Origin of the sequence: Paraburkholderia caffeinilytica (assembly GCF_046030355.1) — a bacterium.
Classification (GTDB): Bacteria; Pseudomonadota; Gammaproteobacteria; order Burkholderiales; family Burkholderiaceae; genus Paraburkholderia; species Paraburkholderia caffeinilytica_B.
The window spans coordinates 1-57671 of record NZ_JAQQCQ010000037.1; the positions used below are offsets into that span (position 1 = coordinate 1).

Below are 57671 nucleotides of genomic sequence, written 5' to 3' on the forward strand. Positions count from 1 at the left end.
ACGGCTACGGCTACGGCTACGGCTACGGCTACGGCTACGGCTACGGCTACGGCCCGTGGTCGCTGGTCCGCACTGAACCGTTAGAAATTGCCGTTAGCAAAGCGGGCGATCGGATCGTCAGTAGTTTGCGTGGGGGCAGGGATGCCTCGCGACGCCGTCGACGCGCGCATGATCTGCACGCCCGCATTCCCATCGGCTTGCTGCGCCTGTTGGGCCTGGCGCGTCGCGACGGAAGCAGGTGGAGGTGGCTCGAATGCATCGGCAGCGGCGTCGATAGGATCAGGCGCCCGGGCTCCGACCGTTTGCGGTTCAGCGCGCACAGCCGCCGTTCGCTGATTCGTAGCGTCTGCTGCAGCGTCGTACGTACTCGCCTGAGCGGCTGTAGCGGGTACGGGAGCCACCGCGCCCGCCGCGCGCGCCTGCATCTGTGCGGCACTCATACCGGGTGGTGGCTGTTCGAACGGATCTGCTTGTGGCACCACCGGCGCCGCGGCCGTGGCGACCGTCGGTTGTGCGGTTGCAGTCAACGGCGTGCGGATAGTCGCCGCGACACGAGCCGTTTGCTGCGAAGCCGCCGGGTTCACGACATAGCCGGAGTTTTGCTGCGCAACGGGGACCGCCGCATAGCCCGAAGTCCGCGCCGCCGCAGGGTTCGCCGCGTAGCTCGACGCTTGCGTCGTCGCCCCCGCAGCCGCATAAGCCGGCGCTGTCTGAGCCGCCGGCGCGACACGCTCGGGTTGAGGCGCCGCAGCCTGATAGCTCGGTGTATCGAACGGCGCCGGTGTCGCAGCCGGCGCTGCCACCCGACGAATACCGTCGAAGCGCTTGGCCCAATAGGGATTGGTCAGGTAGTCGAGCCGCACGGTGCCGCCCGTCGACGGCGCGTTGACGAAACGCAGCTTGCCCACGTAAATGCCGACATGCGAATGCGGGCGCCCGGTGGTGTTGAAGAAAATCAGGTCGCCCGGCGCGATTTCATCCGGTTCGATCGACTCCCCGCGACCGCTCATATCCGCGGTTGTCCGAGGCAGATTCACGGATGCCGCGCGCGACACCACATAGCGAACCAATCCGCTGCAATCGAACCCGCTATCAGGCGTATTACCACCCCAACGGTATGGAACGCCGACCAGACTCATCGCCTGGATCGAGATTTCCTCGCGGCCGATGCTGTGGTCGACGAAATTCGGGAAGCCCGGCGGCGGCGCATGATAAGCGCCGTTCGTGACCACGACCGATGAACCCGGCCCGCGCGACGTCTTTTGCGGCGCGCCGGCGCAAGCGGCGAGCAGCAAAACGGTCAGCAGCGAAAAGGCGAGTCGGCGCATGAAGACGAAGAGAGCGGTAAACGCTCGTTTAATGGCGGACGATGTCCGGATGGTAGCCCGTCGAACCTGGCTCAGGCAAGAATTCTTGATAACTTACTTGAAGTTTGTGCGCTAAGTGTTGCCCATCGGGAACGCGTGCTCAATAAAAAAAGCCGCGGCCGGAGTAACCCGGGCGCGGCTTTTGGCCGAAGCTAAGACGTTGAAACTTAAAGGATCTCCGACGCGTAATCCGCGAGACGCGAACGCTCGCCGCGCGCCAGCGTCACATGCCCGCTGTGCGCCCAGCCCTTGAAGCGGTCGACCACGTACGTCAGCCCCGAGCTGCCTTCCGTCAGGTAGGGCGTATCGATCTGCGCGATATTGCCCAGACAGATGATCTTCGTGCCCGGACCGGCGCGTGTGACCAGCGTCTTCATCTGCTTCGGCGTCAGGTTTTGCGCCTCGTCGATGATCAGATACTTGTCCACGAACGTACGGCCGCGCATGAAGTTCATGCTCTTGACCTTCAGGCGCGAGCGGATCAGTTCCTGAGTGGCGGCGCGGCCCCATTCGCCGGCGGCGTCGTCGGTTTTCTGCAGGACTTCGAGGTTGTCGTCGAATGCACCCATCCACGGCTGCATTTTTTCCTCTTCCGTACCCGGCAGGAAGCCGATGTCTTCACCGACCGGCACCGTTGCACGCGTCACGATGATCTCGTTGTAGCGCTTGTCGTCGAGCACCTGCGCGAGGCCAGCCGCGAGCGCGACCAGCGTCTTGCCGGTACCGGCCTGACCCAGCAGCGTGACGAAGTCGATATCCGGATTCATCAGCAGGTTCAGCGCGAAATTCTGCTCGCGATTGCGCGCCGTGATGCCCCACACGTTGTTCTTGTGGTGGCCGTAGTCGCGCAACGTTTGCAGCAGCGCCGTCTTGCCGTTCAACTCGCGCACCAGCGCATGAAAGGTCGGCTCGCCGTTCTGCGGCTCCAGATAGACGAATTCATTGACCAGCATGGACGCACAGAGCGGCCCGGTCACGCGGTAATACGTGGTGCCGGTTTTGGTGTCCTGCCAGCTCTCCATGCCTTTCGCGTGCTTGGTCCAGAAATCCTGCGGCAGCGCGCGGATACCCGAATACAGCAGATCGCTGTCCTCGAGCACCTGGTCGTTGAAGTAATCTTCGGCGGGCAGGCCGAGCGCATGCGCCTTGATGCGCATGTTGATGTCTTTCGACACCAGCACCACCTGGCGATCCATCCGGTCGCGTTGCAGCGCGCGCACCACGCCGAGAATCTGGTTGTCGGCCTTGCCTTCCGGCAGACCTTCGACCGGCTCGATGGCGGTGAGCTTGGTCTGGAAATACAGGCGCCCGGACGCCTCGCGGCTGCCGAGACGCGCCAGCGAAATGCCGTCCGACATATTGCCGGCATTCGCCACCAGCGCGTCCAGCGTGCGGCTCACCTGGCGAGCGTTACGCGCGACTTCGGACATGCCTTTCTTGTGGTTGTCGAGTTCTTCCAACGTCATCATCGGCAGATAGACGTCGTGTTCCTCGAAACGGAACAGGCAGCTTGGATCGTGCATCAGCACGTTCGTGTCGAGCACGAAGAGCTTCTGGACTTCGAGCGGGTCGGTGGATGCGCCGCGTTTCTTGCTGGTGCCGCGCGTGCTGGGTGCGGCTGCCGCGGGCGTGCTGGCGGCCGGATCCTTCGCGCTTGGCGCGCGCGCGACGACGGGCTGCGATTTGGCTGCGGGCGTGGGAACAGCCGCCGGCTCGGCTTGCGGTCGGGCAGCAGGAACCGGTTGCAACAATGCGGCGGTCTGCTTCGATTTGCGTCCACGCGCCGGTGCAGCTTGCTCGGCGGATGCAGACGCAGCAGGGGCGGCCGACGATGCCGGCACGGGCCGCAACGTGGTCGCGGCATTGGCGGCGTGCGCCATCGGCGTGGCGACGTTCGCGCGGCCGTAATCGGCCGACTCTGCGGATTCCCCTCCGACTGCCTGTTTCTTCGCGGCGGAGCGCGCCGGCGTGGCGGCTTTGGCCTTGTATTCGTCAGGCGGCAGGAGATTGCCGAGCTTGCTGGGGGGGGTAGGCAAAGGCATGGTTTCCCTCGAATTAATCGGGTCACATTTCGTGCGCCGCCTGTCGCATTCTGCCGGTGCCAGTGAGTGCGCACGCAGTTTGCGCCCGGAGGCGCGCATTCGGTCTAGAGATGCCGGTTCGCCTGGTTTTCGATCGGCTCCTTAACGGAAACGCGTGGCCGACTGAACGAACGGCTGCACGCAATTAAAAAAGCCGCCGCCCCGGCGTACGGGACAAGCGGCTCGCCTTCGGTTATCGCGTTGCGCCTCATGACTCCGACGGCGCCGACAAAACGGCCGTCAAGTCTGGCGCAGCGACGAAAAGTATGGGGTGGACAGGCACTCATTGGAACCCAATATAACGCGCCTCAAAGCGCTTGTACAGCCTCCAGAATGTCATCGACATGCCCTGGCACTTTCACGCCACGCCATTCCTGGCGAAGCACGCCTTCAGCGTCGATCAGGAACGTGGAGCGTTCGATCCCACGTACTTCTTTGCCATACATTTTCTTCAATTTCATGACGCCGAAGAGCGCACACAAGGTTTCTTCGGGGTCCGAGATCAACGGAAACGGCAGTTCGAGCTTTGCCTTGAAGTTGTCATGGGAGCGCAGGCTGTCGCGCGATACGCCGAGAATCTCCGCGCCGGCTTTCCTGAATTTCGGATACAGATCGCGGAATTGCAGACCTTCGGTCGTGCAGCCCGGCGTGTTGTCCTTCGGGTAGAAATACAGCACCACCTTCTTGCCCCGCAGCCTGGACAGCGTGATCTCGCCACCGGTCGCGGGGGCGGTAAAGTCGGGGACGGGTTGGTCGACTGCGATGGGCACGAGGTTCTCCGGTTGTTATGGCCGACGCCGCAGTACGTGCGTATGCAACTGTTTGCGGCGTGGGCCTGGCATCGAGGCTTCTGGGGAGGGCGACTGGCGCGTGATGATCGCTCGCGCGGCGGCCGGCTCGTCAGCGCCGGCTATCGATTGACCCGTCAGGGCTGGACAATCAACTCGCCGGAACGGCCTGGAATTTCGCCCCACGTAACAGGGTACGATGGCAGCGTGCTGCGGTCTAGCGTGGCGTAGTAATCACCCATGGTCGCAAAGGTATGGCCTTGCGCGCGCCAGCCTTCCAGCAGCTGTTCGAAAATCGGCGCGAGCTTTTGTCCTTCGAGTTCGGCGTGCAGCGTGAACACCTGATCGTGCGGATTGTTTTCGGTGCGCTTCAACATCCATGCGGCGACGTTGTGTTCGTCGACACCATCCACGCCCAGCACTTCGTCGAGCGTGGGGAGCGTGGTGGGCATCTGCACGTGCGACAGTTGCCGGCCGTCGACCACCGGCAGGTACGGCGAGTGGCCGCGGCCGTCAGACGCGTAGCGCATGCCCCACGCGTCGATCTGCTCGAACGCATGGCCGTTCATCTGCCAGCCCGCCGCACCGTGCGTGACGGGCGGCGCGCCGAAGATCGCGACGAAGCGGTTGAAGCTCTTCTGCATCTGCTTCCCGGTCCACTCCTGGTCTTGCGAACGCACGTTGTCCTGCCAGTACACGTGGTCCCAGGTATGAATGCCGCATTCGAAACCGGCTTCGTGAATCGCGCGCATTTCCGCGGCGGTTTTCACGCCGATATCCGGCCCCGGCAGCAGCACGCCGTACATCAATTGCTTGATGCCGTAGTGTTCGACCACCGAGGTACGCGACACCTTCTTCAGAAAGCCCGGCCGCAACACGCGGCGCATCGCCCAACCGGTGTGGTCGGGCCCGAGGCTGAAGAGGAAAGTGGCGCGCGCCTTGAAACGGTCGAAGATGCGCGCGAGATTCGGCACGCCTTCGCGGGTGCCGCGCAGCGTGTCGACGTCGATCTTCAGGACGATGCGAGCCAAGGATCAGGCCTTATTGTTGTTCGACGAGGGCGCGAGCTTCGGCGACGTGGCCGCGATACGCTTCGAAAATCTTGCGTAGCGCTTCGTCGAAAGTCGACTTCGGCGCCCAGCCGAGTTCCTGCATCGTGTTGTCGATCTTCGGCACGCGGTTCTGCACGTCCTGATAGCCCGTACCGTAGTAAGCGCCCGAGGACGTTTCGACCAGTTGCACCTTCTTCGCGAGGTCGGCGTATTCCGGGAATTCGGCGGCCAGCGTCAGCATCTTGTGCGCGAGCTCGCGCACCGAGAAGTTGTTGGTCGGGTTGCCGATGTTGTAGATCTTGCCCGTGGCGACGCCGTCCTTGTTCTCGATGATCTTCATCAGCGCGCCGATGCCGTCGTCGATATCCGTGAAGGCGCGCTTTTGTGCGCCGCCGTCCACGAGGCTGATGTTCTCGCCGCGCACGATGTGGCCGAGGAACTGCGTGACCACGCGCGAGCTGCCTTCCTTCGGCGTGTAGATCGAATCGAGGCCCGGGCCGATCCAGTTGAACGGACGGAACAGCGTGAAGTTCAGGCCTTCCATGCCGTAACCCCAGATCACGCGATCCATCAACTGCTTGGAGCACGCGTAGATCCAGCGCGGCTTGTTGATCGGGCCATACGACAGTTGCGACTCTTCCGGATCGAACTGCTCGTCCGTGCACATGCCGTAGACCTCGGAGGTCGACGGGAACACGAGGTGCTTGCCGTACTTGACGGCCGAACGCACGATCGGCAGGTTCGCTTCGAAGTCGAGTTCGAACACGCGCAGCGGCTGCTTCACGTACGTGGCGGGCGTGGCGATCGCGACCAGCGGCAGGATCACATCGCACTTCTTGATGTGATACTCGACCCATTCCTTGTTGATCGTGATGTCGCCTTCGAAGAAGTGCATCCGCTCATGGTTGATCAGGTCACCCAGACGTTCGGTCTGCATGTCCATCCCGAAGACTTCCCAATCGGTCGTTTCGAGAATGCGTTTGGACAGGTGATGGCCGATGAAGCCGTTCACACCCAGAATCAGGACTTTTTTCATGAATGACGGGGAGTTTGAATGAGCTGGGCGAATTCGGCCGGGGTAATGACGGTTTCAGTGCCGTCATGCTGGCGCCGCAATTCGTGGATGGCGATCGCGCGACCGTCGCCGCATATCGCGAAAACGGCATTATCGCTTACGTGCAGGCCCGGCGGCAAATCCGAGCGAAGCGCGCCGGGCGTAGCCAGACGCGCACGGGCAATGATGAAACGGTGGCCTGCGATATCGGTGAATGCGCCGGGATAGGGCGGCGCGACCGCGCGGATCAGGTTGTAGACCTGTTGCGCGGGTTGTGTCCAGTCGATCCGGCCGTCTTCGGGCTTGCGCCCGCCGTAGTAGCTGCCATGCGACAGATCGTTCGGCAGATGCGGCGCTTCGCCCGCCAGCAGTGCCGGGAGCACGCGCCACAGGGTTTGTTCGGCGGCCACCGTGACCTTGTCGAACACTTGTGCGGCGGTGTCGTCGGGCAGGATCGGCACCGGCGTTTGCGCAATGATCGCGCCCGCGTCGGGCTTGGCGGCCATTTCGTGGAGCGTCGCGCCGGTTTCGGTTTCGCCGTGGATCACCGCCCAGTTGGTCGGCACGCGGCCGCGATACTTCGGCAGGAGCGAACCGTGCATGTTGTAAGCGCCCCGTGCGGCGAGCGCCAGCAGGTCGACCGGCAACATGTGGCGGTAGTAGAACGAGAAGATGAAGTCCGGCCGCGCGGCGCTGACCGCGGCACGCAGTTCCGGGCTTTTCGGATCGGCGGGCGTGACGACGGGAATACCGTGGTCGGCCGCCACCGAAGCGACGCTGCCGAACCAGATGTTTTCCGTCGGGCTGTCTTCGTGCGTGACGACCAGCGCCACGTCGACGCCGCGCGCGAGCAGCACCTGCAGGCAGCGTACGCCGACGTTGTGATACGCGAATACGACGGCGCGCGGCTTCATGGATTCGGGCCCTGATCGACCAGCGGCGCCGCTTGCACGGCTTGCACGACGGCCTGGCGCGGCGCTTCGGTCACGGCGGTGCCGTCGCGCTGCTCGAGAATCGTCTGCACCAGATAACGCGGACGCGCGCGCACCTGCTGATAAATCCGGCCGATGTATTCGCCCAGCAAGCCCAGCGCGAAAATGATCACGCCGAGCAGGAAGAAGGTGATGGCGAACAGCGTGAACACACCTTGCACTTCCGCGCCGATGATGAAGCGGCGAATCAGCAGCAGAACGAACAGCGCCGCGGACCCGAGCGACAGGATCACGCCGATGAACGACAGCCATTGCAGCGGCACCACCGAGAAACCGGTGACGAGGTCGAAATTCAGGCGGATCAGCGAATACAGCGAGTACTTCGATTCGCCGGCAAACCGCTCTTCGTGGGCGACTTCGATCTCGACCGGATTCTGCGCGAAGGTGTACGCCAGCGCCGGGATGAACGTGTTGATCTCGCCGCAGCGATTGATCGTGTCGATGATGTGCCGGTTGTACGCGCGCAGCATGCAGCCCTGGTCGGTCATCTTGATGCGGGTGATGCGCTCGCGCAGACGGTTCATCGCGCGCGACGCCTTGCGGCGCCACAAGCTGTCCTGGCGTTGCAGGCGGATCGTGCCGACGTAGTCGTAACCCTCACGCATCTTGTTGACCAGCTTGCCGATTTCTTCCGGCGGATTCTGCAGGTCGGCGTCGAGCGTGATGACGATCTCGCCGCGCGACTGCTCGAAGCCCGCCAGAATCGCCATGTGCTGGCCGTAATTGCCGTTCAGCAGGATCACGCGGGTCGTGTCGGGCCGCGCGCGGAACTGCTCGGCGAGCAGGGCTGCGGATTTGTCGCGGCTGCCGTCGTTGATGAAGATCACTTCATAGCCGGTGCCGAGCGCGTCGAGCGCCGGGTAGAGGCGCGCGAACAGCGCGGCCAGCCCGGCTTCCTCGTTGTACACCGGGATGATGATCGACACTTCCGGTGCGACGGCGCGATGTTCCGAATAACTCATTTCCGCTTATTTTCCGTATTGTTCGCAAATTTCATTGACCGCGCGGCAGACCCGCTCCACATCGCCTTCGTTCATCAGCGTGAACAGCGGCAGTGTGACTGTGGTGGCGCCGAAGCGCTCCGCATGCGGGAACATGCCTTCCTTGAATCCCTTCGCGCGGTACAGCGAGAACAGATGAATTGCCGGATAGTGCATGCCTGAACCGATGCCGCGCTCTTTCAGCTGACCCATGAAACCGGCCCGGTCGATCGACAGTTTTTCGAGCGGCAGCGTGATCTGGAACATGTGCCAGTTGCTGTTCTCAAAGTCAGCAAACGGCAGGCCTATTCCCAGCTTGACCGCCGCGCCGCCTTCGAGACCGGCGAAATAGGCGCGCACGAGTTTTTTGCGCTGCGCGAGGAAACGCTCCAGATGCGGCAGCTGCCCGAGTCCGACGCGCGCGGCGACGTCCGTCAGGTTGTACTTGCCGCCCAGCAGGTCGCAGTCCATGCCGTCGAAGCCCGTGCGGGTGATGCCTTGCAAGCGATATTTCTGCGCGAGGACCGCTTCTTCCTCGTTATTCAATACCAGCGCGCCGCCTTCGATCGAAGTCAGATTCTTGTTCGCGTGGAAGCTGAACGAGACGATATCGCCGAGCTTGCCGATCCGCTCGCCTTTCCACGTCGAGCCGAAGGCCTGGGCGGCGTCTTCGATCACGCGCAGCTTGTGGGCGCGGGCAATGTCGTACAGCCGGTCCATGTCGACCGGCAAACCCGACAGATACACCGGAATGATCGCCTTGGTGCGCGGCGTGATGGCTTTTTCCAGCAGATCCAGGTCGATGTTGCGCGTGACCGGATCGATGTCGACGAACACCGGTGTCGCACCGACTTCGTAGACCACGTTGCTGGTTGCGACCCATGACGCCGGGGTCGTGATGACTTCATCGCCTTCGCCTACGCCGGCAATGCGCAGGCCGATCGCGAGCGTCGCGGTGCCGGAATTGAACGTGCGCACCGGACGGCCGCCGCAGAACTCGGACAGCGCCGCTTCGAACTTCTGGTTCTGCGGACCGGTCGTGATCCAACCGGAGCGGAGTACGTCGGCGACGCCCTGAATCGTTTCTTCATCGATCTCAGGTTTGACAAACGGCAAAAACGGAACTGTTGACTGGCTCATGAATGCTTCGCTCGATTGAAAAGGGCGCAACCCGAAGGGCGCGAAGTAGATCACAAACTACGCGCCAACCCAAGGCCACGACTAAAAAAGGGCGCAACCGCCAAGCTTACCGCGGCCAACCTTACGTTTTTCTTAAGCGGCAGCCGTGCCGGCTTACCGCATTGTTTCGCCGGCATGTTCGTGGCGCGCGCAGCAGCACGGGCAATAAACGGTAATAAATCATGCCCGGCCCAGCACTGCCGGGGACATGGCGCCTAGCTGCGCGCCAGGACGACGACACCGATCAGGATGACGCCGATCCCGACCAGCTTTTGCACTGACATCACTTCGCCGAATAGATACCACGCCGCGAACGCGTTGACGACGTATCCGAGCGACAACATCGGATAGGCGATCGACACGTCCACGCGCGAGAGTCCGATCACCCACACGCCCACGCTGATCACATAGCAGGCCAGCCCGCCGATGATCGGCGGCTGGGTTGCAAGGCGAAAGGCGATGGGCAGGATGTTCGCACGGGTGAATTCGAAGTGTCCAACGGCATTCGTTCCGGCTTTGAGCAGCAACTGCGCGCCGGCGTTCAACGTGACGCCCGCGAGGATACAAAAAAGGGAAATCGGGTTCATCGAACGGTCAGTTCCTGAGATGGGGTCATTGTTGTGGTTTTTCCACTGGCACGGATGCGTCAGGCGTCGGGGCGCCCGGCGACGTCGCGTCGGAGGCGGGCGCGGGCACCGCTACGGGCTTCGCTATGGGCTTCACTACGACCACCCGGCGCGGGTCGCGCGCGATCACCTGCATCGGCAGCCCTTCTTTGAGCAGTCTGTCGTAGGTCGACGGCGGGATCAGCGCGAGCGCATAGCGATCGGCCTTCCAGCGCTCGATCCACGCGTCGACCGACGGCACCCATTTTTGCGGTTCGACGGACACGCCGAACGCCAGCTCGTCAGGGTGTTCGACCATGATCATCGTATGGTCGATGTAGAACGGCAGCGTATGGTCGAGCACGCCGACTGAGTAGAAGGGCGTATCGGCCGGCAACTTTGCGATCTCGGCCTTGATCGCGGGTGCGAGCGGCGCGCCGGAGCTCAGGCGGCCGAACACGTCGTGACCCGTGCCGGCGATCGTGCCGAGCAGCAGCCACGCCGCGCCGAAGCTCGCGACGGCGCCGAGGATGCCGGTGCGGCTGCGACGGTTCAGCCACAGCGCGACCAGCGTGAGCACGAAGGCGACGCCGAGGGCCGCCAGTACCCAGGTGCGGTATTCGATGTACAGCTCGGTCGGGTTGCGCGCGTCGCCGAGGCGCGACATGAACAGCGCGGCAAACGCGGCCACGACGAGAAACAGCGCATAGCCGGCCAGATGGCGGCGCAGCTGGTCACGCGTAACCAGCGGCAGATACATGCCGATGACGAGGGCGATAGGCGGGGCGATCGGCAGCGTGTAGGACAGGAGCTTCGAGTGCGACGCGCTGAAAAACAGGAAGATGAACGCAGTCCACACCAGCATCAGCGTGACCGGCGCGAAACCGTTTGGCTGGCGCGGCAGGCGCCACGCATGGCGCACGCTCTGGAAGGTCACGGACAACCACGGCAGGAAGCCGACCAGCAGCACCGGCACGAAGTAATAGAACGCTCCTGGACGGTTCTGTTCAGGCGTCAGATAGCGTTTGAACTGTTGAACGATGAAGAAGAAGTTCAGGAATTCCGGATTGCGCTGCTGCACCAGGACGAACCAGGGCGTGACGATCGCGAAGAACACGATCAGGCCGCCGATCAGATGCAGACGCTTCCACACGGCCCAGTCGCGGGCGACGAGGGTGTACAGCACCAGCACCGCACCCGGCAGAATGATCCCGACGAGGCCCTTGGACAGCACCGCCAGCGCCATCGCCCCCCAACACACCCACATCCATGCCCGCACGCTGGCGGTCGGCAGATTGGGGCGCTGCGCCAGCAGCAGCGCGCAGAGCGTCAGCTCCATCCAGAACGACAGGCCCATGTCGAGCGTGTTGAAATGGCCCATCAGGTTCCAGTAGGGCGACGTGGCCAGCACGATCGCGGCGAACACGCCGGTCGCCGCATTGAACACGCGCGCGCCGGTGAAGCCGAGCAGCAGCACGCCGGCAAAGCCCGTCAGCGCGGTGTAGAGCCGAGCCTGCCATTCGCCGATGCCGAACCACGCGAACGTGAGCGCGTTCAACCAGGTTTGCAGCGGGGGTTTTTCGAAATACTTGTAGCCGTTATAGCGCGGCGTGACCCAATCGCCCGTGATGAACATTTCGCGGGCCATTTCGGCGTAGCGGCCTTCGTCGCTCGGCAGCAGATGGCGCCAGCCGAGCGGCACGAACCAGATCACGGCGAGGGCCAGCACCAGCAGCAGGATGGTGGTGCGATTGAGCGGTAGCCTCGTCGGCGTATCGTTCATGGATTTCAACCTTTTTGGCGACGCCGCGTGGGCAGCGAGGCAGTGTTATCTGAAAATGGCGATCGCCAGCTTGGCGCCGATGGCGCGCAGTGTACGTTATCGGCCGTGACGCGGCGAGGGCGCGCGGCCGGTCCGGCGGCGCACGCCGCGGCTGGCATGCCTTGCGGTCGGTGCCGGGGCTCAGGCCAACGCCTCAGGCCAACGCCGGCTGCGCGACGCCATCAGGCTTCGATCAGCAATGCGGCCGCGACTTTGCGGCCTTCGGCCATCAGAATGTTGTAGGTGCGGCAGGCGGCCTTGAAGTCCATCGTTTCGACGCCGATGCGTTTGGCGGTGAGCGCGGCGGTCAGGCGCGGATGGGGGAAGCGCAGACGGTCGCCGCTGCCGAAGATGACCACTTCGGGCGCGGCGTCCACCAGCATGGCGAAGTGCTCGGCACTCAACTGGTCGAAAGCGGAGACAGGCCAGGCAACGACGGGCGCTTCCGGCAGCAGGAGAATGCTGCCGGCGTGGCGCACCAGATTGATTTCGACATAACCGGCGCCGTAACCCGTGACGGTGTTGAGGGCGCCGCTGGAATCCTGATGTAGTTTCAAATTCGTTTTCCGAAGTCGTCGTGAGACATCATGCGTGTTGGCGGCCTGACCGGGCAAAGCGGAAGCAGGGCGGTTGACGCGAGTTGGACACGCCCATGGGGTACAAGCGGGGCACAAGCGGGACAGAAGCGGCCGAAAAGGCTTGCCGTTGCGGTTGGTGCATTGCGGAAGTCGGCCAAAATCCGCTAAATTATAACTTTTTAGCCGCTTTGCGGCGCCCCTCGCTCAAGTGCCGCCTCATGTGCTGTCAAAAGCCGCCCTGAGGGCTCGGGCGCGGTCCGTCGGCTACCTGCCCTGGCTTTGCCCGCATTTCGTCTGTATTTCGACTGTTTTTCGCCCGCCTGGGTTGTGCGGGTTTTGCTTTTCGTCAGCTTTTCGCTTGGTCTGGCTGCTGCACCGGCGCAATCCGCCGGACGCGCGGCTCACCGGCCTGGAAAGCCGGCCCACTCCGTGTCTGGCAGCCCGATCCGTGTCGGCGGCCATGCCGCGTCATCATTCCCCGTATCGGCGGACTTGCCTGGGCTTCGTTTTTTCGCCCTCGTTTGTTCGCCTAAGCCCATCAACAGGATGAAGTGCCCGCCGTGAAACCGATTCTCAAATCCAACAAGTTGTTGAATGTCTGCTACGACATTCGCGGGCCCGTCCTCGAACATGCGAAGCGCCTCGAAGAAGAGGGGCATCGCATCATCAAGCTGAACATCGGCAATCTCGCGCCGTTCGGTTTCGACGCGCCGGATGAAATCATCCAGGACATGATCCTGAATCTGCCGGGCTCGTCCGGCTACTCGGATTCCAAGGGGGTGTTCGCCGCGCGCAAGGCGATCATGCATTACACGCAGCAAAAGGGCGTGCACGGCGTCGAGCTGGACGACATTTACATCGGCAATGGCGCCTCCGAGCTGATCGTGATGGCGCTGCAGGGCCTGCTGAACGACGGCGACGAAGTGCTGCTGCCGGCGCCGGACTACCCGCTGTGGACCGCGGGCGTGAGCCTGTCGGGCGGCACGCCGGTGCACTACATCTGCGACGAATCGAATAGCTGGATGCCCGATCTGGACGACATTCGCGCGAAAATCACGCCGAATACGCGTGCGCTCGTCGTCATCAATCCGAACAACCCCACCGGCGCGCTGTACTCGGACGAACTGCTGCTCGGCCTGATCGAGATCGCCCGCCAGCACGGCCTCGTGATCTTTGCCGACGAGGTGTACGACAAGATCGTCTACGACGGCAAGAAGCACACGTCGATGGCTGCGCTCTCCGAAGACGTGCTCACCGTCACGTTCAACAGCCTCTCGAAGAGCTACCGTTCATGCGGCTACCGCGCCGGCTGGATGTTCATCTCGGGCCTGACCGGCGAGAACCGCCGCAGCGCCAAAGATTACTTCGAAGGGCTCGGCATTCTGGCCTCGATGCGCCTGTGCCCGAACGTGCCCGGCCAGTACGCGATCCAGACCGCGCTGGGCGGTTATCAGAGCATCAACGACCTGATCGTGCCGAGCGGACGCCTGTACAAACAGCGCGAACTCGCGTATGACATGCTGACGGCTATTCCCGGCGTGAGTTGCGTGAAGCCCGAGGCCGCGCTGTATATGTTCCCGCGCCTCGATCCGAAGATTTATCCGATCCAGGACGACCAGCAGTTCATCCTCGACCTTCTGCTGGAAGAGCGCGTGCTGCTGGTTCAAGGCACCGGTTTCAACTGGAAGACGCCGGATCACTTCCGCGTCGTGTTCCTGCCGAACGTGGACGACCTCGCGGATTCGATCAACCGGATCGCACGCTTCCTCGACGGCTACCGCAAACGCCACACCGCTTGAGATGGACGGCGCGCGCGGCGCGCCGCTGCCAGCCCCAGTTTCCTTTTAATCCCTTACTCGAAAACACACGCTGCATGGAACCGATCAAAGTTGGACTGCTGGGCTTCGGCACGGTAGGCAGCGGCACCTTCACGGTACTGCGCCGCAATCAGGAAGAAATCAAACGCCGCGCGGGCCGCGGCATCGAGATTGCGCGTATTGCCGTGCGCAATCCTGCCAAGGCGACCGCGGCGCTCGGCAGTGAGGCCGGCAGCGTGGCGCTGACCGATGATTTCAACGCGGTGGTCGACGATCCGTCGATCGATATCGTGGCGGAAATGATCGGCGGCACGGGCGTGGCGCGTGAGCTCGTCCTGCGCGCGATCAAAAACCGCAAGCATGTGGTCACCGCCAACAAGGCGCTGCTCGCCGTGCACGGCACGGAGATTTTCGAAGCGGCGCGCGCCAACGGCGTGATGGTGGCGTTCGAAGCGGCGGTGGCGGGCGGCATTCCGATCATCAAGGCGCTGCGCGAAGGGCTCACGGCCAATCGCATCCAGTACATTGCCGGCATTATCAACGGCACGACGAATTACATCCTGTCGGAGATGCGCGACCGCGGGCTCGATTTCGCCACCGCGCTGAAGGCCGCGCAGGAACTGGGTTACGCCGAAGCCGACCCGACCTTCGACATTGAAGGCGTGGACGCTGCCCACAAGGCAACGATCATGAGCGCGATCGCGTTCGGCGTGCCGGTGCAATTCGACAAGGCGTACGTCGAAGGCATCAGCAAGCTGGCTGCCATCGACATCAAATATGCCGAAGAACTCGGCTATCGCATCAAGCTGCTCGGTATCTCGCGCCGCACGGACAAGGGCATCGAACTGCGTGTGCATCCCACGCTGATTCCGGAAAAGCGCCTGCTGGCGAACGTGGAAGGCGCGATGAACGCGGTCGTGGTGCACGGCGACGCGGTCGGCTCCACGCTGTACTACGGCAAGGGCGCGGGCGCCGAGCCGACGGCCTCCGCCGTGGTGGCCGATCTGGTCGACGTGACGCGTCTGCATACGGCGGACCCGGAACATCGCGTGCCGCATCTGGCGTTCCAGCCGGACAGCCTGTCGAGCACGCCGATCCTGCCGATCGACGAAGTGACGAGCGGCTATTACCTGCGCCTGCGCGTGGCTGACGTGACGGGCGTGCTGGCCGACATCACGCGTATTCTGGCGGATACCGGTATCTCGATCGACGCGCTGCTGCAGAAGGAATCGGAGCAGGTCGACGCGAACGGCAAGGGCGAAACCGACATTATCCTGATTACGCACGAAACGGTTGAAAAAAATGTCAACGCCGCGATCAAAACGATCGAAGCGCTGAAGACCGTTGTCTCGCAAGTCACGAAGTTGCGCATGGAAGCACTGAACTAGGCCGAATATGAACTACCTCTCTACGCGCGGCGCCGGAGCCGGCGAGCGCCATACGTTTTCCGACATTCTGCTGGGCGGTCTCGCCAAAGATGGCGGCCTGTACCTGCCGGCCGAATATCCGCGCGTCACGGCTGACGAACTGACGCGCTGGCGCACGCTGCCGTACGCGGATCTCGCGTTCGAAATCCTGTCCAAATTCAGCGACGACATCCCCGCCGAAGATCTGTGCGCGCTGACGCGCAAAACCTACACGGCCGAAACCTATTGCCATGTGCGCGACGACGAAAGCGCCGCGCAGATCACGCCGTTGAAGACGCTGGGCGTGGAGAACGGCGCGCCGCTGTCGCTGCTGGAGTTGTCAAACGGTCCGACGCTCGCGTTCAAGGACATGGCGATGCAGTTGATCGGCAATCTGTTCGAGTACGCGCTGGCGAGGCACGGCGAGACGCTGAACATTCTGGGCGCAACTTCGGGCGACACCGGCAGCGCGGCGGAATATGCAATGCGCGGCAAGAAGGGCATTCGCGTGTTCATGCTATCGCCGCACAAGAAGATGAGCGCGTTCCAGACCGCGCAGATGTACAGCCTGCAGGACCCGAACATTTTCAACATCGCGGTCGAGGGTGTGTTCGACGACGCCCAGGACATCGTGAAGGCCGTGTCGAACGATCACGCCTTCAAGGCGAAGTACAAGATCGGCACGGTCAACTCGATCAACTGGGCGCGTGTGGTGGCGCAGGTCGTGTACTACTTCAAGGGCTACTTCGCCGCGACGAAGTCGAACGACGAGCGCGTGTCGTTCACGGTGCCGTCGGGCAATTTCGGCAATGTGTGCGCGGGCCACATCGCCCGCATGATGGGTTTGCCGATCGAGAAGCTGGTGGTCGCCACGAACGAAAACGACGTGCTGGACGAATTTTTCCGCACGGGCATTTACCGTGTGCGCAAGGCGGCCGAGACGTACCACACGAGCAGCCCGAGCATGGACATTTCGAAGGCCTCGAACTTCGAGCGTTTCGTGTTCGATCTGCTGGGCCGCGACCCGGCGCGCGTGCTGCAACTGTTCCGCGACGTCGAAGAGAAGGGCGGTTTCGATCTGGCGGCGAGTGGCGATTTTGCGCGCGTGAAGGCGTTCGGTTTCGTGTCGGGCCGCAGCAGCCACGAGGATCGTGTGGACGCGATCCGCGACGTCTTCGAGCGTTACGACACGATGATCGACACGCACACGGCTGACGGTCTGAAGGTGGCGCGCGAGCATCTGCAGGTGGGCATCCCGATGATCGTGCTGGAGACGGCGCAACCGATCAAATTCGGCGAAACGATCCGCGAAGCGCTGTTGCGCGAGCCGGAGCGCCCGGCCGCGTTCTCGGGTCTGGAATCGCTGCCGCAGCGCTTCGAAGTGCTGCCGGCGGATGTTCAGCGCGTGAAGGACTTCATCGTCGCGAATACGGGCGAGTAACACCGTGAGCATCGAGCGCGGCAGCGTCGCGCTCGATGCGACGGCGAGGTTGATTTGACCGCGCCGCGCAGGCTAAAAGCCCACCATAACGCCGGCCGCCCCCGGCCATCATGATCGACCGCTACAATATTCTTTTAACCAGCGGCTTCGAGACCAGAGATGTCCACACCAACGCCCCGCGCTCCGATGCTTTCCACCGCCGAAGCGTTGGCGACCCTGCTCAGCGCGGCGAGTCCCATCGGCGGCACTGAATCGATCCCCACGCTAGACGCGCTCAACCGCGTGCTCTCGGCAGACGTCATGTCGCCGCTGGACGTCCCTCCCATGAACACCAGTGCGATGGACGGCTACGCGATCCGCACGGAAGATCTGTCGACCGACGGCAACCGCCGATTGCCGGTCTCGCAGCGCATTCCAGCCGGTCACGCGCCGGAGCCGTTAAAGCCGGGCACGGCAGCCCGCATCTTCACGGGCGCTACGGTGCCGCCGGGGGCCGACGCCATCGTGATGCAGGAGCAAACCGAGGCCGCCGGCCACGAAGTCACGATCCTTCACAGCCCAGCACCCGGCGAATGGATCACGGCCCAGGGCGCGGACATCCGCAGCGGCTCGATCATTCTCCCGGCGGGGACGCGCCTGACGCCGCAAGCATTGGGGCTCGCCGCCTCGGTCGGCTGCGCCGAACTCCAGGTGCGCCGCCGCGTAAAAGTCGCCGTGTTCTTCACTGGCGACGAGCTGACCATGCCTGGCGAACCGCTGAAACCCGGCGCGATCTACAACTCGAACCGCTTCACACTGCGCGGCCTGCTGGAAAAACTGGGCTGTGAAGTGACCGACTACGGCATCGTCCCCGACAAGCTCGACGCGACCCGCGCGACGCTGCGCGAAGCCGCGCAGGCACACGATCTGATCCTCACCTGCGGTGGTGTGTCGGTCGGCGAAGAGGATCACGTGAAGCCGGCTGTCGAGGCCGAGGGGCGCCTGTCGATGTGGCAGATCGCGATGAAACCCGGCAAGCCGCTCGCCTTCGGCGCGGTGCGCCGTGCCGCGCAGCAGGCAGATTCGGCGACATCAGCCGAAACCTTTTTCATCGGCCTGCCGGGCAATCCGGTCTCCAGTTTCGCGACCTTTTTGCTGTTCGTTCGACCGTTCGTCCTGCGTCTGGCCGGCATGCAGGCGGTGGCGCCGCGCGCGCTGTCGCTGCGCGCCGATTTCACGCAGAAGAAGGCCGATCGCCGCAACGAATTCCTGCGCGCGCGCATCAATCCGGCCGGCGGCCTCGATCTGTTTCCGAATCAGAGTTCGGCCGTGCTGACGTCGACGGTGTGGGGCGACGGCCTGATCGACAATCCGCCGAACCACGCGATCAGCGCCGGCGAGACCGTGCGTTTCATCCCCTTTTCCGAATTGCTGAACTGAGGCCGGCCACAGCCGGCGGTTTCCCGATGAAGATTCAACTCCGATATTTTGCAAGCGTGCGTGAAGCACTCGAAACCGCCGACGAAACGGTTGATCTGCCGGACGGCATCGCGACCGTCGGCGACGTGCGTGCCTGGTTGCGCGTGCGCGGCGGCGCGTGGGCCGACGCCCTCGCCGAAGGCCGTGCGCTGCGCATGGCCTGCAATCACGTCATGACCGATGCCGGCACGCGCATCACTGAAGGTTGCGAGGTCGCGTTCTTTCCGCCTGTCACGGGTGGTTGAATGGCGCCGGGTCGTCGCTAAAAATCACGCCGGATCACGCTAAACCTCGTCCAACCTCGCTAAGCCGCCCCAGGAGCCAGAGATGCCCGTTCGCGTCCAGACGGAAGACTTCGACCTCACCGCCGAGGTCGCCGCGTTGCGCGCGCGCAATCCGAAGATCGGTGCGGTGGCCTGTTTTGTCGGCACCGTGCGCGATCTGAACGACGGCAGCGCCGTCGAAACCATGGAGCTCGAACACTATCCGGGCATGACGGAAAAATCGCTGGAAGCGATCGTCGTGAGCGCGCGCGAGCGCTGGCCGGGGATCGAGGTGCTGATCGTCCACCGGGTCGGCAAGCTCTATCCGCTCGACCAGATCGTGCTGGTGGCGACCACCGCCGCGCATCGGGGCGACGCGTTCGCGTCGTGCGAATTCGTGATGGACTACCTGAAGACCCAAGCGCCGTTCTGGAAAAAAGAGAAAACCGACGAGGGCGAGCGCTGGGTCGATGCCCGCGTCACCGACGACGCGGCGCTGGCCCGCTGGGGCATCGAATCGGGTAATCAGGACGCGGATTAGACAGCTGCCGGGTTCGGACGTGGCTGAGACAGGGGCGCCGGGCTTTGATCTGGCTGGGCTGTGCATCCCCGGAACGATTTAGCGTATTTTCATCGCACCGCGGATACCTTCTTCAGGTATCTCGAGCGCATCATGGCCGTTGTGCGTCCCCAGGACGTCTCGCAGACGCCCACGTCAGTCAGTCTTTGCCTTTGCCAACGATCCTCGTTGGGAACGGCTCACCAGGCCGCCGCACCGACCCGCCGGGAACATGCGGATCGTGCGAGTCATCGTCACGCGGACGCTTCGGCGCGACGCGTTCCAGTAACGCCTGCTGCTCCGCCGGAATCTTGTAATCCCAGCCGAAGCGGCTCAACTGCAAACTCTGCGCGATACGCAGCGCCGGTTCCATGAAACGGACCGCGGCAGCCGGCTGATAGCGCGACTCCACCGTATCCAGAAACAGATATAGCCAGCGGCTGAAATGCTGCGGCTCGACGCCCTCGAGCGGCTGGTGGGCCTGCTGCACATTGCCGCGATAGTGCTTCGCGCCGAGCACGAGGCTGCCCCAGAACGTGCACATCTTGGGCAAATGGTCGTCCCAACGGCCTGCCAGCGTGGCGTCGAAGACAGGGCCAAGCAGTGGATCGGCGCGCACGCGATCGTAAAACGCGTAGACGAGCGCGCGAATATTCGCCTCAGTAGGCTCGGCGGCGCGCTCGACAGCCGGTGCGGCAGGAAAAGACGGGTTCATGCAGATTCCAGATAGCGCAGTTATTCACCATGAATTGCCACACAGTGCCACAGACGGTTAGGAATGGTCTCAAACTGTGTCCAAATGAAAGGAAGTAGGCCACGAACGCCCCGCTTTTCGTATGAATGGCCTATACGGGAAACGTTACCATTACTGCCGAAAGACAAAGCCGATTGTCAGCGCAGAGTAAGAAAACATGCGTAGCGCCTGCATCTTAGGGCGAAGCGACGGCCCCCCGCAACCCTTGCATCGACGCGGTTATCCCCTGGATCGCGGCTTGCGCTTATCGTGGCACCCGCACTTATGAGACTAACCGACTATACGGATTATTCATTACGCGTCTTACTGTACCTCGCCGTCCGCGGCGAAGGTTTATCGACCATTCAGGACATCTCGAGCGCATACGGGATATCCAAGAACCATTTGATGAAGGTGGTGCAGCAACTCGGCGAACTCGGCTGGGTCGAGACGGTGCGCGGGCGTAACGGCGGCCTGCGGCTCGCTGAACAAACCAGCGCGTTGACCGTGGGTGAGATCGTGAGGGCCACCGAGAGCGATTTTGCGCTGGTCGGCTGCTTCCCGGACCAGCAAAGCGAGCGTCGGGCTTGCGTCATAACACCCCAGTGCCGTCTGCGCGGCGCGCTCGAGGCGGCGCGCAACGCGTTCCTCGCCGAACTCGACCGTCACACCATCGGCGAGGTCGCCGAGCCGCACGGTCCGCTGGCTGCGCTGCTTGGTTTAAGCAATGTCATCCCGATCGTGCCGGTCGTATCGGCTGGCGGGAGTTCGGCGCCGGCCTCCTGAAACCCGCCGGCAAGTTCTCGCGCGTCAAATGTTAAATAGTTGGTGCTGGTTGCAAAAAAGCGCTTGAAACCTGCGTAAAACGCCTCAATTTGGTGGTAATCGAAATTGGAGGTCTCTTGATGAGAATCGACAAACTTACCACTAAATTCCAGGAAGCACTGGCCGACGCGCAGAGTCTCGCCGTGGGTCATGACAATCAATACATTGAACCGGTGCATGTCCTGTCGGCGCTCGTCGCCCAGCAGGATGGGTCGGCGCGTTCGCTGCTCTCGCGTGCCGGCGTGCATGTCCAGGCGCTGCAAACCGCGCTGAACGACGCCATTACGCGTCTGCCGCAAGTCCAGGGCACGGACGGCAACGTACAGATCGGCCGCGAACTGACCGGCTTGCTGAACCAGGCGGACAAGGAAGCACAAAAACTCAACGACACGTTCATCGCGAGCGAGATGTTCCTGCTCGCGGTCGCCGACGACAAAGGCGAGGCCGGCCGTCTCGCGCGCCAGCACGGTTTGTCGCGCAAGTCGCTGGAAAGCGCGATCGCGGCGGTGCGCGGCGGTTCGCAGGTGCATAGCCAGGACGCCGAAAGCCAGCGTGAAGCGCTGAAAAAGTACACCGTCGATCTGACCGAGCGCGCGCGGGCCGGCAAGCTCGACCCGGTGATCGGCCGTGACGATGAAATCCGCCGTTCGATCCAGATCCTGCAACGCCGCACCAAGAACAATCCGGTGCTGATCGGCGAGCCGGGCGTGGGCAAGACCGCGATTGTCGAAGGCCTCGCGCAACGTATCGTCAACGGTGAAGTGCCGGAAACGCTGAAGGGCAAGCGCGTGCTGTCGTTGGACATGGCGGCCCTGCTGGCCGGCGCGAAATACCGCGGCGAGTTCGAAGAACGCCTGAAGGCCGTGCTGAGCGACATCGCGAAGGACGAAGGCCAGACCATCGTCTTCATCGACGAAATTCATACGATGGTGGGTGCGGGCAAGGCAGAAGGCGCAATGGACGCCGGCAACATGCTCAAGCCGGCGCTCTCGCGCGGCGAACTGCATTGCGTCGGCGCCACCACGCTCGACGAATACCGCAAGTACATCGAAAAGGATGCCGCACTCGAGCGCCGCTTCCAGAAGGTGCTGGTCGACGAGCCGTCGGTTGAAGCCACCATCGCGATTCTGCGTGGTTTGCAGGAAAAGTATGAGCTGCATCACGGCGTCGACATCACCGATCCGGCAATCGTCGCAGCGGCTGAACTGTCGCATCGCTACATCACAGATCGTTTCCTGCCGGACAAGGCCATCGACCTGATCGACGAAGCCGCTTCGAAGATCAAGATGGAAATCGACTCGAAGCCGGAAGAGATGGATCGACTCGACCGCCGTTTGATCCAGTTGAAGATCGAACGCGAAGCCGTCAAGAAGGAAAAGGACGAAGCGTCGCAAAAGCGTCTGCAACTGATCGAAGAAGAAATCGAGCGGCTGGATCGCGAATATTCGGACCTCGAAGAAATCTGGACCGCGGAAAAGGCGGCGGTGCAGGGCAGCGCGCAACTGAAGGAAGACATCGAAAAAACGCGTGCGGAAATCACGCGCTTGCAGCGTGAAGGCAAGCTCGAGAAGGTCGCCGAGTTGCAGTACGGCAAGCTGCCGGGTCTTGAAGCGCAGTTGAAGGAAGTGACCAAGGCTGAAGCCAATGAGCAGAACAACCCGACCCGGCCGCGTCTGCTGCGCACCCAGGTGGGTGCGGAGGAAATCGCGGAAGTCGTGTCGCGTTCAACGGGTATCCCGGTGTCGCGCATGATGCAGGGCGAGCGCGAAAAGCTGCTGCAGATCGAAGAGAAACTGCACGACCGCGTGGTCGGTCAGGACGAAGCGATCACCGCAGTGGCGGATGCGATCCGGCGTTCGCGTGCGGGTCTGGCGGATCCGAACCGGCCGTATGGCTCGTTCCTGTTCCTTGGACCGACCGGTGTGGGCAAGACGGAACTGTGCAAGGCGCTGGCGTCGTTCCTGTTCGATTCGGAAGATCATCTGATCCGTATCGACATGAGCGAATTCATGGAAAAGCATAGCGTCGCGCGCTTGATCGGCGCGCCGCCGGGCTATGTCGGTTACGAAGAAGGCGGTTACCTGACCGAAGCCGTGCGCCGCAAGCCGTACAGCGTGATCCTGCTGGACGAAATCGAGAAGGCGCATCCGGACGTGTTCAACGTGCTGCTGCAAGTGCTCGACGACGGCCGCATGACCGACGGCCAGGGCCGTACCGTGGACTTCAAGAACACGGTGATCGTGATGACGTCGAACCTCGGTTCGCAGGTGATTCAGGCGATGGTCGGCGAGCCGCAGGACGCGGTGAAGGACGCGGTCTGGGAAGAAGTGAAGCTGCACTTCCGGCCCGAGTTCCTGAACCGGATCGACGACGTGGTGGTGTTCCATGCGCTCGACCGTTCGAACATCCAGTCGATCGCGCGGATTCAGCTGCAACGTCTGCATGAACGGCTTGCCAAGCTCGACATGCAACTGCTGGTGTCGGACGCGGCGCTCGAGCACGTGGGCAAGGTCGGCTACGATCCGCTGTTCGGGGCACGGCCGTTGAAGCGCGCCATCCAGCAGGAGATCGAGAACCCGGTCGCCAAGCTGATTCTGGCCGGCAAGTTTGGTCCGAAGGACGTGATTCCGGTCGAAGTGGAAGACGGCAAGCTGGTGTTCGACCGCGTCGTGCATTAAGCGAAACGCGTTGGGCTGTGCGTGGAACGGCTGTGATGAGGCCGTTCCAGCCAATGTAAAAAAAGCGGCAACGAAGGTGACTTCGTTGCCGCTTTTTTTTCGCCTGCTTGTACCTCTGCTACAGGGCGGAGGCGGGTGACGCTGTTACGCGTTGCCCTTGCCGAACAGTGCCGACAGGCCGCCGAGCGCGCCCAGCACGGTCGTCGAATTCAGTTTGCCTTCGGCGGGGACTTCGCCGTCGGGCGTCGCTGCGTTGACGACGTGCGGCAGAATCTGCGACAGCAGACCGGTGACCTGATCCGGTTGCACGCCGGCCTTCGCCGCGAGGTTGGTGACGACGTCCGAGCCGAGCACGCTGTGCAGGGCGTCGGGCGAGATCGCCTGGTTCTCGCCATTGCTGATCCACGACGACACGACGTCGCCGAGACCCTTTTCCTTGAAGCTGCTGATCAGGCCGTTCAGGCCGCCCGGCTGGTTGTTGACGAATTCCAGCGCGGCGGAAACGAGGGCTTGCTGGCCACCGCCTTCAGGCGATTTGCCAACCAGGGAACCGATAGTGTCGAGTAGGCTCATGACGGTCTCTCTTGAATGCCGACCCGTGTTTGACGAGTCAGCGGGTGAAAACGCCGCGCGGTTGCGCGGCGCCGGTGGAAGGAAGGTAGACGGGAGCGGGGCCGCGCTTATATGTGTGCGTCACGCGCGCATCGTATGTGATGCACACATAGCGCGGCCGCCATGCCGCCGGTACTCAACCCGATTTACGCCCCGCCAGAGGCTGCCGCAGCCGATGCAGCCTTGCTCTTCTTCGCTTTCTTCTTCGAAGCCTTGGTGCCGGATGCATCCGCCGGCGCGCTGGCGGATGCCGCTGTGGCCGGTGCGGAAGCAGCCGCTGCGTCGGCCGCCGCGGCCTTGCTCTTCTTCTTTGACTTCGACGCCTTGGTGCCGGATGCCTCGGCGGGCGCAGCCGGTGTTGCGGGTGCCGTTGTCGCGGCCGCGGTGGTCGCGGCAGGAGCGGCTGCCGGCGCCGCCTTGGTGCTAGCGGTGCTGCTGGACTTCGAGGCAGCCTTGGCGCCCGTGGGCGGCGTGGACGAGCCGTTGATGGTCAGGCCGGCGGCTTCGAGATTGGTCACCGATTTGGTGCCGATGCCCTTGACGCGTGTGGCCAGATCATCGGCATCTTTGAACGGGCCGTTCTTGGTGCGTTCGTCGATGATGGCTTTCGCATGCACCGGGCCGATACCCTTGACCGATTCGAGCGCCGCCTGATCGGCGGAATTCACTTCGACGGCCGCGGCAAATCCGGCCGACAGCGACAAAGCCAAAGCAACGCAAAGCATCAAAAGCTTCTTCAGCATGGCAAGCACTCCATTGAGGGCAAAAAAAGTTAGCCGCAAAGAGAAAACTCGGGACGACGCGTCCTGTCAGCAGACGCTGCGCTTAAGGATAGAACAAATTGCGCGCCCTTATTTGCAAACGCCGACGATTTATACCGATCGATTCATGACAAGTAAATCAGGCCTGACAATATTTGAAGCTTTTGCCTGGCGATTAAGCCGTTATGAGTTTATCGATCAATGCGGTCCGCCGAAAATAATGACACTGCGGACAAATGACAGCGCCTTCCGCTTGACTTAGAGTGCACTCGAAGTCCTAACCTGAGTTCCGTCATGTCGAAAATGTCAAAAGCACTCACCATCGGCGAAGTCGCCGGAACGATCGGCGTCTCCACGCATACGCTGCGGTATTACGAGCAGGCCGGCCTGATTCGGGCGGTCGGGCGCACGCAGGCGGGGCATCGGCTGTATTCGCCGGCCGATCTCGACTGGCTGCAGTTCGTGATGCGTCTGAAAGCGACCGGCATGCCGATCGCGGGGATGCAGGCATTCGCGGCGCTGCGGGCAGAAGGTCAGCCTACGGTAGGTGAGCGCCGCGACATGCTGGTGGCGCATCGGGATGCCGTTTTGGCGCGGATCGCCGGGTTGCAGAGCAATCTCGGCGCGATCATCGACAAAATCGCCTACTACGAGAACGTTGAGCGGACGCCCGCTGGGCCGACGACTACCGCGAACACGCCGGCACGACAGATTGACGAAGCCCAATCACTTTCGCATTCGGACAAGGACTCACCATGGAACACGCACAAAACGACCGCTACACCCGAGGCTGGGACAAACTGAAGGAAATCGACGGTTCGACCGGCGAGCACGTGATCGCCGCGCTTGCGCCGATTGCGCCGGATTTCGGGCGCTTGCTGATCGAATTCGGCTTCGGCGATATTTACAGCCGGCCGCAACTCGACCTGCGCGCGCGGGAAATCGCGACGATTGCCTCGCTGACGACACTGGGCTGCGCGCAACCGCAGTTGAAGGTGCATATCGAGGCAGCGTTGAACGTCGGCTGCACGCGCGAGGAGATCGTCGAGGTGTTCATGCAGATGGCGCTCTATGCAGGCTTCCCGGCGGCGTTGAATGCGCTGTTCGCGGCGCGGGAGATTTTCGAGCGGCGGGATCTGGCGTTGGAGGAAGCCCAGGCGGCTTGAGACAGAAGAGAAGGGCGGCTGCCGATGCAGCCGTTTTTTATGAGATCAAAGATGCAACTAACGGCCTGTTATTGCATGCCACTTCGACCGCGCGCTGCAGGGATGGCCTGGATGAGCCGAACAAGCCCGCTCAAACTGCCGAATCCACCCTGACCGCTGCCTCGGCGCGCAAGTACCGCTTGCTCACGCTGCGCCAATACAACAGCAAACCGATACCGGCAATCGCCAGACTCGCCGTATTGGCGACCCAGAAGCCGCGTGCGCCGGTCAGCCATTCCGGTATGGTCCCCGTGACATTGAAGCCGAGCAGATACCCGCCTCCTAGCCCCACGCCCCACAGCGCAACCGCATAAATGACGGTCGGCACGACTGCCACCTTGTAAGCACGCAGCACGAACGCGGTGGTGATCTGCAGCGCATCGAACAGGTGATAGCACACGACGATCAGCACCAAGGGCATCGCCGCCGCCACGACCTGCGCGTTCGGCGTATAGCCTTCGATGACGTACGGCCGCAGCACCAGCACGATCGCGCCGTAACAGCAGGCGATCGCCACAGCCATCATGATGCCGTGCCGCGACAGCGTGCGCGCCGCTTCCGGGCGATGCGCGCCGAGCGCCTGAGCGACCAGTGTCGACGAAGCAATCCCGATCGACAGCGGCGTCATATAAAGCACCGCACCGACGTTGCCGGCGATCTGGTGGCCGGCGAGCGTCGTCGTGCCGAAGCGCGCAATGAAGAGCGCCATGAACGTGTACGACGTGACTTCGATCAGGTACGACAGACCCATGGGAATGCCGAGGCGCAGCTGCGCCGCCTGCCGGCGCCAGACCGGCCAGCAGAAGTGCGTAAAGATCGCGAACGGCTTGAACACGTGGACACGCGTCAACAGCAGCATCCCAACCACGGCCAATCCCCAGTTGATCGCGGTGCTGGCCAGCGCGCAACCCGGGCCGCCGAGCGCCGGCACGCCGAGTCCACCGAAGATGAACCATGTGTTGAGCGGAAACTTGAGCAGCAGCGCGCCAATCTGCAGGATCATCACGAGCCGCGGTTTGCCGACGGCATTGGTGATCGAGCTGTAGACGCGAAAGACAAGGCCGGCCGGCAAGCCGAACGCCAGAATCCGCAGATAAGCGACCGTGCGCTCATGCAGCGCTTCAGGCACGCGCGCCAGCTTGAGCGCGGGTCCCGGAAAATAGAGAATCAGAAAGCCAATGACGGTCAACGCGAGCGCGAGCCACAAGGCCTGACGCACTTCTTCGCCGATCTCGGCATAGCGGCGCGCGCCGTAGAGTTGCGCGGTGATCGGTTGCAGCGCCGTAAGGATGCCGGTCAGCCCGATGTAGACGGAAATATAGATCGACGAGCCGAGGCCGAGCGCCGCGAGGTCGACGGCCGAATAGCGGCCGACCATCGCCGTGTCGATCACGCCGAACGCGATGATCGCCAGTTGGCCGATCAGCACGGGCCATGCGAGCCCGGCGATTTTCCGTACGTCGGCGAACATGCTCAGTCCGGCTTCTTATGCCAGCTGCGACGCTTGACGACCGGCGGCTTCGGACGGTCGATCCGCACGTACAGACGGAAGCGTTCGTCGCGGTCGGCCACGCGGCGGCCTTCCCACACCAGCTTCCACATGAAGTCCGACATCGCGCTCGGATCGCCGAAGTCCTGAGTGTCCTGACGCAGGATCACGTCGCAATCCTCGTTGAACGAGAAATGCATATCGCCGAAATAGGCGAAGGTCGCGATCTGCGCGTTACCGAGGCGCACCGGCGAGATGCAGGTGTAGTCGTCAGGCAGGTGGCTCGCGATCTGTTCGGCGACGTCCTTATAGGTACGGCTGTAGTTGACGACCGGCAGCCACAGCGTCATCAGCAGCACCCACATCAGCGTCGTGCCGGCGCTCGAGAGCACCACGCTGCGCCATAAAACTTTCGGATGACGGGCGAGACGCCATTGCACCAGGACGAACCAGCAGATCGTCACGGCCACCGCGCACACGAACGACAGGATCTTGAACTGCGGCGCAAAGCCCGGAGCAAGACGTGCGAGGTTGCGCGCGAGCGGATGCGGGAACCCGGTCAGCCCGGCCACATACACCAGCCAGACGAAGCTGCCGAGGATCGTGAAGCTCAACAGCGCGAACCAGTCGATCGCATTGATCGCGCCGCGTTTGAGCGTGGGCAGCGCGAACGTGGCCAGCACCGCGAGCGGCGGCAGCAGCAGCATGTAAAGCCGGTTCGACTGATGGCTCTGCAGCACGACCAGCACGAGCAGCGGCCCGATCACCGACAGCGGCATCGCCACGTGCGGCGCGCGCCGCAGCCCCGACCAGCTGAACCACGCCCAGAGCGCCAGCGGCCAGGCCGGCCACGTGAAGAGCGGCAGATTCTTGAGCGCGTAGGCGGCCACCGAGCCGGGCGGCCCGGCGAACGACGACAGGCTGACGTGCACCCATTGATTCAGATACCAGACGGCGTCATCGGGAAAAGCGGCGAGCGCGGCGATCGGCCACGCGACCGACAGCACGAGCGCCACCGGCAAACCGGCCAGCAGCAGCCAGCGCGAACGCGTCTCGCGCACAATCAGCGCCATCGCGAGGGTGCCGAGCAACAGCGCGCCGACCAGCACCGGGCTGCTTGCCAGCGTGACGAGGCCGAGCGCCAGACCCCAGATCAGCGCGCCTTGAATGGGCTTGTCGACCATCCGCACGAGTCCGTACACGAGCATGGCGATGCCGAAGAACTGCGCCAGCTGCGGCGTGGTTTCATGACCGCGTTCGGCAAGGCCGAAGCAGGCGAGCAGGATCAGCAGCGCGCCGTCGGCGAGGGTGCGGCCGTAGTCGCGCGGCTCGGGCTCGCCGCCGAACGCGTATTTGAATGGCTGCACTTCGGCACGCCGGCCGAGCAGGTAGGCCGCATACCAGACGAACGCGCAGCCCGCGCAAAACAGCAGGCCCGTGAAGACGCGCGACGCGTTGCTCGCATCGACCCACGGCGCGAGCGCGCGGATCGCGCTGGCGCCGAGCCAGTAGCCGAGCGGGCCGTCTTCCGTCATGTATTTGCCGACCAGATTCGGCAGCAGCCAGTCGTGCGCGCTGCCGTTGGCCATCGTCCACATGACGCCGAAGCCGGCTGCGTCCTCGTTCTTCCACGGATCCCGGCCGAACAGGCCGAAAAAAGCGTAGACGATACAGATGGTCAGCAGCAGCCAGCGCGGCAATGCACTGGTCGCAGAGGCAGTGAGGCGAACGGCAGGTCTCATGCGGTGTGTGGATATTGGATAAGCGGTCCAGCCGGCACCGGACGGAATGTCCGGCGGGAATGGCCAATTTGGAGCATCCGGCATTGTAGTCGTGCCGTGCGATGCGCGTCACGACCGGTATTGCCGCGCAACGTCATGATGGGGATGCCTGTTACATTGCGCCGCAATGGCTGGCAGGGCGCACAGGCGGCCGGATAAGGAGACAAGGAAGCGAGGCAAAGAGGCGAAGCAAAGAAGCGAAGCAAAGAAGCGAAGCAAAACGGCGGAGACAAAAAAGGGCAGCTCGCGCTGCCCTTTTTTGCTGCTGCTTCGTTGCTGGCGAAGGCCTGCAACGAGGCGGGTATTACTTCGCTGCTGCCTTGCCGGTAGCGCGCGTGCCGAACTTCTTGTTGAACTTCTCGACGCGGCCTGCCGTGTCCATGATCTTTTGTTGGCCGGTGTAGAACGGATGCGATTCCGACGACACTTCGATCTTGGCGAGCGGGTAGGTCTTGCCGTTGAATTCGGCGGTTTCACGCGTCTGGATGGTCGAGCGCGTGATGAACTTGAAGTCGATCGACATGTCGACGAACAGGACTTCGCGGTAATCCGGGTGAATGCCTTCTTTCATGGTCTTTCCTTTAATCTGGCGGTAGCCAACCCGCGTGCAGCCGCTATGAAGGCGGACAGCATCTAGGCGCGAGCCACTTGCCTATGGTCGAAAAACGGCGATTATGCCAGAAAATCAGGCGCTTGACGACCTTTCTACCAGCTTTTTGGCAGCGGTTTGCCTCGTTTTCGCCACGTTTCTGATGCCGCCGCATCGGTTCGGGTCGAGTAGGTGGGCGAGGCGGCAGCCCTTGTCCGGCGGGCTCGGGCGCGGTAGGTGTCAGATCGGCGTGAATTCCAGCCCGACCCGAGCCGGATCCTGACGGTAATAGTGCGCCAGCAAGCGGTAGAGTTCGGGATACTCGGCCTCGAATGCCTGCGGCTGGACGAACAGCGCCTCGCTGCAAACGGCAAAAAATTCCGACGGATGGTCCGCCGCATACGGATCGATCAGCGAATCGCGTTCGAAACGCGCCCAGCGCCTCTCCGGCACCGCGTCCACTTTGGCGCAGAAGTGGTCGTAGGCATGGTCGAAGATGTCGGCCCATGCCTGTGAATCAAGCGGTGCGTGCCAGCGGCGCATGAGCGGGGGATGGCCGTCCGCCTCGCCGGTCAGCATGTCGATCTTGTGCGCGAATTCGTGGATCACGACGTTATAGGCGTCCGTGCCGCCGGTCATCTGCGCGTCTTCCCACGACAACACCACCGGCCCGCCTTCCCACGCTTCGCCGCTCGCGTCGTGTTCGACCTCGTGCACCACGCCGTCTTCGTCCTCGACCGTCTTGCGGATCACGAACTCGCCCGGATAGACGATCACGCCGACCCAGCCGCGATACAGGTCGAGGCTCAGGTTCAGTACAGGCAGGCACGCTTGCGCGGCGATGGCCACCGTCATCGCGTCGGTCAACTCGAGTTCGTGCGCGGTCGAAAATTCCTTTTGCGCGATGAACAGGCTGGTCAGTTCGCGCAAACGCGCGCGATCCGGCGCTTCGAGGTGGGCGAGGAACGGCAGGCCATCGAGCGTGGCTTGCCAAAGCGCGTCCTCGATCGCGTAGTCGCGCAGCGCGCGGTCGCGGCGGCGCGTGCCGAACCATTGGGTGAGTTTCGAGAGCATGGCCTGATGAAACCCTTAGTCGATCTGTTTTTGCCACGCGGCGAACAGGCCGCCACATATCGCGATGCCGATCAGGAAGTAAAAGCCGTCCAGCGAAGCCAGGAAGCTGGCCTGCTGCGCGACCGTCCGGCTGATTTCCACTATCGCAAGCGAATGCGCTTCGGACGGCGAGCGGCCGGCGGCGCCGAAGCCGCTGGTCAGCGCAGCGAGCGAGTTCTGGAATAACGGATTGTACGGATTCACGAACTCCGCGAGGCGCGCCTGGTGCAGCGCCTGCCGATGTTGTTCGACGATGATCACCGAGGCCGTCGCGAACGAGATCGTCAGTTGCCGCATGATGTTTTTCAGCCGGTAGCCGTGCGTGAATTCTTCAATGGCGAAGATTCTAAACGTCAGATTGGCGACCGGCAGCACGATGAACAGTAACAGCAAGCCGCGCAGTAGCATCGGCACGATCAGCGCGGCTTCACCCACGCCTGGCGACATGCGCGTCATCCAAGCCGCGGCGAACGCGGCCACCGCGAAACCCGGCACGATGATCCACTTCTTGCGCGGCAGGAGTTTTGCGTAGCGCAGGTAGACGAACAGTGCGCTCGCCGAAATCAGCGACGTCACGCCGACCAGCCGCCCGGCATTCTCGACTGGATAGCCGAGGCCGCTTTCGAGAAAGCGCGACGTCAGATAGCTGAACACGGTCGAGATGTAGTAGTAGAACATGTACAGCACGAGGCCGACCTGGAACACCTTTTCACGCAGTGCATGCAGGCGCATCAGTGGCGCCGGATGGTGCCATTGCTGGTACGCGAACCAGCCGAGCGCGACAATGCCCGCGACCGTCAGCAGAATCAGTCCCGGCGAGGCGCTGAACAGCTGGAATCGCACTTGTTGCATCACGATTTGCAGCGCGCCTTGCGCGAACGCAAAGATCACATACGGCCAGAAGTGCGCCGAGCCGCGTTCTTCCGGCAAGCGGTTGCCGGTGTCGGGCAGTGCGAGCAGGGCAAGGATGGCAAACAGCACACCCACCGGCGCAGTGCAGGCAAATAGCGCGCGCCAGTCGAAATGCGCGACCAGTTGACCGCCGATCAGCGGCGCAAGCGCGCTGCTCAACACGATCAGGACCAGAAAAGCACGGGTTGCCGCGGGTCGCTGCTGCGGTGTAAAGCTCATCTGAATCAGGATGCGGCAAGTGCCCATCATCGGGCCGATGAAGTAACCCTGGAAGCCGCGCGCGAAGGCGAGTTCGATCGAGGACTCGCACAAGGTGGCGGCGATCGCGCCCACTGAATAGAGCAGCATGCAGCCGGCGACGTAGCGCCGGTAGCCGAAGCGTTCGACCCACCATTGTTGCTGCAGGATGCCGAGCACGGCCGCTACCGCATAGGCGCTCGACGCCCATACCAGTTCATCCGGCGACGCGTTGATGCCGCCCGCGATGTAGCTCGTGAAAAACGAAAAGATCGAGTTGTCGAAATAGTCGAGGCCGGTGACGACGGCCAGCACCCACGGGAAAAAGTCGCTGCGCAGTTTTGCGGCGCTGAACAGCGGTACGCGAGAAGACGTGACGCTCATGCGGATTGGTCCGGCTCGGAGCCGTCAGAAGCAGCTTCATCCTGCATCTTTCGGCGTTTCGCGGACGGACCCGCCGCCGTGGCGCGCGCGTTGCGCCGTTGCTCGAGCAGGGTGTCGGCGTTTTCTCCCGCGAGGCGGCGTTCGAGATAGTCGAGATCGGGCGCCAACTCCGAGCGCAGTTTCTGCGCTTCCTTGAGTTCGCGGCGCATCGCTTCGATGCGCGCGTCGAGGGCATCGACCTGCTGCGCGAGGGCATCGCGAATCTGCTGCAGCGATTCGTGCGAGTAGCGGTGGCCGCCGTCGACGGCTTCGAGCGGGCGCTTGAGCATCTCCGTGATGCCGTGCAGTGAGAAACCGAGCGAGCGCAAACGCAGAATGCGGCCGAAGCGCTTGAGATCTTCCGCGTCGTACAGCCGGTAGCGGCCTTCGCTGCGGCTGGGCGAGACAAGACCACGCTCTTCGTAGTATTTCAGCGTACGCGGTGTGACGCCGAGGCGCTCGGCGGCGTCCCGCACGGTCAGTAGGGTGGCTGGGTCCTTCGACATAGGGGATGACAGACGGGTCGGATTGCTCGCATTATAGTGCAACGTGTACGTTCACGTTCAGGTTGTCAGGGGCGAGCGCATTTGAATGGGACGGTGGCTGTTTGTCGTCGCCGTTGCTGCGGACGAAAAAAAGCCGCTCGTTGCAGCGAGCGGCTTTCTTGTGCGATGCGGGTAGTTGCTTTGGCGCAGCCTTAGGGTTCAGGCCTTAGCTGCCGCCGCCACGACGCATCATGTCGAAGAACTCAGAGTTGCTCTTCGTCTGGCGAATCTTGTCGAGCAGGAATTCCATCGACTCGACTTCGTCCATGTCGTGAATGAACTTGCGCAGCACCCAGATCTTTTGCAGGACTTCGGGCTTGATCAGCAGTTCTTCGCGGCGCGTGCCGGACTTGTTCAGGTTGATCGACGGATAGACGCGCTTTTCAGCAAGGCGACGCTCCAGGTGCACTTCCATATTGCCGGTGCCCTTGAACTCTTCGTAGATCACGTCGTCCATGCGGCTGCCGGTTTCGATCAGCGCCGTGCCGATAATGGTCAGCGAGCCGCCTTCTTCGATGTTGCGCGCAGCACCGAAGAAGCGCTTCGGACGTTGCAATGCGTTCGCGTCGACACCGCCTGTCAGCACCTTGCCCGAGGCCGGCACGACGGTGTTGTATGCGCGCGCGAGACGCGTGATCGAGTCGAGAAGAATCACCACGTCGTTCTTCATTTCGACGAGGCGCTTGGCTTTTTCGATCACCATTTCGGCGACTTGCACGTGACGCGCGGCCGGTTCGTCGAAGGTGGAGGCGATCACTTCGCCGGCCACCGAACGCTGCATTTCGGTCACTTCTTCCGGGCGTTCGTCGATCAGCAGCACGAACAGCACGACATCCGGGTGGTTTTGCTTGATGGCGTGCGCGATGTGCTGCAGCATCACGGTCTTGCCGGACTTCGGCGACGCCACCAGCAGGCCGCGCTGACCCTTGCCGATCGGCGCGATCATGTCGATGATGCGGCCCGTGACGTTTTCTTCACCACGCATTTCACGTTCGAGCAGCAGCACCTTGTTGGGGTGCAGCGGCGTCAGGTTTTCGAACATGATCTTGTGCTTCGAGGCTTCCGGCGGCTGGCCGTTGACCTTGTCCACCTTGACCAGCGCGAAATAGCGCTCACCGTCTTTCGGCGTACGCACTTCGCCTTCGATCGTGTCGCCCGTGTGCAGGTTGAAGCGGCGGATTTGCGACGGACTGATGTAAATATCGTCCGTGCTGGCGAGATACGAGGTTTCCGGCGAACGCAGGAAGCCGAAGCCATCCGGCAGCACTTCGAGCGTGCCGTCGCCGAAGATCGTGTCGCCTGCTTTGGCTCGTTTTTTTAGAATGGCAAACATCAATTCCTGCTTGCGCAGGCGGTTTGCACTTTCGATCTCGAGGCCATTGGCCATCTCGATCAATTCGGACACGTGCTGAGTCTTAAGCTCGGATAAATGCATACGGAGAACCCGCAGGAGAAGGTGCGACGAAATGAAATCTGGGAGGAGAGTGAGCGGAACCGCTCAAGGACTTACACGTCTTTTCGACGTTTTGCGGATTCTAGCATAGCACACGCCAATTTCCGCCAGTACGACGGCATGGCATCTTTCTTATCAGGCGTGTTGTCGCTGGACAACACGCCTAAGACAGCGCGTCTGCAGGTCTTGAGGGACTTGAGGCGCCGATGCGACCGCTTTACAGGTTGCCGTCGAGGAACGCGGTGAGTTGCGACTTCGACAAGGCGCCGACCTTCTGCGCGGCGACAGCGCCGTTCTTGAAGAGGATCAACGTGGGGATGCCACGCACGCCGAACTTGACCGGCGTCGATTGATGTTCGTCGACGTTGATCTTGGCGATTTGCAGGCGATCGGCGTAATCCTTCGCGACTTCGTCGAGGATCGGCGCGATCATCTTGCACGGACCGCACCATTCAGCCCAGAAATCGAGCAGCACGGGTTTATCGGATTTCACGACGTCCTGTTCGAACGATGCGTCGCTAATATGCTTGATTGATTCGCTCATTGTATGAATACCTCTATCGGTTCGAGGCCCGCCTGAATTGCTCGCCACGATACGTCAAAATCTAGGGAAACTTCCGTTCGCTTTGCCGCACTCGGAGCCTTGCCGCCGTACACCTGAAAAAGTCGAAAGACCATTTCCGGAATGCGCGGAAAGCTCGCAGTTGCGGGTCATCCGAATGGCAGTTTAGCTTAATTCGCTATGCGTTGCCGGTGGTGATAGTACTCATCGAGGGCAGTGGGGCCAATGGCTGCCGGTGAAGTGCCATGACGTTTTGACAACCGCGACGCAACCTATCTGGTGGCTGGCAGCGCAAACTCAAGTACCTCGAAGGCGTACCGCCGGGCGCCGCACTATATGATGCGAAGCGCCTGATTCGGCGCGTCGCTGTCGGTTTGTTCGTATTTACAGTCGCGCGGCGGCCCAAGCGGTGATAGAATGTTTCGTGACGGGCCTCCTCGCATGGAGGGATGGTCAACCTGGTCAGGTCGGGAACGAAGCAGCCACAGCCGTTTTCCACCAGTGCCGAGGGTCAGGCTCGTCACCTTCCTTTTTCTGTTTTCCTCTCTGCTGTACCTCCCACCTCGTGTTTTACCCCCGAGCGCTGTCACGCGGCCGCTGCAGTGGCGTCGCAGTAGCATGCTCCGCACACTTCATCTATTTTTTTCTATCGGTCTGTTAGCCTGTTTCAATGAAGCGGCAACACGCGTTCGCGCGCCGTCTCGATTCGGTTTTGCGCGCCATCGTTACTGATACAATTTCCCGATGACCTATCAAGTTCTCGCACGCAAATGGCGGCCGAAGGATTTCGCTTCGCTCGTCGGACAGGAGCACGTGGTGCGCGCGCTCACGCACGCGCTCGACGGTGGCCGTCTGCATCATGCCTATCTGTTTACCGGCACCCGCGGCGTCGGCAAAACCACGTTGTCGCGCATCTTTGCCAAGGCGCTGAATTGCGAAACCGGTGTGACCTCCACACCGTGTGGCGTGTGCCGCGCGTGCCGCGAGATCGATGAAGGCCGCTTTGTCGATTATGTGGAGATGGACGCGGCGAGTAATCGCGGTGTGGACGAAATGGCGGCGCTGCTGGAGCGCGCGGTTTACGCGCCGGTCGATGCGCGCTTCAAGGTCTACATGATCGACGAAGTGCACATGCTGACCAACCACGCTTTCAACGCGATGTTGAAGACGCTGGAAGAACCGCCTTCGCACGTCAAATTCATTCTCGCCACCACCGATCCGCAGAAGATTCCGGTCACGGTGCTGTCACGCTGTCTGCAGTTCAATCTGAAGCAGATGCCGGCCGGGCACATCGTGTCGCATCTCGAGCACATTCTCGGCGAAGAGAAGGTGCCGTTCGACGCGCAGGCGCTGCGCCTGCTCGCGCGCGCGGCCGACGGCTCGATGCGCGACGCGCTCTCGCTGACCGATCAGGCGATCGCCTATTCGGCCAATCAGGTAAATGAGGAAGCGGTGCGCGGCATGCTCGGTGCGCTCGATCAAAGCTATCTGATCCGCCTGCTCGACGCGCTGGCCGACGGTGACGGCGCAGCCGTGCTGGCGGTCGCGGATGAAATGGCGTTGCGCAGCCTGTCGTTTTCGACGGCGTTGCAGGATCTGGCGAGCTTGTTGCACCGAATCGCGTGGGCGCAGTTTGCGCCTTCGTCGGTATTGGACGAGTGGCCGGAAGCGGCTGATCTGCGTCGTTTTGCCGAGGCGTTGAGCGCTGAGCAGGTGCAGCTGTTCTATCAGATATCGACCATCGGTCGAAGTGAGCTGGGTCTCGCGCCTGACGAATACGCCGGCTTTACGATGACGCTGTTGCGCATGCTGGCGTTCGAGCCGGCGCCCACCGGTGGTGGTGGTGGTGGTGCGGCTGCGGCGCGGGCGGCAGGGCCGGCCGGGGTGGGGGGCGCGAAGCGCGCTGGCTCACCGGCGGTTGCGGCGCAACAGGCGGTGGCGTCGTTGCGCGCGGTTGAAGCTGCCGGCGTCGCGCCGGTGCGCTCCGCGAATCCGGTGGCAGAAGCGAAGCCTACGATGCCGGCTGCACAGCACGTGGCGTCGGCGGAGTCTGTTGAAAATGCTGGTGCGCCGAAATCGGCTAGTGGTGAAGCGGCGGCTGTTGCCAAGTCTATGCCCGCTGCCGGTGCCGCAGCGGCGTCCGCCTCTGGTGCAGCGAGCGCAATGCCTGCGCACACAGCGGCTGACATCAAAGCCGCACCGGCTTTAGCACCGTGGCAGGAAGAAACGTCCGCGGAACCGAAACCGATTCTGAGCGACGCGACGCCTGCACCTACAGACGCGAATGCATCCCATGCAGCCCCGACGTCCGATGCGACCTCACTGGCGCCGGCGACCGAACCCACCGACTCGATCGAGGCAGTAAAAGCAGCGGCTGCGCCGGCCTTGGCGCCGGCAACCGAATCGACCGAGGCAATCGAGGCAATCGAGGCGACCGCATCGGCTGGGGCGACCGAAGCGACCCAGGCAACCGCAGCGACAAAAATAGCGGCGACGCCGACCTTGGGATCGACGGCTGAATCGATCGCAGCAACCAAAGTAGCGGCTGCGCCAACTTTGGCGCCGTGGGACGACGCGCCCACCGAGTCCGCCCCAATCGAAGCATCCGCTGCGACCGCTTCCCCGGACCCAGTTCCCGCGTCTTCGCCCGCTGCCCCAGCCCCAGCCCCGTTCGCCCGGGCAGAAGAGGCCGCACCCGCGAGAGCATTGCAAGAGCCACCCGCAGCCGACATCCCGCCGCGCCGCGCAGGCGGTGCGAGCGACGCGCTCAATGTATTGCGCAGCGCCGGCCTGAAAGTGTCGTCGGATCGCGGTCGTGCCACGGCTGCAGCCGTTGCCGCCAAGCCCGCGGCAACCCCGGCCACGCCGAAGCCTGCCGCACCGCGCGTGGTCGTCAATGTGCCGACGCCGGGAGCCCCGCGCCGCGCGCCGCAGCAAGACGCTGCACCGGCAGCACGTGCGCCGTCGCAACAGGCCCAGCGTGACGGTTCGGAGCAAGGCGGCTCGTCGACCGCACCGTGGGACGACATGCCGCCCGATGAGTACATGCCGCTCACGGCGGCGGACGAGGGCTATTACGGCCTGCCGGACGACAACTACGTGCCGGTGTTCGACAGCGGTCCCGACGACGTCCGCGTGAATGCCGCGCCTGCGTCGCCCCCTGCGCCAGTGGTCGACAAGCGGCCGTTGCCGCCCGCCGTGCCGCTCGATCCGCTGGGTTTCCAGGGCGATTGGCCCGCGCTCGCCGTCGATCTGCCGCTCAAGGGCATTTCGTATCAGCTTGCCTTCAACAGCGAGTTGATGGCGCTCGAAGGCAGCACGCTCAAACTGAACGTGCCGGTGCCGCAGTACGCGGAAGCCTCGCAGGTCGCTAAACTGAAAACCGCGCTCGCTGAAAAGCTCGGCCAGCATGTCGACGTACTGGTCGAAGTCGGCCCGGCGCGCCGCACGGCAGCCGCGCACGACGCCGCCATGCGCGCCCAGCGCCAGCAGGAAGCGGAGCGCGAGATTGGCGCCGACCCATTTGTGCAGTCGCTGATCCGCGAGTTCGGCGCGAGCATCGTGCCCGGTTCGATCCGCCCGATTACGCAGGACGCCGGCCCGAACGGCGCGCCGTCCGCTCACTGATTCGCCGCGCCGCGTGGCGCACCCGATTTTCCGGATTTCACGCTATCAAGAAGGAGCATGTCCATGATGAAAGGTCAACTCGCCGGGCTGATGAAACAGGCCCAGCAGATGCAGGAAAACATGAAGAAGATGCAGGAGCAGCTTGCATTGATCGAAGTCGAAGGGCAGTCGGGCGCCGGTCTCGTCAAGGTGACGATGACCTGCAAGAACGACGTGCGCCGCGTATCGATCGATCCGAGTTTGCTCGCCGACGACAAGGACATGCTGGAAGACCTGGTCGCCGCCGCGTTCAACGACGCCGTGCGCAAAGCCGAAGCCACCGCGCAGGAAAAGATGGGCGGCATGACCTCGGGTCTGCCGCTGCCGCCGGGCTTCAAGCTGCCGTTCTGAGCGACGTCGCTGCAAGAAGAGACTCATGCCGCAGCGTTGAGCGCGGCGTGAGTTGAATACGCGAACCGGGCTCGTTTCAACGCCGCTCAGTTCGCCGTTCCAGATGCGTGCAAGCTTGCATCGGGGCAGTTCAGTTTAGTTCGGTCGCCGGGCAGGCCTGCCCGATAGCATGTCGAACGGATAGCAAACTGATAGCAGTAACCAGAAATAACCGCATCGCCACCCCCATACCGGGCCATACCGGGCAACACCCACTTCGACACCGCCGATCCGCATGAAACAACCTTCCGCCTTGTCGGCGCTCGTCGAAGCGCTGCGCGTGCTGCCCGGGGTCGGGCCCAAATCCGCGCAACGCATGGCGTACCACCTGATGCAGCACGATCGCGACGGCGCCGAAAAACTCGGCCGCTCGTTGCTGTTCGCGACTGAACATCTGCAGCATTGCGAGAAGTGCAATACCTTCACCGAAGCGCAGATCTGCGAGGTTTGCCTCGATGACGAGCGCGATCCCGCGTTGTTGTGCGTCGTCGAAACGCCTGCCGACCAGATCATGCTCGAACAGACCATGACCTATCGCGGCCTCTATTTCGTGCTGATGGGGCGGCTCAGTCCGCTCGACGGCATCGGCCCGAAGGAGATCCATTTCGACCGTCTGGTCAAGCGGGCGTCGGATGGCATCGTCAAGGAAGTCGTGCTCGCAACCAATTTCACGAATGAAGGCGAGGCCACCGCGCATTACCTTGGGCAGACGCTCAAGGCGCGCGGTCTTGCCGTGACGCGCCTCGCGCGCGGCGTGCCGGTGGGCGGCGAACTCGAATATGTCGACGCCGGCACGATCGCCCGCGCAATGCTCGACCGGCGCTCGATGTAGCGCCACGTAGCGTGACGCAGCGCGATATTACCGGCAGCGCCATGTCGCGGCGCCTGCAATTCCCGAGCGCGCCGGGCGGGACCGCTCCGCATCGTTTCCCGACGCGCCGCGCCCAGGCAAGCACAGCACATAGAGGAGACACATGAGCGTCAATCCCGATCCCAACGCCACCGCCACCACTACACCAAAAGGCCCGCTCACCGGCGTCAAGGTGCTCGAGCTCGGCACGCTGATCGCCGGCCCGTTCGCCGCGCGCTTTCTCGGCGAGTTCGGCGCCGACGTCATCAAGATCGAAGACCCCAAAGGCGGCGACCCGTTGCGCAAATGGCGCAAGCTTTATCCGGAAGTCGGCGGCACATCGCTTTGGTGGGCCGTTCAGGCGCGTAACAAGAAATCCGTCACGATCAATCTGAAAGCCGAAGAGGGCAAGGAGATCGTGCGGCGCCTGGCGAAAGAAGCCGATATCGTCGTCGAGAATTTCCGGCCGGGTTTGCTGGAGAAGCTCGGGCTCGGCTACGACGTTTTGTCGGCGGAGAACCCCGGGCTCGTGATGGTGCGTCTGTCCGGCTACGGCCAGACCGGGCCCTATCGCGACCGGCCCGGATTCGGCGCGATTGCCGAATCGATGGGCGGTTTGCGCCACATCACCGGCTATCCGGATTTGCCGCCGCCGCGCATCGGCATTTCAATCGGCGATTCGATTGCCGCGCTGCACGGCGTGATCGGCGCGTTGATGGCGCTGCATCACAAGCAGGTGAATGGCGGCAAAGGGCAGGTCGTCGACGTCGCGCTGTACGAAGCGGTCTTCAACATGATGGAGAGCGTGGTGCCGGAGTACGGCGTATACGGCATGGTGCGCGAGCGTACTGGCGCGTCGCTGCCGGGTATCGTGCCGTCGAACACGTATCCGTGCCGCGACGGCAGCATCGTCATTGGCGGCAATAGCGACCCGATCTTCAAGCGCCTGATGATCGCTATCGAACGCGACGATCTGGCGAACGATCCCGCCCTCGCGCACAACGACGGCCGCGTGCCGCGTACCCAGGAAATCGACGGCGCGATCGCCGCATGGCTCGCCACGCGCACCATCGACGAAGCGCTCGCCGTGCTGAACGCCGCCGACGTGCCGGTCGGCCGGATTTACAGCGTCGCGGACATGTTCACCGATCCGCAATACATGGCGCGCCAGATGATCCAGCGCTTCAAATGGCAGGACGGCCGGGAAATCACGCTGCCGTCGGTGACGCCGAAACTCTCGGAAACCCCCGGCGAGACGCGCTGGTTAGGCCCGGAACTGGGTGAACATACCGATGAAGTCCTTCAATCACTAGGTTATGATTCTGACCACATTGCAAGGTTGCATGCGCAACAGATTGTGTGAGTGAGCGCGCGGCAAAAAGACAACAAAGTTCGGAGACTAGAGACCATGCAACGCAGAACCTTCCTCGCTGGTACCGCAGCCCTTGCGGGCGCCACGTTCGCCGCCACGCCGTTCGCTTTCGCGCAGGGCAAACCCGAAACCACCAAGGTGGCGATCGCCGTCGGCGGCAAGAACCTGTTCTATTACCTGCCGCTCACGATTGCCGAGCGCCGCAATTACTTCAAGGATGAGGGGCTCGAGGTCGAAATTTCGGATTTCGCCGGCGGCTCGCAAGCGCTGAAGGCGGCCGTGGGCGGCAGCGCGGATGTAGTCTCCGGCGCCTTCGAGCACACCTTGCTGTTGCAGGCGCAAAAGCAGTCGTTCCGCGAATTCGTGTTGCAAGGGCGCGCGCCGCAGATCGTGCTCGCGATATCGAAGAAGGCGATACCGAACTACAAATCGATCGCCGATCTGAAGGGCAAGAAAATCGGTGTCACCGCGCCGGGTTCGTCGACCTCGATCATGGCGAGTTTCGTGCTGGCGAAAGCCGGGCTGACTGCCAAAGACGTCTCTTTCATCGGTGTGGGTGCGGGAGCGGGGGCGATCGCGGCATTGCAGTCCGGCCAGATCGACGCCATCGCCAATCTCGACCCGGTGATGACCAAGCTCGAGCGTACCGGTGAGATCCGCGTCGTATCCGATACACGCACGCTCGCCGATACGCGCAGCGTGTTCGGCGGTGATATGCCGGCGGGCTGTATGTATGCGTCGCAGAGTTTCATCACGAAGAATCCGAACACCACGCAGGCGCTGACCAATGCCATGGTGCGCGCGCTCAAGTGGCTGCAAACGGCGACCGGCAGCGAGCTGATCAATACCGTGCCGGAAGGCTACCTGCTCGGCGACCGCGCGGTGTATCTGGACGCGTGGCAGCACGTGAAGGAAGCAATGTCGCCGGATGGTCTGATGCCCGCCGATGGCCCGGCCACGTCGCTTAAAACCCTGCAGGCATTCGACCCGAACGTGCAGGGCAAGCCGATCGATCTGTCGAAGACGTGGACCAACGACTTCGTCAAGAAAGCGTTGGCAACGGTCAAAGCCTGAGCACTGTCAGTGTGAGGTCGGGAGCGGCACGCGCCGGATTCGCCCCGACCACCGCCGCCATCACGGCGTGACGAACCGAAAACCGATCGAAACCGATCTTCGAAGCGAGTCGAACGATGACCGTTGCCGCCCTGGCGCTCGATAACATCACCTGCACCTTTGCTGCGCGGGACAACCGCGCGCAGCGTTATACGGCGGTCAAGGACACCACCTTGCGCATCGCGCCGGGCGAATTCGTCTCGGTGGTCGGTCCGACCGGTTGCGGCAAATCCACTTTGCTGAACGTCGGCGCGGGTTTGCTGGAGCCGTCGTCGGGAACGGTCAGTGTGTTCGGCGAGCCGCTCAAGGGCATCAACCGGCGCGCCGGCTACATGTTCCAGGCCGACGCGCTGATGCCGTGGCGCTCGGCCATCGACAACGTGATGGCCGGCCTCGCATTTCATGGCGTGCCGCCGGCCGAAGCGCGCAGCAAAGCCGACGAGTGGCTGAAGCGCGTCGGTCTCGGCGGCTTTGGCGATCGCTATCCGCATCAATTGTCGGGCGGCATGCGCAAGCGCGTCGCGATGGCGCAGACCTTGATCCTCGATCCGGACATCATCCTGATGGACGAGCCGTTTTCCGCACTCGATATCCAGACGCGTCAGCTGATGGAAAACGAGTTGCTCGACCTGTGGGCGGCCAGGCGCAAAGCGGTACTGTTCATCACGCACGACCTCGACGAAGCGATCTCGATGTCCGACCGTGTCGTGGTGCTGTCAGCGGGGCCGGGCACGCATCCGATCGGCGAATTCACAATCGATCTGCCGCGTCCGCGCGACGTCGCCGAGATTCGCGCGCACCCGCGTTTCGTCGAGTTGCATGCGCAGATCTGGAGCGTGTTGCGCGATGAAGTGCTCAAGGGTTATCAGCAGCAACTCACGGCTGTTTAAGCGGGGCGCGTAGTTGTGTTGCGGAATGGCGTGGCGTGGGCGTGGTCTGGTGGCACGTACGGATATCCGTAGTTGCATCACTGTAGTGAGCCCCGTAGTTAAGTCCTGTTTGTTGCGTCCTGTATTGGCGTCGATCAATCGTCTAAGGCAAACCGAGTCATGTGGAAGACGTTGCGCCCGAACCGGGCGAACCTGGTGATCTGGCAGTGGCTGCTGCTCGTGCTGTGCTTCGTGCTCTGGTACGTGCTGACCAGTCCGACGCTGCTGCCGGCGTTTTATTTCGACGATCCGAACAAGGCCGCGTTCTTCTTCGGCGAGCCGCAGAAGGTGCTGCAGCGCATCTGGGAATGGTTCACGGGCGGCGAAATCTATCTGCATCTGTGGATCACCCTGGTCGAAACGGTGCTCGCGTTCGTGCTCGGTACGGCGTTCGGGCTCGGCGTCGGCCTGTGGCTGGCGCTGTCGCCGCTTGCGAGCGCGCTGTTCGATCCGTATATCAAGGCCGCCAATTCGATGCCGCGCGTGATTCTCGCGCCGATCTTCGGCGTGTGGTTTGGCCTCGGCATCTGGTCGAAGGTGGCGCTGGGCGTCACGCTGGTGTTCTTTATCGTGTTCTTCAACGTCTACCAGGGCGTGAAGGAAGTGAGTCCGGTCGTGCTCGCCAACGCGCGCATGCTCGGCGCGAATCGCAAGCAGTTGTTGCGCTTTGTCTATCTGCCAAGCGCGATGAGCTGGGTGTTTTCGAGCCTCCACACATCGGTTGGCCTGGCGTTCGTCGGCTCCGTGGTGGGGGAATACCTCGGCTCGGCGCGTGGCGTCGGCTATCTGATTCTGCAAGCCGAAGGCACTTTCGATATCAATACTGTGTTCGCCGGAATTCTGGTGTTGACTGCGTTCGCGCTGATTCTCGATGCCATCGTCGGGCTTGGCGAGCGGCGGCTGATGAAGTGGCAGCCGAAGTCGGGCGATACGGAAAAGTTGTAGTTCTGCGATGGGCGAGCGCCGGCTAGCACAAGGCTTCGCAAGCAAACAGTCCCGTAAGGGACTCAACGCGCGGCGAGGTTCAATGCGAGGCACGGTTCGACGAGTCTGGCGCGCAGCGAGCGCGTAGCCCGAGAAACGCATGGCCGGGCAAACGTAAGCTGCATCATCTCAAAGACTCAACAAAAAGCGGCATGAGGTTCTCAACCTCATGCCGCTTTTTTCCGAGCTAAAGGGGCGTGGCGTCGGCGCTCACCGGCTAAGGCGTAATCACCACCTTCCCGATCACTCGCCGCTCCGCCATATCGCGCAATGCGCGGCCGGTGTCTTCAAGCGAATACCGTTCCGACACGTAGGGCTTGAGCTTGCCCTCGCCGATCCAGCCGGTCATCTGCTGGAACGCGGCGTGATTGTGTTGCGGCTCGCGTTTCGCAAAGTCGCCCCAGAACACGCCGACGAGACTTGCGCCTTTGAGCAGCGTCAGGTTGAGCGGCAACTTCGGGATCTCGCCGTTTGCAAAACCGACCACCAGATAACGCCCACGCCAGCCGATGCTGCGAAATGCCGGTTCCGCATACACACCGCCGACCGGGTCGTAGATCACGTCCGGACCCTTGCCGTCGGTCAGCGCCTTGATGCGTTCGCGCAGGTCCTCGGTGCTGTAGTTGATGGTGGCGTCCGCGCCATGCTTTACGCAGATGGCGAGCTTCTCATCGCTCGACGCCGCTGCGATCACACGCGCACCGAGCGCCTTGCCGATCTCGACCGCGGCGAGTCCGACGCCGCCCGCCGCACCTAACACCAGCATCGTCTCACCGGCCTGCAACTGCCCACGATCGACCACCGCATGATGCGAAGTGCCATAGGCGAGCGTGAACGCGGCGGCCAGTTCGAAGTCGACCCCGTCCGCCAGCGGCACGCATGCCGTGACCGGCGCCAGCGCCTGCTCGGCAAACCCGCCCGAGCCGGTGAATGCGACCACGCGCGAGCCCGGCTTGAACTGTGTCACACCAGCGCCCACCGCGCGCACGACGCCCGCGACTTCCGAGCCGGGCGTAAAGGGCAGCGGCGGTTTGAACTGGTATTTGTTCTCGATGATCAGAACATCGGGAAAGTTGACCGCCGCCGCTTTGACGTCGATCACGACGTGGTCTGGCGGCGGCTCGAGGTCAGGCAGATTTTCGACGACCAGGTTCTCCGGCGGCCCATATTGATTACAGCGAATCGCGCGCATCGTGTCTCCATATCGATCAGGGGTTCGCAACCATTCTGAGTGTAAAGTAATCCGCACGATCGTGCGTTTTATTGCTCGCAGCCGATGTTTGCCAAAGGGATCGCCTGCGGCGCGGGGCCCGGCGCGTGCGCTTTGCACGTGAGGCGCGCGTGGTCTGCCGTGTCGTTCGCGTGCCTTCTTTCCTCGGTTACAATCGCCGCATGCGAATCCTACTCAGCAATGACGACGGTTATCTGGCGCCCGGCCTTGCCGCGCTTTACGAAGCGCTCAAGCCGATCGCGGACGTCACCGTGATGGCCCCCGAACAGAACTGCAGCGGCGCGTCCAATTCCTTGACGCTGTCGCGCCCGCTTTCGGTGCTGCGTTCGGCGAACGGGTTCTACTACGTCAACGGCACGCCCACCGACTCGGTGCACATCGCATTGACGGGCATGCTGGACCACACGCCGGACCTTGTCGTCTCGGGCATCAACAACGGCCAGAACATGGGCGAGGACACGCTCTATTCGGGCACCGTCGCCGCCGCTACCGAAGGCATCATGTTCGGCGTGCCGGCCATCGCTTTCTCGCTGGTCGACAAAGACTGGGTGCATCTCGAAGACGCTGCGCGCGTGGCCGCCGAGATCGTCGCGCATTACCTCGAGCAACCGCTGCCGGGGCATCCGCTCCTCAACGTCAATATTCCGAACCTGCCGTACGAGCAACTCAGCGGTTGGCATATCACGCGTCTTGGCAAGCGGCACCCGTCGCAGCCGGTGATCCGCCAGACCAACCCGCGCGGCGAGCCGATTTACTGGATCGGTCCGTCGGGCAGCGCGCGTGACGCGAGCGAAGGCACCGATTTCCACGCTGTCGCCAACGGCCAGGTGTCGATCACGCCGCTGCAGCTCGACCTGACCCACACGCAGATGTTGCCCGCAGCGCGCGACTGGGCGCGCGCCGGCAGCGGCGCTTCATGACCAGCGAGCGCGCAAAGCGCTTTCCGCTCGGCCTCGAAGATCTGGTGCGCGAACCGCGCCGGCCTGAAGGGCGTCCGGGCGAAATGCGCGCGGCGGCACTTGCCGCGAGCGCCGCACTGAACGCACGCCAGCAACCGGCGAAGAACTCGCCGCCCGGCGCTACGGGCAAGACCCAGCCGAAGCCGCCGGCGAGAGCGCAGACGCAACCGCAAGCGTCTGCGCAAGCAAAGCCGCAGGCGAAGGCGCCGATCAAGGCGCCGGTGAGTTCGCCGCTGAACTCGCCTGTTAGCGGCAAGGCGAAGCCGCAAGCCAAACCACACGCTCAGACCGGCGGGCCAGGTTCGGCCGTGCGCGCTGCGCCAAAACCGGCGCCCGTGAACAAACCCGCCGCCAAACTCAATGAGCGCGCAGCCGTGCCGAACGTCGCATTGAACGGCGCTTTGGCACTGACTTCGGAACGGGTTCGCGAACGGATGGTCGAACGCCTGCGTGCGAACGGTGTGACCGATCAGCGCGTGTTGAACGCGATGTCGGTGGTGCCGCGCCACATGTTCGTCGACCCGGGCCTCGCGGCCCAGGCCTACGAAGACGCCGCGCTGCCGATCGGCCATCACCAGACGATTTCCAAGCCCTCCGTGGTCGCGCGGATGATCGAACTGGCGGCCGCCGGCCGCGCGTTGAACAACGTGCTCGAAATCGGCACCGGTTGCGGCTATCAGGCGGCGGTGCTGAGCCAGGTCGCGCGGGACGTTTATTCGATCGAACGCATCAAGCCGCTGTCCGAACGCGCGAAGACAAACTTGCGTCCGCTGCGCATTCCGAACATCCGGCTGCACTACGGCGATGGCCGCCTGGGTTTGCCGTTGGCGGCGCCGTTCGACGCGATCGTGATCGCTGCAGCCGGGCTTGATGTACCGCAGGCATTACTTGAACAACTCGCGATCGGCGGCCGTCTGGTCGCGCCGGTCGGCTCGCAGGAAGGCCAGAACCAGGTGCTGACGCTGGTTGAGCGCCTCGGACCCGCGCAGTGGCGCGAGTCGCGGCTTGATCGCGTTTTCTTTGTACCCTTAAAATCCGGAGTGATTTGACACCGATGAGTATGTTGCGCGCGATGCAAAGAACCAGACTGACTCTCCCTATGACCGTAACCCAGCGTAGCGTGTGCGTGCTCGCCTTGTCCCTGTTGATGTCGGCCTGTGCGAGCCGCCTCGATCAGGCGCCGGTTGTCGACCGCTCCGGCAGCGGTGCGCTCGGCACGCAAGCCGCGCAGCAGCCGGCCGTGCCGCTCGGACCGCCGCCGCCGGGCTACTACCGCGTGAAACCGGGCGATACGCTGTACCGGATCGCGTTGGAGAACGGCCAGAATTACCGCGATATTTCGACGTGGAACAATCTCACCAACCCGAATCAGATCGAAGTCGATCAGTTGCTGCGCGTCGTGCCGCCAGGCGCGAACACCGCCGCGCTGACGCCGGGCGTGTCGACCGCGCCGATCGGCAGCGGTGGCGCGGTGCAGAGCGCGCCGCTTGGCAGTACGCCGTCGTCGGCGGGGGCCGCAGCAGGTGTCGCGGCGCCGCCGATCTATGGTTCGGGTGCGAACAACGCCTCGCTGACGCCGCCGGCCAATCCGGGTGCGGCAGGCGATTCGAGCGCCGGCGCATCCGGTAACGTTGCGTTCGCATGGCCGGTGCGCGGGCCGATGCTCGGCACGTTCAACGATTCGACCAACAAGGGTATTAATATCGGCGGCGCGGCTGGCGATCCCGTCAAGGCTTCGGCGGATGGCCGCGTGGTTTATGCCGGAAATGGGCTGCGGGGTTACGGCAACCTCATTATCATCAAACATGATGCAACTTATCTCACGGCGTATGCACACAACCGCGCTTTGATGGTAAAAGAGGGGGATGCGGTGACCAAAGGGCAGAAGATCGCCGAGATGGGCAACAGCGATTCCGACCGCGTGATGTTGCATTTCGAAGTTCGCCGGCAGGGTAAGCCTGTCGACCCACTGAAGTATTTGCCGCCGCAATAAGCGAAACGACCATGCCGAAATCGAAGCGCCGCCTGCCGCAAGCCGAGTCTGAGACGATTAGCCGCGTCACGTCCGCTTCGGTGGAGGAAAGCGGCGCTCCGGAAGTAGAAGAAGAGATCGCAGAGGAGCGCGATCTCGACGAACGTCAGAGCGGCGCGGAAGAACCTGGCGAGGCCCGTGAGGTTCCGCCCGACGCGGACGATTTCCGTGCGCTGCTGCAGGCCGAGCTGACGGCCGACACGATTCAGCACTATCTGAACCGCATCAGCGTCAAGCCGCTTCTGACCGTCGAGGAAGAGCAGAAGTATTCGCGCCTCGCCAAGGCGGGTGAGTTCGAAGCCCGGCAAGTGATGATCGAGCGCAATTTGCGGCTCGTTGTCAGCATCGCGAAGGGTTACCTGAATCGCGGCGTGCCGCTGCTCGATCTGATCGAAGAGGGCAACCTCGGCTTGATGCATGCCATCGAGAAATTCGATCCCACGCGCGGCTTCCGTTTCTCGACGTATGCCACGTGGTGGATTCGCCAGAGCATCGAGCGCGCGATCATGAATCAGGCGCGCACGGTGCGTTTGCCGGTGCACGTGATCCGTGAGCTCAACCAGGTGCTGCGCGCGAAGCGCCATCTGGAAAAAAATTCGATGAATTCCGGTGAAGCCGCTGAGCGCCGCGACGCCAGCATCGACGACATTGCCTATCTGACCGGCAAGACCACCGACGAAGTCACCGACATTCTCGCGCTGAACGAACACACCGCGTCGCTCGACGCGCCGCTCGATCTCGACCCGGCGAGCAGCCTGCTCGACCTGCTGTCTGACGACCAAAGCCAGTCGCCGGATGCCGAAGTGCAGCACCGCGAACTGGAAACGCTTACGCGTGCCTGGCTCGCGCGGCTGTCGGACAAGCATCGTCATGTGATCGAACGCCGCTTCGGGCTCAACCACATCGAGCCCGCCACGCTCGAAGAGCTGGCCGACGAAATGGGCCTCACGCGCGAGCGTGTGCGCCAGATCCAACAGGAAGCGCTGGTGCGGCTGAAGCGCTTCTTTGCCTCCAACGGTGTTCGGAAGGACGCCGTTCTATAACCTGATGACACCGATTCTTGTTTTCGACATCGAGACGATTCCCGATGTCGCCGGCATTCGCCGCCTCGAAGATCTGCCCGTCACGCTGAGCGACGCCGAAGTCGCCGAGCACGCTTTTGCGGCGCGCCGCGAAAAGACCGGCAGCGATTTCCTGCCGCATCACCTGCAACGAATCGCCGCGATTTCCTGCGTGTTCCGCGACAACAACGGTTTCCGTGTGCGCTCGCTCGGCACGCTGGAAGACGGTGAAGCGGCGCTCGTGCAGTCGTTTTATCGCGTGATCGAAAAGTACACACCGCAGCTCGTGTCGTGGAACGGCGGCGGGTTCGACCTGCCGGTGCTGAACTACCGCGCGCTGGTCAACGGCATTCCCGCATCCCGTTTCTGGGATCTCGGCGAGGACGATCGCGAGTTCAAGTGGAACAACTACATCAGCCGTTATCACGCGCGTCACACGGATCTGATGGACGTGCTGGCCATGTATCAGGCGCGCGCCAATGCGCCGCTCGACGCGCTCGCGAAGATGTGCGGCTTCCCAGGCAAGATGGGCATGGACGGCAGCCAGGTGTGGCACGCTTACCAGGAAGGGCGCATCGAGGAAATCCGTAACTATTGCGAGACCGACGTCGTCAATACGTACCTGCTGTATTGCCGCTTCCAGCTGATCCGCGGCGCATTTTCGGCCGAAGAGTACGCGGACGAGGTCAATCTGGTCAAAAATGCGCTGGCGCTGGAAGCCGCGCCGCAATGGACCGAGTATCTGGCCGCGTTCGATCAGTAAGCCGCTTGTTGGCCCTGCAACGAAACCATTCGCCGCGTACTAACGCTATTAGCGTTTGAGCACCTGACGGCAGCCGCCGCGGTGCGAAATGGTGCGCAAGCGGCACGGTTCGCCTTATGCTAATCGTGGTCGAAGCGATCGGTGTGCGCGGCGCTTCGTCTACAATCTCGCCTTTCCCCCAAGTTTGTCAGGAAGTCGCAGGTGTCCCGAACTGCCCCCCAACGTCGCTCGCCGAAGCGCCAGAAGGCGCCCGCTCCGGCGAAAGCGCACGTCATTACCGGCACTGAGCCGATCATCGAAATCGTTTCGCTCGATATGGAAGCGCGCGGCGTGGGCCGCATCGAGAGTGAAGACGGCACGCCCGGCAAGGTGATTTTCGTCGAAGGCGCGTTGCCCGGCGAGCGTGTCAGCTACACGACGCATCGCAGCAAGCCAAAATTCGAGCAGGCCGAGGTCGTTCAGGTGGTCCGTGAAAGCGTGCTTCGTACCCAGCCGAAATGCACCTACTTCGATATCTGCGGCGGCTGTTCGATGCAGCATCTCGACATCCGCGCCCAGATTGCCGTCAAACAGCGCGTGCTCGAAGATAATTTCCAGCATCTGGCCAAGCTGCGTCCGGAGACGGTGTACCGGCCGATTCACGGGCCGGCGTGGGGATACCGCTACCGCGCGCGTCTGGCGGTGCGCTATCTGCCGGAAAAGGGCGGCATGCGTATCGGCTTCTACGAGAAGAAGAGCAGCTACATCTCGGATATGAAGACCTGCGAGATACTGCCGCCGCACATTTCGGCGATGCTGATGCCGCTGCGTTTCATGGTCCGCAAGCTGTCGATTTACGACCGTATGCCGCAGATCGAGCTCGCGGTCGGCTCCTCGGTTACCGCGCTGGTGCTGCGCAATCTCGCGCCGATCACCGCCGCCGACGAGCAGGTGCTGCGCGATTTCGCCGACGAACACAAGATCCAGTGGTGGTTGCAGCCGGGCGGTCCCGACACGGTGACACCGTTCTATCCGCTCGACATGCAGCTCGACTACACGCTGCCGGAATACAACATCCGGATGCCGTTCAAGCCGACCGACTTCACTCAGGTGAATCACGCGATCAATCGCGTGCTGGTGAGCCGTGCGCTGCGTCTGCTGGCCCCGGCCAGCACGGACCGGGTCCTCGACCTGTTCTGCGGAATCGGCAACTTCACGCTGCCGCTCGCGCGGATTTCGAAGGAAGTGATGGGGATCGAAGGCAGCGAAGTGCTGACTTCGCGTGCGCTCGCGAATGCCGAATTGAATGGTGTGGCGGGCCATACGTCGTTTGCCTGCCGCAACCTGTTCGAAGTCACCGCCGATGATTTGCGCGCGCTCGGTCATTTCGACAAATTCCTGATCGACCCGCCGCGCGAAGGCGCGCTGGCTGTCGCCAAGGCGCTCGCGGAGATTGCGCAGAGCGGCAATGGGCCGTTGCCCAAGCGTATTGTCTACGTGTCGTGCGCGCCGGCCACGCTCGCACGCGATGCGGGCCTACTGGTGCATGAGGCTGGCTACCGGTTGGTGGGCGCGGGTGTGGTGAACATGTTCCCGCACACCTCGCACGTGGAGTCGATTGCGTTGTTCGAGCGGGACTGAGCGCACGAGTCTGGTTGCCGGCCGCTGCCGCATCGGCTGGCGGCGCTGCATAAACAAAAACGCCACGACCGAAGTCGTGGCGTTTTTATTTAAAGCAGCTAATCGAGGCTTAGAACTGCCACCACGACTTTTCCGTACCCGGCCTTGCATGGCCCGTGATATACGGACTGTCGGGGAAAGTGCCAGCCAGAATGCGCTTCGTGTCGTCAGCGAGTTGCGGCTGGTTCAGCTTCTCATACGACAGCATCATGATGTGCAGGGCGTCTTCGATAGCCGGTGCGTTCTTGTATTCCTTCAACGCCAGTTGCGCGCGGTTGATCGCGGCGACATAGGCGCCACGGCGGTAGTAATAATCCGCCGCGTGGACCTCATGCGACGCCAGCGCGTTCACGATATAGCGCATGCGTTGCGCGGCGTCCGGCGCATACTTGCTGTTCGGGTACTTGTCGACCACGACCTTGAACGCGTCATACGACTCGCGCAGCGACTTCGGATCGCGCTCGCTCATGTCCTGGCCGGAGAAGCGGCCGAACAGACCGAGGTCGTCGTTGAAGTGGATCATGCCCTTCAGGTAGTACGCGTAAGCGATGTCCGGGTGATCCGGGTGCAGCTGGATGAAGCGGTCGATCGCCTGGTCGGCGGCGGCGTTTTCGTTATCTTTCCAGTTGCAATACGCGACGTTGATCTGCGCTTGCTGGGCAAAGTGGCCGAACGGATCGCGGCCTTCGAGCATCTCGAAATACTTGGCGCACTTGCCGAAATCACCACCGGTCAGAGCGTCGTTCGCCTCCGTATATAATTTGTTGTTGTTCCACGTAGCCGTCTCGTCGGTCTTTTCCGGCAGGCCGTGGCAGGCCGCAACAACGGCGACGGCTGCGGCGCACGCAATGTATCCGGCCACTTTCCGGGCCATCTTCTTGATGACCGCCAAATTGATCGCCGCTTTAGTGATGGTGTTCAAGGCTCGCATTTTCCAGTCTAGCTTTACGTCCAGGTGACCCAGACTCAATGACCCGCTCAAATACTCCAGGCGCCGCAACCGGTGCCGGGAATAGCAACAAAGATTATAGCGTAAGCGCTGACCCCTCCGACGCGTTGGGCGTCGATTCACTCGACGACGATCTCGGCAGCGACGCGCTTGCCGCTGCCGACCCGCAAAGCCGGGTGCCAACGGTGGCGAGCCCCGTGGCGGACGAGTCGCCGCGCAGCGTCGTCGTGCCCGACGAACTGGCCGGCGAACGCCTCGACAAGGTGCTCGCGCGGATCTTTCCGGAGTTTTCACGTAACCGGCTGCAAAGCTGGATCGAGTCGGAGCGCGTGCGCATCGACGGCAAGCCGGCCAAAATCCGCCAACCCGTGCCGCTTGGGGCGACCATCGAGCTCGTGCCCGATCTGCTGCCGGAGCAACTCGCGTTCACGCCCGAGCCGGTGCCGCTCGAGATCGTCTACGAGGACGACACGCTGGTGGTCATCAACAAGCCGGCCGGCATGGTCGTGCATCCGGCGGCCGGCAACTGGAGCGGCACGGTCCTCAACGGCCTGCTATACCGCTATGGCGACGCCGCGGCGGGCCTGCCGCGCGCGGGTATCGTTCATCGGCTCGACAAGGAAACGTCCGGCCTGATGGTGGTGGCGCGCACGCTCGAGGCGCAGACGGATCTGGTGCGCCAGCTCCAGGCGCGTACGGTGAAGCGCCGTTATCTCGCGCTGGTGTGGGGCAACATGCCGGAGGAAGGCACGATCGACGCGCCGATCGGCCGCGATCCGCGCGAACGCACGCGCATGGCGGTGGTGACGAGCGCATCGGGCAAGGCGGCGCGCACGCATTTCCGGCGCGTGGACACGGCGATCTGGCAGCGTCAGCCGGTCACCGCGATTCATTGCGATCTGGAAACCGGACGCACCCATCAGATTCGCGTGCATTGCGCGCATATCGGTCATCCGCTGCTTGGCGACCCGGTTTATGGGCGCGCGCGCGGCAAGCGTTCGGTGACGCCGTTGCCGGACGGTTTCGCGCGTCAGGCGCTGCACGCATGGCGTCTCGGTCTGATCCACCCGAAAACCGGCCGCACCATGCAATGGCGCGCCGATGCGCCGGAAGACATGCAGGTGCTGTCGGCGGCGCTCGGCCTCGGGCGCGACGATGCGGGCGAGTTCGACGAGACGTACTACGAGGAAGACGACTACGACGCTTCGTTAGACGACGATAGGGACGAAGACGACGCACACGCCGACGGCGCTCACGACGAAGCTCAAGAACACGACGACGACGGCGAGCACGACGAAGATCAGGACGAAGATCAGGACGAAGATCAGGACGAAGATCAGGACGAAGATCAGGACGAAGATCAGGACGACGAACACGACGAGGACGGTCACGCATGAGCTTGCCCGAGCTGAGCTTTGCCGATGTTGTGCAACCCGCATGGAACGTGTCGCCGCGTGTGCGTGCGCTCGTCACCACGCGCAACGGCGGCGTGAGCGAGCCGCCGTTCGGCCGCTGGCAGGACGGCGCTGAGCAGCCCGGCGGCCTGAATCTGGGGATGAAAGCCGGCGACGATCCCGTAGCGGTCGCAACCAACCGCGCACGGCTGCTGAGTCTGGCGGGCGTAGGCGAGGCCGCGTGGCTCGAACAGATTCACGGCGCCGGCATCGTGCGAGCGGAGGATGCACTCGCGCAGACTCGCGCAAGCGGCACGCCGACACGCGCGGACGCCAGCGTCACCGATCGGCCCGGCACGGTGTGTGTCGTGATGGTCGCCGATTGCATGCCGGTGCTGTTGTGCGACGAAGCGGGACGGGCGGTGGGTGCAGCCCATGCCGGCTGGCGCGGTCTGGCCGCGGGTATCGTCGAGCAGACGGCGCAGCGCGTCGCTGCTCTCGCCGGTGTGGAAGCGGCATCGTTGCATGCCTACCTCGGTCCGGCCATCGGACCAGACGCATTCGAGGTCGGTGCAGACGTGCGTGACGCCTTCATGAACGGCGTGGACGGCGCACAACGCGAAGCCACCGCGAACGCATTCATTACGCATCCGCAAAACCCCGGCAAATATCTCGCCGATCTTGCGGCGCTGGCGCGCTTGCGTCTGCAGCGGCTCGGCGTGACGCGCATTGCCGGCGGCGATCTGTGCACGGTCACGCAGCGTGACCATTTCTATTCCTATCGCCGCGATCGCGAGACGGGCCGCATGGCCGCGCTGATCTGGCTGGACGATCAGGCGTAGACCCTCGCGGACCCAGGCTTCGCGTCAAGTCTGGCACTCAATCATCCACGCATGGCTGCATCGAATGGCGCTTCGCTTTGTCAGCGCCATCATGCGGCCGTGCGGCTCGCCCTGGCATCCACCGATGCAACGTCTTCCTGCGAATCTCCGTATGAGGGTTTATTCGGAGGCGCATCACCCGTTTTGCTGCGCTGCCGGAGATCGCCGCGCATGCGTAAATCCGCCGCCAAAAGTGTCTGCAAGCGAACGGATAAATACACATAATCCCATGCAATACGGGAGCTTTTTTTGCTTATGCCGGCACTTGCCAATTCGAGTCCTAAAAGCGCTATCTGCTATACAGGGAAAACGATAATTAAAAAACTATCGCACTGCGGCAAAATCGGGAACAAGCATTGACATGCCTTGCGATGGGGAGCAAGAATGTTCCTCACAGCTCCTCGTACATGGGACAGGGCGTGACGAGGTGCGAGCAATCGCCCGCGTGCGCATGAACCTGCCTCTCAACCCGTCCGTAAGGACTTACCGGTCAAAAGCAGGTATGGCAGCATCACATTCCTCAGCTTCTCCCAGCACGGACTCCTCGACGGAGCATACGCAGCAGGCCGGTACGAGCGGCGCAACGCCGGCCGCAGGCATGCAGCAGTTACTGGACGCCTGGATGAACGCATGGCGTTCGCTCGGCACACCGCCCGGCGGCAACGGCATGCCTTTCCAGATGCCGCCAGTGCCCCAGGTGCCGCCAATCGGCTTGCCGCAGATGCCGTCGTTCCCCGGCATGCCTGACTTCAGCCAACTGGCCGCGGGATCGCTGCCGTCAATGCCGTCACTGGCGGGACTCAATATTCCGAGTGCCGCGATTCCCTCGGAGCGTTTGCAAAAGCTGCAAGCCGATTATTCACGCGAGGCGCTGGAGCTGATCCAGCAGGCGGCCACTTCCACGACGAAAGCGCCCGAACTCAAGGACCGCCGTTTCAGTTCCGACGCGTGGAGCGCGAGCCCGGCCTATGCCTTTACTGCGGCGTGGTATCTGTTGAACGCGCGCTATCTGCAGGAAATGGTCGACGCGCTCGAAACGGAACCGAAGATGCGCGAGCGCGTCCGGTTCGCGGTTCAGCAATGGACCGCAGCCGCGTCGCCGAGCAACTTCTTCGCGTTGAACCCGGAAGCGCAAAAGACCTTGCTCGATAGCAAGGGTGAGAGCTTGCGCCAGGGCGTAATGAATCTGCTGGGCGACATGCAGCGCGGCAAGATTTCGCAGACGGACGAATCGCGTTTTGTGGTCGGCGAAAATCTCGCGAACACCGAAGGCTCGGTGATCTTCGAGAACGACCTCATTCAGTTGATCCAGTACAAGCCACGCACGGCCACCGTGCGTGAGCGGCCGCTGCTGATCGTGCCGCCTTGCATCAACAAGTTCTACATTCTCGATCTGCAACCGGAGAACTCGCTCGTCGCACACGCGCTCGATTCGGGGCATCAGGTGTTTCTGATTTCGTGGCGCAACGCGGATGCATCGATCGCAAGCAAGACGTGGGACGACTACATCAGCGAGGGCGTGCTCAAGGCGATCGAAACGGTCAGCAAGATCAGCGGCCGCGAGCAGATCAACACGCTTGGTTTCTGCGTGGGGGGCACCATGCTCGCTACGGCGCTGTCGGTGGCGGCCGCGCGCGGCGAACATCCGGCCGCGTCGATGACCTTGCTCACCGCGATGCTCGATTTCTCGGACACGGGCGTGCTCGACGTGTTCGTCGACGAGGCGCATGTGCAGATGCGCGAGCAGACTATCGGCGGCAAGCAAGGCAGCGCGCCCGGACTCATGCGCGGCATCGAATTCGCGAATACCTTCTCGTTCCTGCGGCCGAACGATCTGGTGTGGAACTACGTCGTCGACAATTACCTCAAAGGGCGCACGCCGGTGCCGTTCGATCTGCTGTATTGGAACAGCGATTCGACGAGTTTGCCGGGCCCGATGTATGTCTGGTATCTGCGCAACACCTATCTCGAGAATCGTCTGCGCGAGCCGGGTGCGTTGACCACCTGCGGCGAACCCGTCGACCTCTCGAAGGTCGATGTGCCCACCTTCATCTACGGTTCACGCGAAGACCATATCG

General features: G+C 62.8%; 50 protein-coding genes and 1 other RNA gene (1 of these 51 running past the window's edge). 27 read left to right on the top strand and 24 right to left on the bottom strand.

The features are described 5' to 3' along the window. Positions 1 to 80: 80 nt before the first annotated feature. The 11 genes from PQQ95_RS34315 to PQQ95_RS34365 form a co-directional block, all read right to left on the bottom strand. Positions 81 to 1328 carry an NlpC/P60 family protein gene (locus tag PQQ95_RS34315; RefSeq protein ID WP_408446230.1) on the bottom strand — a complete coding sequence of 416 codons (1248 nt, stop codon included), beginning with the start codon at positions 1326 to 1328 and terminating at the stop codon, positions 81 to 83. Between the two features lie 206 nt (positions 1329 to 1534). Beyond that, on the bottom strand, positions 1535 to 3409 hold the full coding sequence (locus tag PQQ95_RS34320; RefSeq protein WP_408446233.1) for a PhoH family protein: 1875 nt from the start codon (positions 3407 to 3409) through the stop codon (positions 1535 to 1537). Positions 3410 to 3756: 347 nt separating this feature from the next. Further along, positions 3757 to 4218, bottom strand: coding sequence for a peroxiredoxin (locus PQQ95_RS34325; protein ID WP_408446236.1), 462 nt, complete (start codon positions 4216 to 4218; stop codon positions 3757 to 3759). 155 nt (positions 4219 to 4373) lie between these two features. After that, a complete protein-coding gene (locus PQQ95_RS34330; RefSeq protein WP_408446239.1) occupies positions 4374 to 5267 on the bottom strand; it encodes a polysaccharide deacetylase family protein in 894 nt (297 codons plus the stop codon). Positions 5268 to 5277: 10 nt separating this feature from the next. Beyond that, positions 5278 to 6324: a bifunctional UDP-4-keto-pentose/UDP-xylose synthase gene (locus PQQ95_RS34335; protein ID WP_408446241.1), complete on the bottom strand. Its 1047-nt coding sequence runs from the start codon at positions 6322 to 6324 to the stop codon at positions 5278 to 5280. After that, positions 6321 to 7256 carry a formyltransferase gene (locus tag PQQ95_RS34340; protein WP_408446244.1) on the bottom strand — a complete coding sequence of 312 codons (936 nt, stop codon included), beginning with the start codon at positions 7254 to 7256 and terminating at the stop codon, positions 6321 to 6323. Before PQQ95_RS34340 ends, PQQ95_RS34335 begins: the two co-directional genes overlap by 4 nt. Beyond that, positions 7253 to 8296 (bottom strand): glycosyltransferase, encoded by a 1044-nt coding sequence (locus tag PQQ95_RS34345; protein WP_408446246.1) that lies wholly within the window; start codon positions 8294 to 8296, stop codon positions 7253 to 7255. The genes PQQ95_RS34340 and PQQ95_RS34345 overlap by 4 nt, the downstream gene beginning before the upstream one ends. A gap of 6 nt (positions 8297 to 8302) precedes the next feature. Further along, entirely contained in the window at positions 8303 to 9454 is a 1152-nt protein-coding gene (locus PQQ95_RS34350; protein ID WP_408446249.1) for a DegT/DnrJ/EryC1/StrS family aminotransferase, read from the bottom strand. Between the two features lie 254 nt (positions 9455 to 9708). Beyond that, on the bottom strand, positions 9709 to 10080 hold the full coding sequence (locus PQQ95_RS34355; protein WP_054034531.1) for an SMR family transporter: 372 nt from the start codon (positions 10078 to 10080) through the stop codon (positions 9709 to 9711). A gap of 25 nt (positions 10081 to 10105) precedes the next feature. Next, positions 10106 to 11881: a glycosyltransferase family 39 protein gene (locus PQQ95_RS34360; protein WP_408446252.1), complete on the bottom strand. Its 1776-nt coding sequence runs from the start codon at positions 11879 to 11881 to the stop codon at positions 10106 to 10108. A gap of 221 nt (positions 11882 to 12102) precedes the next feature. After that, entirely contained in the window at positions 12103 to 12477 is a 375-nt protein-coding gene (locus PQQ95_RS34365) for an Mth938-like domain-containing protein (protein WP_408446255.1), read from the bottom strand. A 572-nt stretch (positions 12478 to 13049) separates the two neighbouring features. On the opposite strand from PQQ95_RS34365, the gene PQQ95_RS34370 reads away from it, so the two are divergent. From PQQ95_RS34370 to moaE, 6 genes are all read left to right on the top strand, one after another. Then, positions 13050 to 14297: a pyridoxal phosphate-dependent aminotransferase gene (locus PQQ95_RS34370; protein ID WP_408446257.1), complete on the top strand. Its 1248-nt coding sequence runs from the start codon at positions 13050 to 13052 to the stop codon at positions 14295 to 14297. 74 nt (positions 14298 to 14371) lie between these two features. Then, positions 14372 to 15703 (top strand): homoserine dehydrogenase, encoded by a 1332-nt coding sequence (locus PQQ95_RS34375; RefSeq protein WP_408446260.1) that lies wholly within the window; start codon positions 14372 to 14374, stop codon positions 15701 to 15703. Between the two features lie 7 nt (positions 15704 to 15710). Further along, on the top strand, positions 15711 to 17162 hold the full coding sequence (thrC, locus tag PQQ95_RS34380; RefSeq protein WP_408446263.1) for a threonine synthase: 1452 nt from the start codon (positions 15711 to 15713) through the stop codon (positions 17160 to 17162). A 186-nt stretch (positions 17163 to 17348) separates the two neighbouring features. Continuing rightward, on the top strand, positions 17349 to 18581 hold the full coding sequence (locus tag PQQ95_RS34385; RefSeq protein WP_408446365.1) for a molybdopterin molybdotransferase MoeA: 1233 nt from the start codon (positions 17349 to 17351) through the stop codon (positions 18579 to 18581). A 26-nt stretch (positions 18582 to 18607) separates the two neighbouring features. Then, positions 18608 to 18865 carry a molybdopterin converting factor subunit 1 gene (gene moaD, locus PQQ95_RS34390; RefSeq protein WP_408446265.1) on the top strand — a complete coding sequence of 86 codons (258 nt, stop codon included), beginning with the start codon at positions 18608 to 18610 and terminating at the stop codon, positions 18863 to 18865. An 82-nt stretch (positions 18866 to 18947) separates the two neighbouring features. Continuing rightward, positions 18948 to 19424, top strand: a complete 477-nt coding sequence (gene moaE, locus PQQ95_RS34395; RefSeq protein WP_408446268.1) for a molybdopterin synthase catalytic subunit MoaE — start codon at positions 18948 to 18950, stop codon at positions 19422 to 19424. 178 nt (positions 19425 to 19602) lie between these two features. Here the strand turns inward: moaE and PQQ95_RS34400 are convergent, their stop codons facing one another. Continuing rightward, entirely contained in the window at positions 19603 to 20157 is a 555-nt protein-coding gene (locus tag PQQ95_RS34400; protein ID WP_408446271.1) for a group III truncated hemoglobin, read from the bottom strand. Positions 20158 to 20460: 303 nt separating this feature from the next. Here PQQ95_RS34400 and PQQ95_RS34405 point away from each other — a divergent pair, with 303 nt between their 5' ends. Together PQQ95_RS34405 and clpB are read left to right on the top strand one after the other, a co-directional pair. Then, on the top strand, positions 20461 to 20961 hold the full coding sequence (locus PQQ95_RS34405; protein ID WP_408446274.1) for an Rrf2 family transcriptional regulator: 501 nt from the start codon (positions 20461 to 20463) through the stop codon (positions 20959 to 20961). Positions 20962 to 21080: 119 nt separating this feature from the next. After that, positions 21081 to 23678, top strand: a complete 2598-nt coding sequence (gene clpB, locus PQQ95_RS34410; protein WP_408446276.1) for an ATP-dependent chaperone ClpB — start codon at positions 21081 to 21083, stop codon at positions 23676 to 23678. Positions 23679 to 23822: 144 nt separating this feature from the next. Here clpB and PQQ95_RS34415 read toward each other — a convergent pair whose 3' ends face one another. Together PQQ95_RS34415 and PQQ95_RS34420 are read right to left on the bottom strand one after the other, a co-directional pair. Continuing rightward, complete coding sequence (locus tag PQQ95_RS34415; protein WP_494471483.1) at positions 23823 to 24251, bottom strand: YidB family protein; 429 nt, start codon at positions 24249 to 24251, stop codon at positions 23823 to 23825. Between the two features lie 185 nt (positions 24252 to 24436). Further along, positions 24437 to 25033 (bottom strand): ComEA family DNA-binding protein, encoded by a 597-nt coding sequence (locus PQQ95_RS34420; RefSeq protein WP_408446279.1) that lies wholly within the window; start codon positions 25031 to 25033, stop codon positions 24437 to 24439. Positions 25034 to 25345: 312 nt separating this feature from the next. Between PQQ95_RS34420 and PQQ95_RS34425 the strand changes: the two genes are divergently transcribed. Together PQQ95_RS34425 and PQQ95_RS34430 are read left to right on the top strand one after the other, a co-directional pair. Next, on the top strand, positions 25346 to 25855 hold the full coding sequence (locus PQQ95_RS34425) for a MerR family transcriptional regulator (protein WP_408446282.1): 510 nt from the start codon (positions 25346 to 25348) through the stop codon (positions 25853 to 25855). Continuing rightward, positions 25807 to 26217: a carboxymuconolactone decarboxylase family protein gene (locus PQQ95_RS34430; protein ID WP_408446284.1), complete on the top strand. Its 411-nt coding sequence runs from the start codon at positions 25807 to 25809 to the stop codon at positions 26215 to 26217. Before PQQ95_RS34425 ends, PQQ95_RS34430 begins: the two co-directional genes overlap by 49 nt. A 130-nt stretch (positions 26218 to 26347) precedes the next feature. On the opposite strand, the gene PQQ95_RS34435 is transcribed toward PQQ95_RS34430, so the two are convergent. The 8 genes from PQQ95_RS34435 to trxA form a co-directional block, all read right to left on the bottom strand. Continuing rightward, positions 26348 to 27727, bottom strand: coding sequence for an MATE family efflux transporter (locus tag PQQ95_RS34435; RefSeq protein ID WP_408446286.1), 1380 nt, complete (start codon positions 27725 to 27727; stop codon positions 26348 to 26350). 2 nt (positions 27728 to 27729) lie between these two features. Then, complete coding sequence (locus PQQ95_RS34440) at positions 27730 to 29487, bottom strand: ArnT family glycosyltransferase (RefSeq protein WP_408446288.1); 1758 nt, start codon at positions 29485 to 29487, stop codon at positions 27730 to 27732. A 343-nt stretch (positions 29488 to 29830) separates the two neighbouring features. Then, positions 29831 to 30097: a type B 50S ribosomal protein L31 gene (locus PQQ95_RS34445; RefSeq protein WP_408217361.1), complete on the bottom strand. Its 267-nt coding sequence runs from the start codon at positions 30095 to 30097 to the stop codon at positions 29831 to 29833. Positions 30098 to 30355: 258 nt separating this feature from the next. Next, the gene (locus PQQ95_RS34450) at positions 30356 to 31189 is read right to left on the bottom strand and encodes a M90 family metallopeptidase (RefSeq protein WP_408446291.1); all 834 of its coding nucleotides are present in this window, start codon (positions 31187 to 31189) and stop codon (positions 30356 to 30358) included. 15 nt (positions 31190 to 31204) lie between these two features. Further along, on the bottom strand, positions 31205 to 32761 hold the full coding sequence (locus PQQ95_RS34455; protein WP_408446294.1) for an MFS transporter: 1557 nt from the start codon (positions 32759 to 32761) through the stop codon (positions 31205 to 31207). Then, positions 32758 to 33306 (bottom strand): MerR family transcriptional regulator, encoded by a 549-nt coding sequence (locus PQQ95_RS34460; RefSeq protein WP_408446297.1) that lies wholly within the window; start codon positions 33304 to 33306, stop codon positions 32758 to 32760. Before PQQ95_RS34460 ends, PQQ95_RS34455 begins: the two co-directional genes overlap by 4 nt. A 205-nt stretch (positions 33307 to 33511) precedes the next feature. Then, complete coding sequence (rho, locus tag PQQ95_RS34465) at positions 33512 to 34780, bottom strand: transcription termination factor Rho (protein ID WP_074284282.1); 1269 nt, start codon at positions 34778 to 34780, stop codon at positions 33512 to 33514. A 235-nt stretch (positions 34781 to 35015) separates the two neighbouring features. After that, positions 35016 to 35342 carry a thioredoxin TrxA gene (gene trxA / locus PQQ95_RS34470; RefSeq protein WP_054039468.1) on the bottom strand — a complete coding sequence of 109 codons (327 nt, stop codon included), beginning with the start codon at positions 35340 to 35342 and terminating at the stop codon, positions 35016 to 35018. 444 nt (positions 35343 to 35786) lie between these two features. On the opposite strand from trxA, the gene ffs reads away from it, so the two are divergent. From ffs to PQQ95_RS34510, 8 genes are all read left to right on the top strand, one after another. Further along, positions 35787 to 35885, top strand: an RNA gene (gene ffs / locus PQQ95_RS34475) — signal recognition particle sRNA small type. 219 nt (positions 35886 to 36104) lie between these two features. Beyond that, positions 36105 to 38987: a DNA polymerase III subunit gamma/tau gene (gene dnaX / locus PQQ95_RS34480; RefSeq protein ID WP_408446299.1), complete on the top strand. Its 2883-nt coding sequence runs from the start codon at positions 36105 to 36107 to the stop codon at positions 38985 to 38987. 63 nt (positions 38988 to 39050) lie between these two features. After that, positions 39051 to 39377 (top strand): YbaB/EbfC family nucleoid-associated protein, encoded by a 327-nt coding sequence (locus tag PQQ95_RS34485; protein WP_007182071.1) that lies wholly within the window; start codon positions 39051 to 39053, stop codon positions 39375 to 39377. A 274-nt stretch (positions 39378 to 39651) separates the two neighbouring features. After that, positions 39652 to 40248 carry a recombination mediator RecR gene (gene recR / locus PQQ95_RS34490; RefSeq protein ID WP_408446302.1) on the top strand — a complete coding sequence of 199 codons (597 nt, stop codon included), beginning with the start codon at positions 39652 to 39654 and terminating at the stop codon, positions 40246 to 40248. A 142-nt stretch (positions 40249 to 40390) separates the two neighbouring features. Continuing rightward, positions 40391 to 41629 (top strand): CaiB/BaiF CoA transferase family protein, encoded by a 1239-nt coding sequence (locus PQQ95_RS34495; RefSeq protein WP_408446304.1) that lies wholly within the window; start codon positions 40391 to 40393, stop codon positions 41627 to 41629. Between the two features lie 45 nt (positions 41630 to 41674). Then, positions 41675 to 42712: an ABC transporter substrate-binding protein gene (locus tag PQQ95_RS34500; RefSeq protein ID WP_408446305.1), complete on the top strand. Its 1038-nt coding sequence runs from the start codon at positions 41675 to 41677 to the stop codon at positions 42710 to 42712. 116 nt (positions 42713 to 42828) lie between these two features. Then, positions 42829 to 43641, top strand: a complete 813-nt coding sequence (locus PQQ95_RS34505) for an ABC transporter ATP-binding protein (RefSeq protein WP_408446307.1) — start codon at positions 42829 to 42831, stop codon at positions 43639 to 43641. Positions 43642 to 43800: 159 nt separating this feature from the next. Then, entirely contained in the window at positions 43801 to 44625 is an 825-nt protein-coding gene (locus PQQ95_RS34510) for an ABC transporter permease (RefSeq protein WP_408446310.1), read from the top strand. Between the two features lie 256 nt (positions 44626 to 44881). On the opposite strand, the gene PQQ95_RS34515 is transcribed toward PQQ95_RS34510, so the two are convergent. Next, on the bottom strand, positions 44882 to 45856 hold the full coding sequence (locus tag PQQ95_RS34515; protein WP_408446313.1) for an NADPH:quinone oxidoreductase family protein: 975 nt from the start codon (positions 45854 to 45856) through the stop codon (positions 44882 to 44884). A 200-nt stretch (positions 45857 to 46056) separates the two neighbouring features. Here PQQ95_RS34515 and surE point away from each other — a divergent pair, with 200 nt between their 5' ends. The 6 genes from surE to rlmD all read left to right on the top strand — a co-directional run bounded on the left by surE (position 46057) and on the right by rlmD (position 52330). Further along, on the top strand, positions 46057 to 46815 hold the full coding sequence (surE, locus tag PQQ95_RS34520; protein ID WP_408446316.1) for a 5'/3'-nucleotidase SurE: 759 nt from the start codon (positions 46057 to 46059) through the stop codon (positions 46813 to 46815). Then, the gene (locus PQQ95_RS34525) at positions 46812 to 47903 is read left to right on the top strand and encodes a protein-L-isoaspartate(D-aspartate) O-methyltransferase (RefSeq protein WP_408446319.1); all 1092 of its coding nucleotides are present in this window, start codon (positions 46812 to 46814) and stop codon (positions 47901 to 47903) included. The genes surE and PQQ95_RS34525 overlap by 4 nt, the downstream gene beginning before the upstream one ends. A 5-nt stretch (positions 47904 to 47908) precedes the next feature. Then, on the top strand, positions 47909 to 48847 hold the full coding sequence (locus tag PQQ95_RS34530; protein WP_408446322.1) for a peptidoglycan DD-metalloendopeptidase family protein: 939 nt from the start codon (positions 47909 to 47911) through the stop codon (positions 48845 to 48847). 11 nt (positions 48848 to 48858) lie between these two features. Further along, entirely contained in the window at positions 48859 to 49929 is a 1071-nt protein-coding gene (gene rpoS, locus PQQ95_RS34535) for an RNA polymerase sigma factor RpoS (protein WP_408446324.1), read from the top strand. Positions 49930 to 49933: 4 nt separating this feature from the next. After that, positions 49934 to 50710 carry a 3'-5' exonuclease gene (locus PQQ95_RS34540; protein WP_408446326.1) on the top strand — a complete coding sequence of 259 codons (777 nt, stop codon included), beginning with the start codon at positions 49934 to 49936 and terminating at the stop codon, positions 50708 to 50710. A 201-nt stretch (positions 50711 to 50911) separates the two neighbouring features. Continuing rightward, positions 50912 to 52330 (top strand): 23S rRNA (uracil(1939)-C(5))-methyltransferase RlmD, encoded by a 1419-nt coding sequence (gene rlmD, locus PQQ95_RS34545; protein WP_408446329.1) that lies wholly within the window; start codon positions 50912 to 50914, stop codon positions 52328 to 52330. A 109-nt stretch (positions 52331 to 52439) separates the two neighbouring features. Here rlmD and PQQ95_RS34550 read toward each other — a convergent pair whose 3' ends face one another. Continuing rightward, complete coding sequence (locus tag PQQ95_RS34550; protein ID WP_408446370.1) at positions 52440 to 53243, bottom strand: outer membrane protein assembly factor BamD; 804 nt, start codon at positions 53241 to 53243, stop codon at positions 52440 to 52442. A 95-nt stretch (positions 53244 to 53338) separates the two neighbouring features. Here PQQ95_RS34550 and PQQ95_RS34555 point away from each other — a divergent pair, with 95 nt between their 5' ends. The 3 genes from PQQ95_RS34555 to phaC all read left to right on the top strand — a co-directional run. Then, entirely contained in the window at positions 53339 to 54715 is a 1377-nt protein-coding gene (locus tag PQQ95_RS34555) for an RluA family pseudouridine synthase (protein WP_408446331.1), read from the top strand. After that, positions 54712 to 55554, top strand: coding sequence for a peptidoglycan editing factor PgeF (pgeF, locus tag PQQ95_RS34560; protein ID WP_408446334.1), 843 nt, complete (start codon positions 54712 to 54714; stop codon positions 55552 to 55554). Before PQQ95_RS34555 ends, pgeF begins: the two co-directional genes overlap by 4 nt. 637 nt (positions 55555 to 56191) lie before the next feature. Next, positions 56192 to 57671 carry the 5' portion of a class I poly(R)-hydroxyalkanoic acid synthase gene (gene phaC, locus PQQ95_RS34565; protein WP_408446372.1) on the top strand. 335 nt of this gene lie beyond the right edge of the window, so 1480 of the gene's 1815 nt are visible here — the first part of the coding sequence; its start codon is at positions 56192 to 56194; the stop codon falls past the right edge of the window.

Bases quoted from the DNA above. Each gene is read 5' to 3' on its own strand.
- PQQ95_RS34315 (WP_408446230.1), bottom strand. From the start codon at position 1,328: ATGCGCCGACTCGCCTTTTCGCTGCTGACCGTTTTGCTGCTCGCCGCT.
- PQQ95_RS34320 (WP_408446233.1), bottom strand. From the start codon at position 3,409: ATGCCTTTGCCTACCCCCCCCAGCAAGCTCGGCAATCTCCTGCCGCCT.
- PQQ95_RS34335 (WP_408446241.1), bottom strand. From the start codon at position 6,324: ATGAAAAAAGTCCTGATTCTGGGTGTGAACGGCTTCATCGGCCATCAC.
- PQQ95_RS34340 (WP_408446244.1), bottom strand. From the start codon at position 7,256: ATGAAGCCGCGCGCCGTCGTATTCGCGTATCACAACGTCGGCGTACGC.
- PQQ95_RS34345 (WP_408446246.1), bottom strand. From the start codon at position 8,296: ATGAGTTATTCGGAACATCGCGCCGTCGCACCGGAAGTGTCGATCATC.
- PQQ95_RS34350 (WP_408446249.1), bottom strand. From the start codon at position 9,454: ATGAGCCAGTCAACAGTTCCGTTTTTGCCGTTTGTCAAACCTGAGATC.
- PQQ95_RS34355 (WP_054034531.1), bottom strand. From the start codon at position 10,080: ATGAACCCGATTTCCCTTTTTTGTATCCTCGCGGGCGTCACGTTGAAC.
- PQQ95_RS34360 (WP_408446252.1), bottom strand. From the start codon at position 11,881: ATGAACGATACGCCGACGAGGCTACCGCTCAATCGCACCACCATCCTG.
- PQQ95_RS34375 (WP_408446260.1), top strand. From the start codon at position 14,372: ATGGAACCGATCAAAGTTGGACTGCTGGGCTTCGGCACGGTAGGCAGC.
- thrC (WP_408446263.1), top strand. From the start codon at position 15,711: ATGAACTACCTCTCTACGCGCGGCGCCGGAGCCGGCGAGCGCCATACG.
- PQQ95_RS34385 (WP_408446365.1), top strand. From the start codon at position 17,349: ATGCTTTCCACCGCCGAAGCGTTGGCGACCCTGCTCAGCGCGGCGAGT.
- moaD (WP_408446265.1), top strand. From the start codon at position 18,608: ATGAAGATTCAACTCCGATATTTTGCAAGCGTGCGTGAAGCACTCGAA.
- moaE (WP_408446268.1), top strand. From the start codon at position 18,948: ATGCCCGTTCGCGTCCAGACGGAAGACTTCGACCTCACCGCCGAGGTC.
- PQQ95_RS34400 (WP_408446271.1), bottom strand. From the start codon at position 20,157: ATGAACCCGTCTTTTCCTGCCGCACCGGCTGTCGAGCGCGCCGCCGAG.
- PQQ95_RS34405 (WP_408446274.1), top strand. From the start codon at position 20,461: ATGAGACTAACCGACTATACGGATTATTCATTACGCGTCTTACTGTAC.
- clpB (WP_408446276.1), top strand. From the start codon at position 21,081: ATGAGAATCGACAAACTTACCACTAAATTCCAGGAAGCACTGGCCGAC.
- PQQ95_RS34415 (WP_494471483.1), bottom strand. From the start codon at position 24,251: ATGAGCCTACTCGACACTATCGGTTCCCTGGTTGGCAAATCGCCTGAA.
- PQQ95_RS34420 (WP_408446279.1), bottom strand. From the start codon at position 25,033: ATGCTGAAGAAGCTTTTGATGCTTTGCGTTGCTTTGGCTTTGTCGCTG.
- PQQ95_RS34425 (WP_408446282.1), top strand. From the start codon at position 25,346: ATGTCGAAAATGTCAAAAGCACTCACCATCGGCGAAGTCGCCGGAACG.
- PQQ95_RS34430 (WP_408446284.1), top strand. From the start codon at position 25,807: ATGGAACACGCACAAAACGACCGCTACACCCGAGGCTGGGACAAACTG.
- PQQ95_RS34435 (WP_408446286.1), bottom strand. From the start codon at position 27,727: ATGTTCGCCGACGTACGGAAAATCGCCGGGCTCGCATGGCCCGTGCTG.
- PQQ95_RS34440 (WP_408446288.1), bottom strand. From the start codon at position 29,487: ATGAGACCTGCCGTTCGCCTCACTGCCTCTGCGACCAGTGCATTGCCG.
- PQQ95_RS34445 (WP_408217361.1), bottom strand. From the start codon at position 30,097: ATGAAAGAAGGCATTCACCCGGATTACCGCGAAGTCCTGTTCGTCGAC.
- PQQ95_RS34450 (WP_408446291.1), bottom strand. From the start codon at position 31,189: ATGCTCTCGAAACTCACCCAATGGTTCGGCACGCGCCGCCGCGACCGC.
- PQQ95_RS34455 (WP_408446294.1), bottom strand. From the start codon at position 32,761: ATGAGCGTCACGTCTTCTCGCGTACCGCTGTTCAGCGCCGCAAAACTG.
- PQQ95_RS34460 (WP_408446297.1), bottom strand. From the start codon at position 33,306: ATGTCGAAGGACCCAGCCACCCTACTGACCGTGCGGGACGCCGCCGAG.
- rho (WP_074284282.1), bottom strand. From the start codon at position 34,780: ATGCATTTATCCGAGCTTAAGACTCAGCACGTGTCCGAATTGATCGAG.
- trxA (WP_054039468.1), bottom strand. From the start codon at position 35,342: ATGAGCGAATCAATCAAGCATATTAGCGACGCATCGTTCGAACAGGAC.
- dnaX (WP_408446299.1), top strand. From the start codon at position 36,105: ATGACCTATCAAGTTCTCGCACGCAAATGGCGGCCGAAGGATTTCGCT.
- PQQ95_RS34485 (WP_007182071.1), top strand. From the start codon at position 39,051: ATGATGAAAGGTCAACTCGCCGGGCTGATGAAACAGGCCCAGCAGATG.
- recR (WP_408446302.1), top strand. From the start codon at position 39,652: ATGAAACAACCTTCCGCCTTGTCGGCGCTCGTCGAAGCGCTGCGCGTG.
- PQQ95_RS34495 (WP_408446304.1), top strand. From the start codon at position 40,391: ATGAGCGTCAATCCCGATCCCAACGCCACCGCCACCACTACACCAAAA.
- PQQ95_RS34500 (WP_408446305.1), top strand. From the start codon at position 41,675: ATGCAACGCAGAACCTTCCTCGCTGGTACCGCAGCCCTTGCGGGCGCC.
- PQQ95_RS34505 (WP_408446307.1), top strand. From the start codon at position 42,829: ATGACCGTTGCCGCCCTGGCGCTCGATAACATCACCTGCACCTTTGCT.
- PQQ95_RS34510 (WP_408446310.1), top strand. From the start codon at position 43,801: ATGTGGAAGACGTTGCGCCCGAACCGGGCGAACCTGGTGATCTGGCAG.
- PQQ95_RS34515 (WP_408446313.1), bottom strand. From the start codon at position 45,856: ATGCGCGCGATTCGCTGTAATCAATATGGGCCGCCGGAGAACCTGGTC.
- surE (WP_408446316.1), top strand. From the start codon at position 46,057: ATGCGAATCCTACTCAGCAATGACGACGGTTATCTGGCGCCCGGCCTT.
- PQQ95_RS34525 (WP_408446319.1), top strand. From the start codon at position 46,812: ATGACCAGCGAGCGCGCAAAGCGCTTTCCGCTCGGCCTCGAAGATCTG.
- PQQ95_RS34530 (WP_408446322.1), top strand. From the start codon at position 47,909: ATGAGTATGTTGCGCGCGATGCAAAGAACCAGACTGACTCTCCCTATG.
- rpoS (WP_408446324.1), top strand. From the start codon at position 48,859: ATGCCGAAATCGAAGCGCCGCCTGCCGCAAGCCGAGTCTGAGACGATT.
- PQQ95_RS34540 (WP_408446326.1), top strand. From the start codon at position 49,934: ATGACACCGATTCTTGTTTTCGACATCGAGACGATTCCCGATGTCGCC.
- PQQ95_RS34550 (WP_408446370.1), bottom strand. From the start codon at position 53,243: ATGGCCCGGAAAGTGGCCGGATACATTGCGTGCGCCGCAGCCGTCGCC.
- PQQ95_RS34555 (WP_408446331.1), top strand. From the start codon at position 53,339: ATGACCCGCTCAAATACTCCAGGCGCCGCAACCGGTGCCGGGAATAGC.
- pgeF (WP_408446334.1), top strand. From the start codon at position 54,712: ATGAGCTTGCCCGAGCTGAGCTTTGCCGATGTTGTGCAACCCGCATGG.